Genomic DNA, 57671 nt, shown 5'->3' with positions numbered 1-57671 from the left:
CTTTAAAACCCGAGTCTTTAACGACTAAGCCATCACAAGTAATATCACCGCGATGCAAGGCTTTTTTCGCTAATGAGCGAGTCAGTGAGGTACTCTCACAGATAAATTTGTCTAAACGCACGTTAATACTCAACTTCAATAAAGAAAACTGCCGTATTATGAAGCCGACCAGTTCAAAGGGCAAAGAATTGCTGCTCAACGCGAGCTGTGTTTCTATATGAGCCCTTACGCATTGACAGTAATCACCATAGGGAAAGATGCTATGACTGAATTCCAAAAGATGATCACAGGCCAAGAATATGATTGTCTTGACAGCGAACTCTTAAGTTTAAGAACACAACAGCAGCGACTGAATCGACAATTAAATCAAACAATTGCTCAAAATAGCACTGAGTACGCCCAACTCTGCCAACAACTTCTGCCCCTTAAATCGCCTGCTGCAACTATCTCCACGCCGATTTTTATCAGTTATGGCATCAATCTCACTCTTGCTGACAGAGTGTTCATCAATGTCAATGTCACCTTGCAGGATAATGCCCCCATTTTTATTGATGAACAGACTATGATTGGTCCCAATGTACAGTTTTATACCTCAAGTCACCCACTTGATGCCGAGCTACGTTGCTCAGGTTTGGAAACCGCTAAAGCGATTCACATCGGTAAACGGGTATGGATTGGCGGCGGCGCAATCATAATGCCAGGAATCAATATTGGTGATGATGCCGTCATCGGTGCTGGCGCCGTAGTAACTAAAAATGTCGCTGCCAAAACAGTGGTTGCATGCAACCCTGCAAAACAAATTAGGCAACTGAATTAACCCTATTTTAAAATGAGAAATCGAAGTGCTCGCTTACCTGAAAAGGCCTGCATACGGTAACTTTACAGCTACTGACTTAAATATGCTAACTGGTAACCTTTAGTTACATATCACTCAAGATAAATCCACGATAAACACTGTAATGACCTTGTTTCGATTCCTAGTAAGGCATTAACATAGTTCATTGCGCCTGAAGCAATCCCATTTTGCCAAAATAACAGCCCCAATAATGGGCACAATAATAAACTCGAAGGAAACAACATGAGAAAAGTACTCATTGGGGGACTGTGTGCCTCACTTATCGCAGGCCTGACTGCCTGTAATGACAAGGCTGCCGAAGTTAAAGCACCTGAAACTGCTAAAACAGCCACCGCAGCGGCAGTGACTCAAGCACTAGGTTCTGGAATTGAATTTGCTAATTTTGATAAAGCGATTCGTCCACAAGACGATTTCTATAAATACGTTAACGGCACTTGGCTAAAAAACACTGAGATCCCATCCGATCGCACTAGCATTGGCGCTTTCTACGATTTACGTGAAAAATCACGTGACGACGTAAAAGCTATTATCGAAGAAGTGGCTGCAACGCCCAATCTCGCCGCTGGTACAGACGAGCAAAAAGTGGCCGATTTATATCGTTCATTTATGGATACAGAGACACTCAATAAGCTGGGAGTCACACCAATCCAAGGCGAATTTGATGCTATTAATGCCTTAAAAGATAAGAATGAATTAGTGAAGTACTTCGCCCACAGCCAAATCGCTGGCGCGGGTACCCCAATAGCATTTTATATCGATATTGATGCGAAAAACTCTAGCCGTTACGCAACTCATCTCTATCAATATGGCCTAAGCCTGCCAGAGAAAGACTACTACTTTAACGAATCAGAACGCTTCGTTAATATCCGTAAGGCATATGTCGCCCATATCGAAAAAATGTTTACCCTTGCGGGTCTTGCTAACCCTAAAGCCAGTGCTGAAGCTATTTTAGCCTTAGAAACGGCGATTGCAGCTAAGCATTGGGATGTGGTTGAAAACCGCGACAGCACTAAGACCTACAATCTATATCAAGTCAAAGATCTGCCAACACTGGCACCGGATATCGATTGGGCAGGCTACTTAGCCGCTCTTGGCGCTGACAAGCAAACCGATATCATAGTTAACCAACCTAGCTATATCCAAGGATTAAACGAAGTTTTAAAAACGACTGAGTTAGCCACTTGGAAAACCTATATGCAATGGCAAGTGCTGACGCACGCGGCGAGCAATCTAAGTGAAGCGTTAGACAATGAAAACTTCGCTTTCTTCTCTAAAACCTTAAATGGTCAAGAAGAACAAGAACCTCGTTGGAAGCGTGGCGTTGCAGCCGTCAATGGCGTTCTTGGTGAAGTTGTGGGTAAAGTGTATGTCAAACGTCACTTCACTCCAGAAGCCAAAGACCGTATGCAAGCACTGGTAGAAAACCTGCGTGGTGCTTACGGCGACAGCATCAAAGAATTAACTTGGATGAGCGACAGCACTAAAGTGGCTGCGGCGGATAAATTAGCAAAATTCAACCCGAAAATCGGTTACCCGAACAAATGGGAAGATTACAGTAAGCTGACCATCAAGGCAGACGACTTAGTCGGTAACGCTATGCGTGCCAGCGAAGTTGAACATGCTAAATCATTAGCCAAACTGGGCGCGCCAATCGATAAAGACGAATGGCACATGACGCCACAAACGGTTAACGCTTACTACAACCCAACCATGAATGAAATCGTGTTCCCTGCAGCTATTCTGCAACCACCATTCTTCAATTTGGCAGCTGACGATGCAGTCAACTACGGTGGTATTGGTGCGGTAATCGGCCATGAAATGGGCCACGGTTTTGACGACCAAGGCGCTAAATTCGATGGCGAAGGCAATATGCGTGATTGGTGGACAGAGCAAGACTTGAAAGAGTTCTCTGCTCGCGGCAAAGCGCTAATCGCACAGTACGATGGTTACGCAGTGTTTGATGATCTGCATGTCAACGGCAGCTTAACCTTAGGCGAAAACATTGGTGACTTGTCAGGTGTGACTATCGCTTATCGTGCTTATAAGAAATCCCTTAACGGTAAAGATGCACCCGTTATCGATGGCTTAACGGGCGATCAACGTTTCTTCATCGGCTTCACGCAAATTTGGCGCGCAAAAGCTAAAGAAGAAGCCATGCGTAACCGCGTAGCGACCGATCCACACTCACCTGCGGAATTCCGCGCACTGGGTGCACTATCTAACATGCCTGAGTTCTACACTACATATGATGTAAAACCTGGCGATGCCATGTATATCGCACCAGAGAAACGCGTAAAAATTTGGTAAGCCAAATTTAAATCACTGTTCAGCGGCATAAGCTGGCCAACAATGGCGCTCACTGTTACAGGTGGCGCCATTTTTATTTCCTTAAACCACTGAGCCCCATGCGCAAGATGAACAAGTCTTCATGGTTGGTTCAGCTTTAATTAAGCAATAGAAGCCTATGGTGGATGCGTGACCTGAATAACTCACCCATAAGGAAGTAGGCCGCATGACTAAGTTATTTCGTACCTTTTTTATTTTTCTACTCTTATTATCGAGCCGCGCTGGTGTAGCAAATCCTCTCGACATCAGTGACAGTAAAGCAGAACGTGGTAATTACAGTGCAAGACAGGCATCAAGCCATGACCTACAAGGTCTATATGCACTCAGCAGTCAGACCTTCGATGCGCCTCATCAATCCTCGAATGACTTATCCGTGCTCCATCACCAAGCCTATGATGCACAAGCTGAGCTCGCTCAATTACTCACCAAGATTGCCCATTATTCACAGGCACAAGTGATTGTTCCGCCAGTAAAGAGTTACCAAAGAGCAGCCGATAAAGTGGCCACAAAATTTAACGGTGATGCCAGCCAAATTACCGACCTTGCAAGGGCAAGTATTGTGACCGACAGCATTCAAGATCTGATGCAGGCCTACCAAACTTTGAATGAGCACACCCAAGTTGTGAAACAAAAAAACCGCTTTGCCGAACCTAAAGCCTCCGGCTATCGCGATCTCAATCTACTGGTACGCTTACCCCAATCAGGCATGATTGCTGAAGTGCAATTACACCTACAGGATATCGCTGATATCAAAAATGGTCCTGAACACAAGGTATATGAAAAAGTACAGAGGATTGAGGCCAATGCTCGTAAACAACAACGTTCACTAAGTGAGTTTGAACTCGCGCAGATTGCCCAATTACGTCAAGAATCACATAAGTTGTACCACAAGGCATGGCTTAACTATAAACGGGTTGATGAAGCCAGTTTATTAAGAGCCTCAGTCGCTTAACTAAAAATCTTCCACTCTTGCGCTGGTTATCTGTAAAGGTGCCAGCGCCTTTTTTTATATTTTACAGCGCCTGAAACATCATCTTATATAAGGTGTAAAAAAGCACTCTCTCGCATCAAAGTGCTATTTGAGTATATAATCCCGCGCCATAGCCCTATCAGCAGGAAATGCCATGCACGACATTATTGAGCAACTCCAAGAACGCAGCGAAACTGTTCCTGTACCACTCGAATTACCCACATTTGAGCAGCTCGTCGAAGTCGAAGAGCAAATCCTGATTTCATTGCCAAGGGAGCTAAAAGAATACCTGTTGTATGCCAGTGATGTGATTTACGGCACGATAGAGCCAGTAACAGCATCGGATCCCTACTCGCACACCTACCTGCCCGAAGTGACTTGCTATGCGTGGTCCATCGGTATGCCAAGGGACATGATTGCCATATGTCAGCAGGGTGATGCTTTTTACTGTATCGACCAAGATGGTCAAGTACATTTCTGGAAAAACGGCGACTTTACCGATATCTATTGGGAGTCGTTTTGGGAATGGGTTGAAGAAATCTGGTTAAAGATCAAATACTAATTTTACTTTTATTGCATTGAGAACACGATTATGTCTAAGAACATTGGCTTGAATGCCATCGAAATGAGCTACTTACGCCAGTCACTCAGCTTAAGCGCGGCTCAAGTTGGTGCTCTGACTAACCATAGCGAAGCCGATGTACTCGCCTGGGAAAGCGGTGAACAACTGGCACCTGATCTGGCGCAAAAGAAACTGCTTGATATTGATGACATCATTGAGATGCAAGTGCTCAACACCTGCGATGGTATCGAAGAACTATTTAAGAAAGAACCTAAGCGTCACTTAGCCTTCGTGGTCTACCCCACTCAAGCGGTTTACACACAATACAACCCCGAATTCTTAAGTTCACTGCCTTTTACTGAGCTGTACAACACGGCCGCTTGGCGCATCAAGAAAGAGTGCAAACTGGTCCTAGAAGTCGACGTCAGCCTAGTGGCCCTCGACGTGGAGGCCTACAAAGCCTTCCGTGAACCGACCAAAATGAGTGAAAGCCGCGAAAGTCGCGCAAAGTGGGCAGCGACTCAGTTATAAACTCAACCGTCACAAGTTTTAACCCTATAAAAATAAAGGCCAATATCATTATTGGCCTTTTTTATTAGAGATCACACCACCCATCATAAATGACGCGCCATTCCGAATGAAATGACGCTAAGCGGTAGTTAGAAGTTCATCGTGAATTTAGTGTAAATGTAGCGGCCCATAGGATTATGTACTGAAATAACATAGCCGTAGAGATCCGTATCACCGTCACCGATAGCAAATGGTGGCTCTTCATCAAATACGTTGTTCACGCCTAGTGTCAGCTTGAACATTTCATTGAAGCGATAAGTACCAGACATGTCGACCAATAATTGAGAGTCGATCATACGAGACTTATTACTTTCAAAATCAAGTACACCATCGAAATTGATATCTGGGGTATCTTCAAATTCACCGATGTAACTCAAATTAATATTGGCGGCAAAATTATCCATAGTCCAGTTAGTGGTGAGTAACCAGCGATGTTGAGGGAACTTATACTCACCCGTGTAATCCAGACCGTCTTTCTCAAAATTATGTAAGTAGCTGTACTCTAAGCCAAACTTCAAATCCCCATAGCTATCTAACTCAAAACCATAATGGCTAGAGACATCCATCCCTTGTACATCTTGAGAGCTTAAGTTGATAAAGCTTGAATGGATAATACTGATCGGACCTAAAGTTTGACCTAGCTGTGGCGCTAAGCGCTCGCACACAGTGCTATTTTGATCGTTACAATTTGCAGTATAGATATCGCCTAATGGCTGTTTATCAATTTTGTTGTCTTGCGTGATGCTAAAGATATCAAAACCCACATCAAACGTCTGACTCGGCGCCCAGATCATACCGACGTTCCAAGTTTCGGATTCTTCAGCATCCAGCTCAGAGTTACCTTCAAATTCAGTGTTGTAATCTAAGGCTTCACAATCAACATTATCGGCAGCGCAACGGTAAGTATCGACAAAGAAACTACTTTCGCGAGATGGACCAAGACCGATTTGCGCTAACGAGGGTGCACGGAAGCCCGTAGACCAAGACGCGCGCGCCGTTAGCTCGTCAGTCACTCCCCATTGAAAGGCGACTTTAGGGTTAGTCGTTGAACCAAAATCGCTGTAATGATCATATCGACCAGCGAGTTGCAACTCGAAGTTATCCGTGACTGGAATAGATAATTCCATATAAGCGGCATATTGCTCACGGGATGCTGCCGCAGAGACAGCTTCAGTACCAAAAATCAATCCACGTTGGAATTGCTCATCGGGCACATCACTGACATCTTCTTCGCGATATTCAGCTCCCGCCGCCATCATGATGTCGCGACCAGCCAAGGTAAATGCTTGACCAGATATGTTAGCCGCATAAGATGTCATGTTTGACAAACCTTGGCGAACTAAACTGGTGGTAATAGCGTCAATGACCTCTTGTGAGTTCATCGTGCCGCCGAAAGGATTGTAACGACCCGCATCAATTTCACGTTGCAAATAATCTGTTCTTACCCAGCCTTGGCTGCGATCACCCGTTTGAGTCGACTCACTGCGACCTTTTTGAACAGAAGCTTCCCAATCCCACTCTTTTACTACACCGCGTAAACCAGCAACCAAACGTAAACTATCGGATTCAATATCCCAACGTCGTGCGCCCGCATCAACCGTACGGAAGCGACCAATTTCAATATCTTTCCCCCAAGGATTATTCGGGTGAGATCCAGGTACAGTTAAACCAGCATCCTCGTCAAGTGGTGTCGGTGCTCCACCTGCGATTGAGGTATTGTGCTGCGCCGCTAACTCTAAAAATGCTGTTAAATCATCATTAAAATGATAGTCAAATTGGCCAATAGCCCCTACACGCTCCGCAGCCGGTGCAACAAAATTGTATGAGCCGTACTCAAATAAACAACTTCCACTCGCGGTTGCACTATCAGCAGGACAAGCAGGGTCGATAGTTTTAACACCATCAACATAGAAATACCCAGGAAAGCCACGGGAAGAACGAAAATCTTCACCACCATAAGGTGATTGATTTGAAACACCAAAACGTCCTAAATCAGTCGCAGCTAAAGTGTCATTTTTGAAATAGTCGAGGATAACGGAAGCACTGCCCTTATCGGACTTCATCCCCCACACCATATTCGCTGTAGTTTCATCGTAGCCAGTGCCTGAAGCATCACCGTAGCCAAGATTGACCTCAATGCCTTCAATATCTTTTTTCAGAACAATGTTAACCACACCCGCGATCGCATCAGAACCATAAATAGCCGATGCACCGTCCTTCAGTATGTCGATACGTTCAATAGCTGATACCGGAATATTATTGATATCAACAAAGGAATTAGTGATACCTTCGGCAAAAGCACTCGCCGCAACACGACGACCGTTAATTAACACTAAGGTCGCGTCTGGGCCTAAACCACGTAGACTGATAGATGCGCCGCCGTTGGCGGTTGAATCTTGGCTGTTTCCTCGGGTAGAAAACGCGCCAGCACCATTGGCAGGCATGCGTTCAAGTAATTGCTGCAGGTTATCAAATCCCATATTGGCAATATCGTCTTTACTGATCGATTGAATAGGGGAAGGGCCTTCAATATCGGTACGTTTAATACGGGAACCCGTTACTTCAATACGTTCAACTTTTTCTGCACCTTTATCGGCAGCATGGGCCACGGTTGGCGCGCATGCCATAGCAATTGCGATTGCACAAGCACTGGGTAGAATCTGAGGTCTGTTCATACATTTCCCTTGTTTTATTTATCTCATTAAAATTATTTTAACAATAAGAAAACCCTAAATTAACAACATATAAGGTAATGAGTTACAAACCAAAGTCAATGGCAGAGAAATAAAAGTTAAACTTTTGTTACATTTGAGGCAGTGTATTTTCCTCATACGAGAATCAAAGAACGTCTAGGCACTAAAAATTCAACCTACAAGACAAGTCGCAGTATTTGAATATCAGAATTTAAGGAAGAAAGATGGAAGACAAGATTATTTATCAAGCAGAGTTTGAAACCCATTTAGGTCTGTATTGGTTGCTTTCAGGGGCCGCCTATTTCAGCCTAAGCATAATAGGTATTCCCTTGTTATTACTTTGGTTTCCAATAGGGCTGTGGGGGACTCGCCGCTATATTAACAACATGAGTGCGCAGCTCACCAGCAATAAACTTATTGTCAGGAGGGGCATATTAACTCGTACTGAAAACACTGTGCCTTTGGACAAAATTACCGATATGGCATTGATTCAAGGCCCAATTATGCGCCTATTTGGTCTGCATAAACTCACGGTAGAAACCGCAGGGCAATCGGGCGCAGGCGCATTGATAAGCTTAGTCGGCATAGTCGATGCGCCTCGATTTAGAGCCCGCGTATTAGAACAAAAAGAACGGCTTACCCAGCCCTTGCACCCAATAAGCCCATCGGCACAGCCAGATAATACGCTGTTACAAATCGTAGTCGAAATGGCTGCAAGCTTAAAACGCATTGAAACTTTACTCAGTCAAAAATTAAACAGATAAATTGAATAAAACGACTTTTAGTTCAATCACTTTACCTTTAATGTTGAGCCACTCACTTAGCGTTAGCGCAGCCTTAACATGAGGGAGTGTTCGATTCCCCAGATTAATTTTCAACAGGCATTTTTAATAACGACATGACAGAATCTTCAGTAACTTCTCCTTCATCCCCTTGGATGACACACCTAACTCTCGGCATTAAAGCCATGGGCCCAGGTGTTCTTATGGCCGCCGCGGCGATTGGCGCATCCCATTTAGTCGCCTCGACTCGGGCGGGCGCCGAATTTGGTTGGCAACTGGCTTGGGTTATTCTTGGGGTGAATTTACTTAAGTATCCCTTCTTTGCAGCTGGCGCACGCTACACAGCTGCCACAGGGGAGAGTCTACTGCACGGCTACCAAAAACAGGGCCGAGGTTACTTACTGCTGTTTACTGGGCTCAATGTGATCGCCGCCATTGCCAGTACTGCAGGGGTATGCATGTTAACCGCCGCTATGTTGACCCAATTTATTCCGCTGCCCATCGATTGGTTAGCCCTGCTGGTATTGCTAAGTTCATTGGCTTTACTGATTTTAGGCCATTATCAACTCCTTGATAGACTCACTAAGATCATCATGTTCGCCCTAACCTTAACCACCTTAATTGCCGTGGCCTTAGCTTGGGATCACGCTCAACCATTAGCGAGCAATTTTATCTCTCCTTCACCTTGGCAATGGGCCCATGTGGGATTTTTGGTCGCCATGATGGGTTGGATGCCAGCACCGATTGAAGTCAGCGCTTGGAATTCTCTCTGGTTGCTCGAAAAACAAAAAAGCCAGACGGTCACGAAAGCGCAGGCACTGCTCGACTTTAACTTAGGCTACATCATAACTGCGATCCTCGCGATCGTGTTTTTGTCCTTGGGCGCCTTAGTGATGCACGGCAGCGGCGAACACTTTTCAGATTCCGGCGCGCAGTTTGCTAATCAATTGATTAATCTTTACAGCCAAGTGATGGGCGGCGAGAGTCGTTATCTTATTGGTATTGTGGCATTTCTGTGTATTTTCAGCACAACAGTAACAGTGATCGATGGCTATAGCCGTACCTTAGATATGGGCTGGCAGTTACTCACCTCAAAGGCCAGTTCAGACAAACGTCTCACTGGGATCATGCTCGCCATCAGTGCCTTAGGCTTGTTACTGATCCTCTTCTTTAAAGGTGCACTCTTACCGTTACTCGAGTTTGTGATGATCTTGGCCTTTATGACCACAGTCATTTTTGCTTGGTTAAATTACCGCTTAATGACCAGCAAACAGCTCCCCGAGGCCGATAGATACGGCGCGAAGATGAAACTACTCTCTTGGTTTGGCCTGATTTATCTACTGATTTTCGCTGCACTGTTTATCTACTGGTACAACATCATTAAAGGTTAATTACCCAGAATGTTTATGCCGGAGCAATAAATGGCCTTAACTAACTGCCATTAAATTCCCGCTGAATTCTGCAATTAAGGTGGTTTGGGTATATAATGCGGGCTCTTAAACCAGACAGCGCAGCCGCGCCAAGAGATGACCATGATTAATAATGATATTTTGCGCCGTTTGCGCTTCGTGTTTGATTTTAGCAATGCAAAAATGATTAAAATTTTTGCTAAAGCTGGAAGAGAAGTGCCTGTCGAAGAGATGATTGATCTTCTACGTAAAGAAGAGGAAGAAGGTTATAAAGCTTGTAACGACACGACCTTATGTCAGTTTTTAGATGGTCTTATCATAGAGAAGCGCGGTCTACGTGAAGGTGCAGAAATTCCAGCACCCGTTTCACGTTTAAACAACAACCTCATCTTTAAAAAACTGAGAGTTGCCCTCGAAATGCGTGAAGAAGACATAGTAGCAGCTTTGGCTTTAGCCGAAGTGCAAATGTCAAAATCAGAGCTAAGCGCCCTGTTCCGCAATCCAGACCACAAGAATTTTAAAGAGTGTGGCGATCAAATACTGCGTAACTTTATCCGCGGCTTATCACTTAAGTATCGCGGCGTATAACGCTAAACTTATGACATAAAACGCAGCTTAGGCTGCGTTTTTTTATATCCGTTTTTATCTACACCTGAGCTTGTTTGGATATAAACAAGACCTTAACAATTCCATCTCAACAACCTCAGAAATCCTGTTTAAAACAGCTGACTTTTTTACTGCTGCAAAAAAAACCACAAATACCTCGTTCCACGGACAACAAAGATCACATTTCATGATAACCTTACGTGACTTACAGCACGTATTGACCACTTAAACAATAACTCAAAAGGTTACCCATGGACGATAATAAACGCCCCCTCTATCTTCCGTTTGCAGGACCTGCCATTCTTGAAGCCCCACTGATTAACAAGGGCAGTGCATTTTCTGAAGAAGAGCGTATTTTCTTTAACCTCGAAGGCTTAGTCCCCTATGCCATTGAAACGATTGAGGAGCAGGCTTCTCGCGCCTACGATCAATTTAGAAGTTTCAATAACGACTTAGACAAGCATATTTACCTACGTAATATCCAAGACACAAACGAGACCTTATTTTATCGTTTAGTGCAAAATAACATCAGCGAGATGATGCCCATCATCTATACGCCGACGGTAGGTTTAGCTTGTGAACGTTTCTCGAAAAACTATCGCCGCAACCGTGGTTTGTTTATCTCCTATCCAAACAAAGATAGGATCGATGACATCCTCAATAACTCGACTCGTCAAAAAGTTAAAATCATAGTAGTCACTGATGGTGAACGTATTTTAGGCCTTGGCGATCAAGGTATTGGCGGCATGGGGATCCCTATCGGTAAGCTGTCACTCTACACTAGCTGTGGCGGTATCAGTCCGGCTTATACCCTGCCTATTACCTTAGATGTAGGCACAGATAATCCGCAGTTGTTAGAAGATCCTATGTATATGGGTTGGCGCCATCCACGCATCGGTGGCGAAGAATATGCCGAGTTTATCGAAGCCTTTATGCAAGCTGTACATGTGCGTTGGCCAGACACTTTAATTCAGTTCGAAGACTTTGCCCAAAAGAATGCCATGCCGATCCTAGAGCGTTATAAGGATCGCTATTGCTGCTTTAACGATGATATTCAAGGTACTGCTGCGGTTGCCGTTGGTTGCTTGCTCGCCGCGTGTAAGGCTGCGGGCACTGAATTGAATCAACAACGTATCGCCTTCCTTGGTGCTGGTAGTGCCGGTTGCGGTATTGCCGAAGCTATCGTGGCACAAATGGTGTCTGAAGGGATCAGCGACGAGCAAGCTCGCACTCAAGTGTGTATGGTTGACCGTTGGGGCTTATTGCTCGACAACATGCCTAACCTGTTGCCATTCCAGCAAAAATTAGCGCAGAAATGCACCAACATCCAAAACTGGAGCAATTTCAGCGACAATATTTCACTGCTCGATGTGGTTAACAACGCCAAGCCGACAGTGCTGATTGGGGTATCTGGCGTTCCGGGTCTCTTCACCGAAGAAATTATCCGTGCTATGCACAGCCATTGTGCTCGCCCGATTATTTTCCCTATGTCGAACCCCACCAGCCGCGTAGAAGCGACACCGAAGGACATTTTGCATTGGACCTCAGGTCAAGCACTCGTCGCTACGGGCAGCCCATTCGAGCCTGTGGTTGTCGATGGTGAAACCTATGAAATTGCCCAGTGCAACAACAGCTTTATCTTCCCAGGTATTGGCTTAGGCGTATTAGCTTCTGGCGCACGTCACGTATCCGATGCCATGCTGATGGCTTCAAGTCGCGCACTTGCCGAATGTTCGCCACTGGCAATCGATGGTACAGGTCCACTACTGCCTAAACTGGAAGATATCCATGCGGTGAGTAAGCATATTGCTTTCGCCGTCGGTAAAGTCGCAGTTGAACAAGGGTTAACGCTGCCAATGAGCGATGAGATCTTACAGCAGTCGATTGAAGGCAATTTCTGGAGTCCAGAATATCGCCGTTACAAACGCACTTCGTTCTAAGCATAGCGTTGCCGCGACTCAAGTCGTGGCAAAGCAGCTTTAGCTAAGCGTTTGTGCCAACAAAAAGCCCGTCACTGCAAAGTGACGGGCTTTTTGATTTTCAGACTCAGCGCTTATTTCAATAAAAACTAAGGCGCCATCACCTGTTTAAAGCTATTGAGCAAAGCACGATCGGTACGCGCTTTCTTCAACTTACGTAGGCTTTCTTTGAGCGATTCATCGGCTAAGCGCGTAAAAATACCATTATATTCTTGCTCTTGGATTGCACTATCGGTATCGGCTTGCTCAGAAATTTCTTGGGCGACACGACTCAATTGCAACCAAGCATTCGCAATATAGAAACCGTGGAATGCGGCTTGTTCCATTAGATTACGTGCACTGGCAGGTAAAGATGTCCAAGCTTGGCTAAATTTACCTTCCCTGTCTTCCAACAGTTCGGCACACAAACCTTGGTACGCTGCTAATAAGTCGCCCGGTAATTTAGCCATTGGTAACACTTTATTCGCAACATTGTAAGAAATCTGCTCGGCAGTTTCACGGTAAATAGCTGATAATTCGCTCATAAAAATCTCGATTCGCATCCCAAAAATAGAGTTAAAACTGGCCACTCACATATAAACCATAAACGCCGTTACCCGCAATCGGCGTAACTGTAATCCCCTCATAGGGTTGAGTAAAATACCACCCCGCCAGCGCTCCAATCGCCGCGCCAGCTAACACATCCTCGAGGTAATGCTGGTCGCTCGCCACTCGAGTGTAGCCCACATAAGATGCGGCAACATAGGCAGGTAAACCATATTGCCAACCATAGCGCTGCTGAATAAACGTCGCCGCCATAAAGCTGTCAGAGGTATGACCCGATGGAAACGAATCATCGCCACTATCGTCTGGCCTGTCTTTACTCACACCATACTTAAGACCTTCAACAATTAACCGACTCGACACCGCTGCCTGAATTAACTGCCAACTACCATCATAACCCTCTTCATAAAACAAGGTCGCACCCATCGCAGTAGCGGGTAATAATAAATGTAATACATCGCCAGAGGTTTCTAAATCTGAGCCTGCCCAGCTAGTGCCACTCATCATGAATAATGCAGCACAGAGTAATTTCTTCAAGGGTGATTCCTTTGTGGGATAATAACCAAGGCGGAGTTTATACCTTGATCATTAACCGAATGCAAAATTGCTATACATCTATATTCAAAATGAACAAACAAGTTATGCTAAGCTAATAATTAGCTATTGATTTTAATTCGAACAGGAATCTTTTTTGCTACATCAACTTAGGTATTTATCATTCTCCTTATTGCTGCTTCTACTGCCGCTCAGCAACGCTATGGCAGAAGAAAAGACTCAGGTTGATAAAATATTTGCAAGATTTGAAAGCGGCGTCCCTATGACCCGTGAAGAAATCGAAAGCAATCTAGTGTTATTAAGCAAACTAATTTCGACTGACGATGTCACCCGTCATGAAAAGCTGCAACTGCTTAAATGCTGGGATCAGAATACAGAAAACGACACCGCTATTGCACTGGCACTTAAAAATACTAACCAAGCACTGAGCAATATTCTGCCAACCGCCTCCCCCCATTTCATTACCGACCTCACGCTCTGCCGCTCTTGGTTTCTGCAATTAAGTGGTGACATGGATGGCGCGATGGAAGGCTATAATCTCAGTGTTAAACGTGCCTATGAGCATGAAGACCTTAAGCTAATCGCCGACTCGCGCAGCATTCGCGGCGCACTTTACTCTTATATTGGCGATTTTTCTGCGGCATTAGACGATCTCGTCACAGCGCAAGATCTCTATGAATCACTCAATTTAAGCGGTTGGGCTAACATTAACCTTGCCGATGTTGCTACCAGTTTTAGACGTTATGGCGATCCCCAAAGTGCAATCCGCTATTACACCAAACTCAAAGCTCTCTATCTAAAAAACAATAACCAAGAACAGGCAATGTATGTCAACTCAGACATTGGCCTTGCCTTAGATGAACTCGGTGAACATCAACAGGCCGTAGATAGTTTCTTAGTAAGTTATCAATACTTCAAGGAACATCAGCAGGAAAAAGTGGCAGCAACTATGGCAACGAATATTGCCTACAGCTTAATCAAACTCAATCGTCTAAACGAAGCCGAAAAGTATTTAATCGAAGCCGATACTGTTATTAATGAAAAAGATCTGACCGATTACAGCTTCATGAAGCTTTTTATGGCCGATATAAAGTTTCAACAAGCTCGCTATAAAGAGGCGCTTACCGAACTTGAGCAAGGGGAAAAAGCCTTTCGCACTCTGCAGAATAATCGGGGACTCACTCAACTGCTGCAGCTTAAAAGTAACATATATGTGGCTATGAATGATTTATCTGCCGCCTACGGAGCGCTGCAAGAATTTGTTACCCTAACAAAAAAAGTCGATGGCAATTCTCTCTCCCATCATACGACAGAATTAAAGGTCAAGTTTGATACGAGTCGGATTGAATCTGAAAATCAACGCTTGATTGAAAACCAAAACCTTAAAGAACAAGAGCTCGCGCTACTTGAAAAGAACAAATCACTGCAACACATTATCCTATTACTAGCGGGCTTTATCCTGACGATAGTTTCTATATTCGCTTATAAACAAGTACATAGAAATCGCCAACTGCAAGTTATTGCCCTCACGGATTATCTTACCAAACTCCCTAATCGTCGGCATATTTATGCCCAAGCCGCAAAATATTTTCAGCAAGCCTTAAAACATCAAAGCCCTTTTTCAGTGATTATTTTTGATGCGGATCACTTCAAAAAAATCAATGATAACTTCGGCCATGAATTAGGCGATCGCGCCCTTATGACCATTGCAAATGCAGGCCGAGCCTTATCAGGTAATAAAGACCTCGTTGGCCGCATCGGTGGTGAAGAGTTTTTAATCCTATTGCCTAACACTGATGCCACACGTGCGTTAGCGCTAGCGCATCAATTGCAGAACCATATTAGCCGCCTTAGCGCACAGAATTTACCAGCAGAACTCAAATTAACCGTTAGCGCTGGTGTCGCCACTTTAGAACCACAAAATAATACGGAAGATGCATATCAAGATAAAGATTTTGCCACCTTGCTAAAGCGGGCCGACAATGCTCTTTATGAGGCTAAAAATGCGGGCAGAAATTGTGTGAAATCAGCCAAGAATGAGGCTTTAAGAGAGAATTAAACGGCCTTATGCCAAAACACTTGATGTTGTAATGGCGGTGGCAAAGTGCCAAACCATGTCTGATACAAACGACTAAATTCACCTGAGTCTTTCATTTTCTCAAGCTCTGTTTGCCAACTGATAACGGTTGCCGCCGATGTCCCTTTAGAAAAAGCTAAATAGAGATTAATCTCCGATACTACAAACACTTGGCGGATATCTGTCTCACTCGCACCCACTTCTTCGAGTATCTGCTTTACCGCAAGATCCGCTTGGCACCAAAAACGAATTCGAGAAAACAGCAACTGTTTCGCCGATTGCTGTGGAAAACTCGCCACCAGCAAATTATCCACGCCCGCTTGTTGTAGCAACTGCGCACCCGCCGATTCCCGATAAACCCCCACAATATCTGTCGATTGAAGTTCAGCAAGTTGATCGAGAGCGATGGGATCTGCCGCCCTTGCGTACAATGCAATTTTGCTGGTCGCAATAGGACCGATAAAATCAAACTGCTCAGCTCGCTCATCATTAATTGACGTAGCAAAAAGTAAAACGTTCGCTGAGGTATTGGCAATCGAATACGCCCGAGCCCAAGGTAACACATCAATTTTTTCACTCTGACCCAGTCTTGATTGCAAAGTATTGACTAAGTCCACCGCAAAACCTTGCGGCACACCATTTTGCTCGTAACTCATGGGAGGCCAAGCTTCGGTCACCAATTTCAACTTGTCAGGCGCCGCAAAAACAAGATTAGGCATCAGGCCTAATAAGCTCATCGCAAGAAAACACGCCCTAAGGGGAAACGCACTCAGCATACGAATACCAAACGATAAACATTAGACCTAATCATAGACTCAATCCCAACTGCAAATAAACAAATACCCCAAAGAAAATATCGCCTCACGCCCCCTTCTGAGTAAACTCGTCCTCAATAAGTGAAAACTGCTATCATATTGCCACCTAGCCAAGAGCCTCGCTGCCATCAATTCATGTCAACTTTAGCCAATCAAACCCCAAGCCAATCCTATGCCAGCATGCTGTCGCGGCTCGCTCTGCAAATTAAAACGTGGGGAAAAGCACTCGGATTTGCGCAGGTTGGCATTTGCGATACGGATTTAACCGCTGAAGAAGCCAAACTCCAAGCATGGCTAGACAAAGGTTTTCATGGCGAAATGGCCTATATGGCTACCCATGGCATGATGCGCGCTCGCCCGCAAGAACTGCATCCGGGCACAGTGCGGGTGATCTCCGTACGGATGGACTATTTACCACCCGAAGCTGGCTTTGCAACGAATCTCACCGATCCCAACTTAGGTTATATTTCCCGTTATGCCGGAGGTCGCGACTATCACAAGTTGATCCGCGCTCGACTTAAAAAGCTGGGAGATCAAATCAGTGCAGAGTTAGTTTCTCTCGGTTTCGATGCTGCTGACTTTCGCCCCTTTGTTGACTCAGCCCCTGTACTTGAGCGCCCCCTAGCCGAAAAAGCCGGTATAGGCTGGACAGGTAAACACTCACTCATACTCAACCATGAGGCTGGCAGTTGGTTCTTTTTAGGTGAGCTACTGATCAATTTGCCTCTACCTGTGGATATTCCCATTCAAGAAGGCTGTAACACTTGTGTCGCCTGCATTACCTCCTGTCCAACGGGTGCAATCGTAGAACCTTATGTGGTCGATGGCAGACGCTGTATTTCCTATCTCACCATTGAGTTGCAGGGCGCTATTCCCGAAGAATTTAGGCCACTCATGGGCAATCGCATCTATGGCTGCGATGATTGCCAACTCGCGTGTCCCATCAATCGCCAAGCGCCGCTGACTGAAGAAACTGACTTTCATATTCGTCCGCAGTTAAAGCAACCTGACCTTCTCAGCCTTTTTGCTTGGAGCGAGGCCGAGTTTCTTAAACAAACTGAAGGCAGCGCCATTCGCCGCATTGGACATAAACGTTGGCTACGTAATATTGCAGTAGCACTGGGTAACGCTCCCGCAAGCCCAAGGATTATTGCCGCACTTAACGCCCGCAATCACAGCGAAGATATCGATGAGATAGTGCGTGAGCATATTGAATGGGCGCTTAATGCCCAGCAATCGCGCCTTGCTGAAAGCGCTGCAACTGAACAACAAAAAGCCCGCCGCAAAACCGAGCGCATGGTGCGCATTATCGAAAAAGGCTTACCGCGAGATGCTTAAGTTAGTCGGCAAGCAATAAACAACAACGGATGCGTAAGCATCCGCTGTTACTAATTCAATAAGCTCAATAAGCTCAGTAAAAAAATATTTCACTCAAGCATAATATTAACCAAGGCGGTGACGTAGTTCTCGCGTGGCATCGACCATGTTTTTCAGTGCAGGTTCAACTTCATCCCAAGTACGGGTTTTTAGGCCGCAATCTGGATTGACCCACAGCTGACGTACGGGCACTTTTTGCGCCGCTTTCTCAATTAAGTGCACCATGGCCTCCACACTTGGGGTGTTTGGCGAGTGAATGTCATACACACCGGGGCCGATTTCATTGGGATATTCAAAATCTTCAAAGGCGTTGAGTAACTCCATCCGTGAACGCGAAGTCTCGATAGTAATCACATCGGCATCCATGGCGGCAATCGCGGCAATCGTGTCGTTAAACTCGCTGTAACACATGTGGGTGTGGATTTGAGTCTCATCAGTCACGCCAGCAGCGCTGAGTTTAAAGGCATTGACCGCCCAATCTAAGTAGGCTTGCCATTCACTTTGTTTCAATGGCAGACCTTCACGGAAGGCGGGCTCATCGATTTGTATAATGCCAATACCGGCATTTTGTAAATCCACCACTTCATCACGAATCGCCAGCGCCAGCTGAGTCGCAATCACATCGCGGCCGATATCTTCACGGGCGAATGACCAATGCAGAATCGTCACCGGGCCAGTCAGCATGCCTTTTACAGGCTTGTCGGTAAGACTTTGGGCAAACTCGGCCCAATCGACCGTCATCGCATTTGGACGACTAACATCACCATAGATCAACGGTGGCTTAACACAGCGTGAACCATAACTTTGCACCCAACCATTTTTGGTAAAGCCAACGCCCGCAAGCTGCTCACCAAAGTATTCCACCATATCGTTGCGCTCGGCCTCACCATGAACCAGTACATCGATACCAAGTTTAAGCTGGCGGTCGATAGTATCGCGGGTGACTTGTTGTAATTGCTCTGTATATTGTGCATCACTCAGATCGCCCTTGCGCCAGCGACTGCGTAGTCCACGGATTGCTGGTGTTTGTGGGAAGGAGCCAATGGTGGTGGTCGGCAACAGAGGTAAACGGTATTTCTGCTGCTGCACTGCTTGGCGTACGTTGAAATCACTGACGCGCTCATAATCGGCAGATGTCAACGCGGCAACGCGGGCAATCACTTGACTGTCGGCGGCCTGCGCTTTCGCCTCACGGCGTGCCAAACAGGTTTGCACAATCTCTTTTGCCGCGGCCGATTCAGGTGCCAGTAGCAATTGGCGCACATTGGCCAGTTCGAGTAATTTTTGCTTCGCAAACGCGAGTTGTTGACGCAGCGCGGGCTCAAGCGTGGCTTCCACCTCTAAATCCACAGGGCTATGCAGGAGTGAGCAAGAAGTACCGATCCATAAACGATCTCCTAGATCACGGGCCACCGCGCCTATGCGTTCGGCAATCAAATCCGCCTCTGCCGCCCACACGTTGCGACCATTAACCACACCCGCCGACAAAATTTGATCTTGACCAAGCGCATTGGCAAAGACTGCCAATTGATCTGGCGCTGTGACTAAATCGACATGCAACCCCGCAACTGGCAAAGCCGATACCAGCGCTTGATGGTGTGCGATACCGCCGTAATAACTGGTAAGAAGGATCTTCACCTTCGCAGTGCTGAGGGCTTGATACGCCTCAGTGATCGCCGCTTGCCATTCGCCATCTAACTCCAATGCGAGAATGGGCTCATCGAGCTGCACCCATTGCACTCCCTGAGCAGCAAAACGCGCCAAAATGTCAGTATAAGCAGCTAATAAATTGGGTAACAAGCTTAACTTATCAAACTCTTGGCCCACGGTTTTAGCAAGGAACAAGTAGCTAACAGGGCCGAGTAGCACAGGTTTTGCTTTATAACCTAAGGACTGCGCTTCGCTGACTTCATCAAAGAACTGCTCATAGGCAATCGAAAACTCTTGGTTTTGGCTGAGCTCAGGTACCAGATAGTGATAGTTAGTATTGAAATACTTGGTCATTTCAGAGGCTGGCGCATCTTGGCCCGTTGGCGCTCTGCCGCGGGCAACACGGAATAAAGTATCGAGATCGATTGCCCCTTCACCACGATGACGATCAGGAATGGCATTTAAAGTCGCGCTTAAGGTCAGCACTTGATCATAAAAGGCAAAATCGCCTACGGGAACTTGCTCAATGCCCGCAGCAGCTTGCCACTGCCAATGGGTGCGGCGAAGTTCACTCGCCACTTCACGTAATTGTGCCTGAGTGCTCTCACCACGCCAGTATTTTTCTAAGGCAAATTTCAATTCACGACGACGCCCAATACGGGGAAACCCAAGACTATTTAATTGCATACTCTATCTTCCTTTATTTGAGATAAGCCATATTCGGCACTTGCACCCACCAGATTGTTTTCTCTTGGCACTTTTCAGCATTTCAGCCTTGATAAATAACAATGGGCGTCTGGACGTCTAGAAGTTTATTGTGTTAGTCTCTATGCCAGCAACCGAATTGATTTCAAGCACAACATGAGCGAAATTCACTTGGAGTGAACATGATCGAACTAAGACACCTGCGAACCTTAATGGCCCTGAAAGAAAGCGGCAGTTTGGCGGGCGCAGCCAAAAAACGTTTTGTCACTCAATCCGCCCTCTCCCACCAGATTAAGGAGTTGGAGCAAAGGATTAACTCGCCCATTTTTGTGCGTAAGAGTAAGCCACTGTCATTCACCCAAGAAGGTGCACGCCTGTTGCATCTGGCCGAAGAGATTTTGCCTAAGGTGTTAGAAACAGAGACAGATTTGAAGAATGGGCTGGAAACCGAAACCAATCAGTTGCGTGTCGGCATTGAGTGCCATAGCTGTTTTCGCTGGTTAATGCCTGTAATGGAGCAATTTAGGCAAGATCATCCGGCAGCCGAGTTAGACTTGTCGAGCCGTCATCTGTTCGACTCGCTCAATGCCTTAGAAATGGGTGAACTGGATATTGTATTAACCTCAGATCCTGTGCCTGGGCATTCACTCGCCTACCAGCATTTGTTTGATTTTGAAGTGAAGTTAGTGGTTGCTAAGGATCATCCTTTAGCGAAAGAAGCCTATGTCACCCCTAAGCAATTAGCACACTTGCCTATTATCAGTTATCCAGTGCCGTTGACGCGTTTAGACATTTATCGCCACTTTTTAGAGCCTGCGGGCATAGAGGCAGGCGAGCAAAAAACCTGTGATTTAACCATGATGTTATTGCAACGCATCGCCTGTAAAGATGGCATAGCCGCACTGCCAAGTTGGTCGATTAATGAAGGACATGGACTGAGTCTCGCTACGGTAAAACTCGGCCAAGAAGGTCTGAAACGACCGCTATTTGGTGCCTATCGCCGCCACAGTGCTAACTCTGCATTGATCCAAAATTGGTTACAACTGGTGGCGAGGGAAGGTTTATCCCGCCAGCAGAAGACGAATTAATGCGGGTGACATAGAGTAAAAAAGCCTGCGAATACAGGCTTGTTTATTGAGTCAAATGACTATTTCATAGCATCGACAAATTACAGCGGATTCATCAACAATCCACGCATAGACAAGACACGGCGCAGTATCAACCCTGATGAATTAGGATTACGGGTCTGACGCAAATTATGGGCGATCATAAACTCTTGACGCAGATCCTGATCGAGATCTAAGGCCTCGAACGCTTCGATGGTTAAGGTCTGTTGTTGATTATCAATCAATGACTTAATCACACTTAAAGGAAATGACTGTTCGGCATTAGCATTTAAATAGGCAAATGCGGTCAGTGCGATAATTTGGCCGAACACACTGAACAGAGCTAAGGTTTGTACTTCGTCAGCATCAACCTCCACACCTTCCATATCCGCTAAGCTATCTACCGCATCCGTTGCAATATCTTCAGTCAACTTCCAATAACCTTGGACCAACTTTTTATAGGGCTGTGGCAGTTCATCGAGGCGTTCTTTTAAATAGAACGTAAAGGCGTAGCGATAGATATTAACTTGACCTAAGCGGATCAAAGCTTCTTTCAACGAACGAGTTTTGTGATTTTCCACTACAGCAGCCTGTGCGGAATTACTGCGCATAAGCATGTGCGCTGCCAATGCGGGATCGCTCGAGATAATGTCAATCACATTACGAATGTCGCCTTCAGCAAGGATCGCTTTTTTGAGTGGAATTAGAATTCCTCGGCGGCCAATCACTTGCTCTTCGTTCGCTATGATAGCTCTAACTTGAGTAAAAACCTGTTGCTCAAGATCAGTCATAAGACACTTTACACCTGTTTATTAACAATAAGATGATTCGATTACAGTCCACATCATACCTAAAATACTAAGAATTTCAGCCATAAACAGCAGAGTAAAATATAAATTACTCCTATTTAGTGATGACTGCCCGCTAACACTATAGATAACGACAATTAAACCACTCTACTAAAACGATATTCAAGACTATACCTATTTTAAGATTTATTCTTTGAACTCAGCGTAAAAAATAAAAAGCCAGACTCAGTCTGGCTTTGTTATTAGATAGCTCATTAATATTTAGAAGCGGTAGCCCACAGTGAAACGAATATCACGGCCTCGACCAGAATAGTAACTATCCCCCCAATCGCCACCGTAATAACCTGCACTGACATAATCTTTATCGAATACATTATCGATACGCAGACTGGCAAGCCAAGCATCACGATTATAATTCAAGGCTAAATTACCAAGCACGTAACTTGCTAGCTTATCACCTTCGTTAGCGTTATCGCCTTCGATAAAACGATCACCCGTGTAGATAGCTTCGACAAATACTTGGAAATGCTCAGCAAAATCCATGCTGACATAACCGCGTCCCGTGTGTTTTGCCACCCAAGATAGCTCTTTGCCATCGTTAGCACCATCGGTAAATTCGGCGTCGGTATAGTTATATTCCAGCCCTAGCTGCAGCGCTTTAGTGATCTGCCAATCCCAATCGGCACCCGCGCCATAACGACGAGAAGCGTCGGCATTGACGTTTGCACCGTTGAAATTTCCACCTATGGGTTTAACTGCACTCGAATCATAAACAATTTCATCCTCTAAATCGAGACGATATAGGCTGACTCGCAGGGTTTGACTAGCGACAGCCCAATCCCAACCCGCCTCATAGGAACGGCCTGTTTGCGGCTTTAAGCCAAATACGCCCGGCGATGTATAAGCTTGCTCATCCACTTTGGCAAAACGGAAGTTATCATCAGCGCGCACATAGAGTCTGTGCTCCGCAGTTGGGCGGTAATTTAAACCCAGTTCGAATGCGTGGGCATTTTCGTCTAAATCCATGCCATTAGGATAGACATTGCCATCGACTAACTCATCGGTCACCCGCGCATATCGTCCACCCACAACGTAACTTAAAGTATGACTTAAAGGCACTGTAGCTTGTAGATAGGCGCTTTGCATTTGCTGCACATTACTGCGCGCCATAGTGTCAAAATCAGCCTTACCACGGCTGATGTCTAAACCTGTGACTAGGCTTAGCTCGCCTTGACGGGTACTGTAATTCGCTAACGCTTTAGGGCTAAACATTAACAGTGAGCGTGTGTTATGGCTGTTCGCCCCCCAATTAAGAGAAGACACTAAGGTATCGCTGTAATCTAAATCCGCCGCCAGCGCCCAGTTTTGATTAAGCTGATGCTGGTAACCCGTTCGCGCCGCAGTGGTCATCTCGTGGGCATACTCTACCTTATTTGATGAAGCACGGGGATCGTCTTTAAATTGCTTTTCAGTAAGCGAGCCCGGATTTTCACGATCGCTATCGTAGTAGCTGGTTTCAACAAAGAACGAGTCTGTGGCTGTTTTATATTGAATGCGGCCAAGAATAGAGCCGGTTTCGTTGGCATTATGCTGGCGATAGTTGTCACCTTGGTTGTAACTACCGGTGAAAAAGTAACGCCAATCTTTGTTGATCGCGCCAGACACATCACCACGACCTTCATAGGTATCAAAACTGCCGCCGGATAACTGCACGCTGCCGCCAGTATTTTCAGGGGACTTAGTGACAATATTAATCACCCCGCCCACGGCTTGGTCACCATAAAGTACACCCGCACTACCCGATAAAATTTCAATACGATCCACTTGATTAAGCGGAATGGCATTAAGGCTAGGTGCGGCGATATCGATATTATTGAGACGACGACCATCAAGTAAAATCAGCGTGTTATTAACGGCAGTGCTGGCGCTAAAACCGCGCATCGCAAAGCTAGTTCCAATATTGTTATCCGAAATTTGAATACCGCTTTGACCGCGTAAGACGTCGGTCAAATTAGTCGCGCCACTCATTTCAATCGCGGCTGCATCAATCACATTCACATTGGCGGCAATATTTAAGGGGGTCTTATCAGAGCGGCCGATCACGACAAGATGCTCGTCAACTTTAGCTGTGCTGGTATCGTCAGCCGCCATAACGGGCGCGATAATTGAAAAACTGCAAAGGCTGCCGATCAGCAGCGCGATTTTTGTTGGATTTGTTCCCATTTTACCTTTAACTCCTGCAAGGAAAACGGGGCATTGACGCCACGATACCGTTAATTCAGTCGTAAATACTGACGGTGATTATCGCATTTTGAGATCTGCCCACCGAAATCTCAAAAACACCTTTAGGGCCGGTCTCCGGACTTAGGCTATGTTAATCCATTAAAAGTTAGATTAACGCGAGACTGACCTTTTACATTCTGACTTTCGGGTTCAGTCTTGAACACACCAATCAAACGCGGTCTTCTCTCACCTTTTACCGTTGCGGGGGCAGTGCCAGAATTTCACTGGCTTCCCGATTATCTCACGACACTATCATCGTAAGCACCACAGAAGGTTGACTCAAAATTAGGTTCAAAGGGCGTACAATCTGTTAACGCCCAACAAGGCTCAGAGCATATCAGACCTGAGCGCGCGCATTATAGACGTCTATACGGATGAAAGTCCATTAATCTCAGATTAGCGAGAAAACTCACATGAGCTAGAAAACACCATCCCAGTTTTTTGCCGCAGGTTTTGGTCTGTCTTTGCTCAAAATCGCCTGACGCTGCTCAGGGGTTTCGCATTGGGCAACGGGGGTAAAATCCAGCGGTTTAATCACTAACGAGTCAGCAGGTTGCACTGGCGACTTGTCGAACATTGGCAAATTCATCGACCAAGAGACCAGCTCCCCATTTTCGCTGATGCCAACATAACCGTCATTTGCGCCATCTAACCAAGTGAGTCGCGGAATACGTGCAATCAACTTTTCCACATTTTCACGGTTGGCGCGATAACCAACAGGTACCACTTTGCCATCGGGACGGGTAAACACAAAGGAGGCAGGCCCTCGAGTAATGACGCTGCCTTCCTGCCAATATTTATCAAGAATCTCTTGGGCATAGTGAAACCCAAACATATGAGCGTAATCAGTATCGTCGGCTACAATTTGCGGCACGGCCTTATCCCGCAGTAATAAAAAGCCTGAGCCGATGCTGATAATCTCTTTTACCCCTGTGATATCGGTTTTTTGAATCCAATCGACACCACAGTTAATCCCATCGCCCCAAAAATGCGCATCCCCCGTAGGACTTAAAATCGCAAAGGCACAATTGTTTGCCGTCATACTCGCCACATCCTTTAAGGCGCTGCGGATCGAGTAAGCATCACTGCGCCAACCCCAACTCACCACAGTGCCGTCCTTTTTCAAGGCGGCATAGGTGTGTTGAAAATATTCGATCTTCGCCACATCCGTAAGCTGCGGGAGTAACTTTTTCATATTGGTCGACTCTTCAACCTGCCCCCAAATCACCGCGCTACCTTCTTTTTTGAGGGCGACAAAACTGCGACCTCTGGCAAAGATATCGACAACATCAACTAATTGATCCTGCACATGTAAGCTATTGCCGCCGTAGGGGCCATAACCCCAAGTGTGTACCTTGCCATTAGCATCAAGGGCCGCAATGGCCTCTTGATTAGCGAACAACTTGGTAATATTGGTCATGCGGTTTTGCAGGGCTTTGTCGAGGCTCAATTTCCCCACATTACCCCAGTAAACCACAGTGCCATCTTGACGTAGCGCGGCAAACCCGTCCTTAACTGGGACGATTTGCTTAACTTGCTTAAGCTGCTCCGTCACCTCCCGGCTATCACCGCCAGCATAACTGTCACCCCAAGTGATCACCTCACCGGATTTAGTTAACGCCGCAAAGGCCGAACTGTTGGTGACCACAGTCTCGACTGCGGGTAAATCACAGGGAATATGGCGATACTGTGGACTCGGATTTTCCTTAAGTTGGAGCAATTTGCCGTTATCAAACTGCAATAAGGATTCCTTATCATTTTCGAACACGGTTAAGGGTTTCGGCTGACTACAAGCCGTTAATTGCAGGGCGATTAAAACTGACACGAATGCCAAAGGGCGAGGAATTGAATAAGACTGCATAACTTATTTCCTTGTCGTTGCTGAAAACGTGAGTTGCTGAATATGTTGCGCTACTTTATCCGATAATGACTCGATTATCGGCCTCAATGCGCGCTGAAAACCATGATTCATATCTAACCGAGACAATAGTGCTTGTGCATGTTTATCAGTGGTCTGCGCGCTATCAAGGCTGAGGGTTTGAAGCGCCATCGTCTGGCCAAATGCCGCTAAAATCACCGCTTGCACAGGGCTAACACTTGGCTCCGGCGCGCTACGCGTATCATCGAGCACCCATTTAACTAACCAAAGTAAATATTCGATACGGGCTGCAAGGTCGACACTGCATTTTTTTTCATCCTCCAAGCCAAAACTGAGCTCCTTGGCATAACAAAGTGCCTCCAATGCCTTGAGCTTTTCTGCCGATAATGTCAGTGCAAAAGGGAGCTGCGCAGTGCGAGTCATCAGCACAAAGGTTGCCAAGGTTCTTGCTGTTAAGGCTTGATTGCAACGGGCTAACATCGCGAGCGCTAAGTCGTGAAACCCTAATGAACTCAAGCGATAAAAGCTAATCATCACAATAGTTTCATCTATCGATTCCAGCTGTTTTTTGCTTGGTGCAGATTGCATTTGGGCAAATAAGGCAACAAAACTTGGGTATAACTCAGGGCAATGGCCAATATGGTCGGCCGCTTCCCATACCAGAATATTAGCGGCTGGGTGGCGCCTGTAGGTTTCAAGCAAATTGATAATTCCAACGTAATCTTGCTGATCCCCTAAACGCTTGAGTATTGGGATATAACGAGACTCAGCCCAGCAAATTCTTAAAGGAGTCGAACAGAAATAGCCCACCAGCAAACCCAATAATAAGCTTGCAGTACCAAAGGCAAAGTCCCACTTGGCGAGATCGCGGGTTAATTTAAGGTCTGCACTTGCACGGGTTGGTGCATCAGGAAGGTAGCTCACAGCACTTTGCGCATAATGGGGCCCTAATGCCCACGGCGTATCACCCTGCGGCGGAGCTAATTGATAAGTCGCACGGCAATCAACACCATCAAGCCCCCACTGACGAATCACCTCGCCCTCGGCGGTGTGATATTCCACTAAGCAAACCAATCTTTGGCGAGAAATGCCGTTCGAACCTCGTTCACTCCGATACTCAGTTTCAATCACCCGGCCAATGGCAACATCGCCACGCACTTCAAGCTGATTGACCAAATACCACTTTTGCCATCCTTCAGTGATAAAAAAGGCCGCAAGACTCAAGATTAAAATGGGAGGTAAGGTAAACAAGAGTACTTCGAGCCCCCCCCAACCTCGCTCGGGTGCGCTAGAGGTTAACTTACTGCGATTAATCAACACGCCAAAACGTCCTTATCATTCCATGATGCTTAAGCATTAAATGAATTTTGTTTGTGCCTACAGCGGGGCGCAATTTTAGCAGCTTATTGATAAAAATCAGAAAAAGCTCACAGTTTACTGTAAAGACACCATCACACTCATCGCCCCCCCGCTTGAACATGCTATTCTAAGCCCCCATCACCGCTGTTTAAAGGAGTAACAGTATGACTCGCCCTATTATTCTGGATTGCGATCCCGGCCATGACGACGCTATTGCGCTCATTTTAGCTCTCGCCCATCCAGAGCTGGTTCCACTGGCCGTCACCACCAGCGCCGGTAACCAAACGCCGGATAAAACGCTCAATAATGCCCTGCGGATCTTAACCTTATTAAATCGCAGTGATATTCCTGTCGCTGGCGGTGCAGTCAAGCCATTAGCTCGCGAATTAATCATTGCCGACAATGTCCATGGTGAAACCGGACTCGACGGCCCTGCATTGCCTAATCCAAGTTTTAGTCCTCAAGCCATTACCGCAGTTGAATTAATGGCGCAGCAAATTCGCCAAAGTCATCAGCCAGTAACCTTAATTCCCACAGGACCACTCACCAATATCGCGCTTTTGCTCGCCAGCCACCGCGAATTACACGCCAAGATCGAACGCATAGTGCTAATGGGCGGTGCAGCCGGTGTCGGCAATTGGACACCAGCCGCCGAGTTTAATATTTTTGTCGACCCCGAAGCCGCCGATATTGTCTTTAAATCCGGTATTCCCATCACTATGTGTGGGCTCGATGTGACTCATCAGGCGCAAATCATGGATGAAGACATAGAACGCATTCGCGCGATTCAAAATCCAATTGCTCAGTGCGTCGCCGAATTATTGGATTTCTTTATGATTTACCACAGAGATCCTAAATGGGGCTTTATTGGTGCGCCATTGCACGACCCCTGCACTATCGCTTGGTTGCTTAAACCTGAGCTATTTGAGGCGCAAGATTGCTGGGTAAGTATTGAAACCCAAAGTGAGTTGACCTTAGGCATGACAGTGGTCGATCGCTATCAGCTAACAGGTAAAGCCGCCAATGCGACTGTGCTGTTTGGGCTCGATAGGCAAGGCTTTGTCGATTTACTGGTAGACAGTTTACGCGTCTATGATGCAACTTATCTCAATCGCAGATAAAAATGACAGTGAGTCTTCTATGAGCCAGATACTCGTTATCGGCAGTGCAAATGCCGACCATGTGATGAAATTTGAGTACCTGCCCGCTGCAGGGCAAACCTTAATGAGCCGAGATTATCGCCTCGAACTGGGCGGTAAGGGGGCCAATCAAGCCGTCGCCTGCGCGCGCTTAGCCAAATCAGGTTCACGCACTGATTTTATCTGCCATCTCGGCCAAGACAGTATCGGCGATGATATGCGTCAAAGCTGGATGAAAGATGGCATCAGCACGGAAGGGATCCGCCAAATAGCCGGACTGAGCACAGGCACTGCCATGATTTTTATCGGTGATAACGGTGAGAATACGATTGGCGTTGCCGCAGGTGCTAACGCCAGCCTTTCACCTGATGACTTAGAAGCTCATTACGCCCTGTTTGCTAATGCTGAGTACTTGTTAACACAATTGGAAACGCCCGCTGCCACAGTGGCAAAGGCGCTGCAAATAGCCAAGAATCTTGGCGTGACGACTGTACTAAATCCTGCTCCAGCGACGGCACTTGGCCAAGATGTACTCAAGTGGGTAGATATTATTACCCCCAATGAAACCGAAGCAGAAGCCTTAACGGGAGTTGAGATCAACCATATTGATGATGCACACATGGCAGCGCAACTTCTCCACCAGCAGGGAGTAAAGATTGTGGTCATTACCTTAGGTAGCCGTGGCGCATTTATCAGCAGCCCAGGTTTTAATGGGCTAATACCTGCGTTTGAAGTGCAGGCCATAGACACAGTCGCCGCAGGGGATACCTTCAATGGCGCCTTAGTTGTGGGCTTAAGCGAGGGCATGTCGATTGCTGCAGCCGTGGGATTTGCCAATGCAGCCAGTGCCATTACTGTCACTCGCCCAGGCGCACAACGTGCGATTCCCTATCGACAGGAGCTTTCGTACTAAAAACGTAAGACGTTCTGAAGTAGACGCCCTGCGTTAGAACAAAAAATTATAATTTATAAATCAAACACATAAATAATAGTTCCTGAGTACTTAGTTCACTCCAAATAAGTACTCACCTATGTTTACCGCTAACAATTTTGCCGCCAATAACGATGCAAGCTTTCAACCTAAAGTTGCATATACATAATTTACACGCTGATTTCATTCCCATTTAATGAAGATTGCTTATGCTAGCAGGTGCATGTCCGAGTCAAAACGGCTCGGCTACCCTTGTTCAAATAAGGAAGTACCAGATGAAAGCAAAAAGCACAGCTTTACGTAACGTGACCAGCACTAGCCTAATCGGCCTAGGATTATTATTCGCTAGCCAAGCGAGTGCCAACGAATGTGAACTGAAAATTGCCGCCACTGATGCAATGCAATTTGACACTAAAGAGCTGTCTGTACCTGCAAGCTGTAAAGAAGTGACCTTAACCTTAACCCACTCAGGCACTTTGCCAAAAGCAGCGATGGGCCATAACTGGGTATTAACTAAGGCAGCCGATATGTCAGCCGTAGCGACCGAAGGTATGAGTGCAGGTCCTGATGCAGCCTATGTCAAAGCCGGTGATACGCGCGTTATCGCACACACTGATTTAGTGGGCGGTGGCGAATCAACGTCTATCACCTTTAGCACTGCCGGTATGAGCGCCACCGAAGCCTACCAATTCTTCTGCAGCTTCCCAGGTCACTGGGCGATTATGCAAGGCAGTTTCAAGTTAAAAGCTTAAGGTGAATGGCTTAGCCTAACGTTAAGTGATAAAAACAAAAAAGCGGATCTTAGGATCCGCTTTTACATTTCAGCCATTGCATTTAGCCGCACTAATTCATCATGGTCTTGGTTGGATGACTAATGGCGCAAAGCTCGTCATCGTATTACCGTTAGCGCCGTTCAAGTTAGGATATTCAACCCCTTCCTGTAAAGTGTAATACACGTCGACAAAGTCATCGTCATTGGTGAACCAAGCATCCGGCATCACACTTAAAATACCATTGGTAATTTGCGGGATCAGCGCATAACCCTGAGCTTCAGGATCTGGGATCGACTTTAAGATCTGCTCCGCCGCTTCCAACAGCTTAGTGGCCAACACTTTATAGTTAGTACCATCGTCATGCTCCATTAAGATCATGTCCGCAGCCGCCCAACGATAACGCTCCCAATGTATGATGATTTGATTCGGATAATAGGTCGTATCCGCATAATCTAAATAGGGCATTTCGACGATATCGAGCACTGGCTCTTCACGGCTTGGATCAACCCCAGTCACTATGCCGTAAATTTCGGCACGACCAGAAATCCACGGCTCATGGTCATCCTTCAAGGATATTTGCTTGATCACTGTGGTTGAAATCGGCTTGTCTGCCACCGCCTGTGTTTGCGCACGGCTCAGTAGCGCGCCCTCTTTTTTCGCTGACTGCGCCTCGGCAAATGTCGCCCGCATCACCTCTAAGCCAGCCACAAAGGCTTTTTTGCTATCGATACCGACCACAAACACTGGCTGCTGCGGCAGGTTATACACGTCTAATTGATGCACTTGCCCATGAATATCAAAGGCTTCAATATAATCCCACTGACGCTCGTCACCATCGGGCTCATAGGCAAATAAAGGAGACTCACCTTGCTGCCATGGGGTTAACATGGCTTCATCCGCTAGACGCACTTGCACCAGAGAATCTGCTTTGGCACTTAAGCCCTTCACTCGGCGAATTGATGCATCGGCTTTGGTGATCACATGATCATTGAGCCTATGCTGAGACAGAATGTCATCGGCATTCACTGCTAACTGATACTGGTTTATTTCAGTCTGTAAGATAGGCGCAAGCTGCGCATATTGATGGCTTAAATCTAACGCCAATGCCCGCTTTGTATTGGTTAACTGCGCTTGTGCATCCAAAGTCGAATCCTTTAGCGACGCTTGTAGTAAGCGTAACGCCTCTCCATCTAAGGCTTGGCCATAACTCAGGGTTGCCGAAGCCGACAAACACAGCAATAAACTGGATTGAAGTAGTTTCATAGGAGTTCCCTTACCTTGATAAAGTTAAACGTGCGTTCGAATTCCTTACATATGAGCACAGAGCAGCATCTAAGTAAATCAAATGATAATAGTTATCGTTAATTATTAGTGGTATAGGGTACGTAATCCCGACTAAATGCGATAAAAACAAGCTAATGACAGCATCAGTAGATCAGTCCAGCCGAACAGAGTGTATGAAGATAAACGAGGAAATAGAATGAAATGAATTGATATGCACAGTTTCGCGAGCGACAAAAACACAAAAGGCAGATCTTAAGATCTGCCTTTTGCTGTTCATCGCCAGAGTAACGTTTCAGAACCCGTTATGCGCGCCCTAACAGTCACACTGGCTTGATAAGACAAGGTTAAACAAATGAGTGTTACTCTTCGTCGAAATCATCTTCATCAAGATCTTCGGCATCAGTAGCCGCTTCAGCCGCTAATGCTGCGGCTAATTTTGCTTTAGCTTGTTTCTCTGAACGACGTTTATTGCGCTCAGTTAACGTGCCTAAAAACACTTGTAATTCAGTTAAGCCCCAAGCTTGCGCTTCGGCTTCAGTCGCAAAGCCATCGTGGCTCTTAGACACAACTGTTTTAGTTGATGTCATGCGACGAGTGATTTCAGTTTTCCAACCGTTGTCGCCCTGTGTCACGCGAAAATCGTATTTTTTGCCCTTGCTCATTCTGCTCTATTTCCTAAATGATGCTTGTCACGTTTGTCTTATCAAGCGAACCAAACGCTCATCATAAAACAAAAGGAGCGCAGTGTACTTGATTTCGGCCCAGAAAGATCGCCCAGATGAAAATATTCATGCCAGTTTCATCGACTCGCTCAGTGGAGTCAATGCTCACATCTAAAGCAACACTGTACATATATCCCGACCGTCCTCTGTCTAAGGCAGTTTATCGCAAGCTAGCGTGCCTTAGATAATCGTCGTGCAAACGGTATATATTCTTGTTTATGTCATACAAATAGGCTTTTTCAGTCACATTAACACTTTAGAGTTTCTGATTAATGTTAATAATTTACATCATTACTCATAGGTAAATCTGATGAAACTACGCCCTATTTCGTCGCTCTCACTCGGCCTGTTAATTGCCACGAGCGCTTTATTAGCCGGTTGCAATAATGGCGATGATAACGCCGCAGTCACGCCACCCACCAGCAAACCCGTTCCAGCTCAAGTGGGAGAAAGACCCTTATTCCTCGTACGTCAGATGCAAGACAGCACACTTAAAACCCGCTTAGAACAATGCACCACTGACAATTTTTATCGCAGCGAATTTTCCATAGGTCACCGTGGCGCGCCAATGAAATTCCCTGAGCATACAAAGGAATCCTACCAAGCGGCTATCGATTCGGGCGCAGGCATAGTCGAGTGTGATGTCACCTTCACCGCCGATAAAGCTTTAGTTTGCCGCCACTCACAGTGCGATCTTGCCAGCACGACCAACATTTTAGCCATACCCGAACTTGCCAATAAATGTTCGATCCCATTCACTCCTGCTGATGCCGCCAATGGCGTCAGCGCATCGGCAACCTGTTGCACTAGCGATATCACCCTCGCCGAATTTAAAACTCTCAAGGGTAAGATGGAAGGCAACAATCCGAAAGCGACCACTGCGGCCGAATTCATCAATGGTACCCCAAGCTGGCGTACCGATCTTTATGCTGGCAATGGCACCTTAATGACCCACGCTGAAAGTATTGAAATGTTTAAAAAAGCCGGTGTGAAGATGACGCCTGAGCTAAAAGCCGCCAGCGTATCTATGCCCTTCGATGGTTTTACTCAGCAGGATTACGCGCAAAAAATGTTGGATGAATACACGGCGGCGGGCGTCAATGTTTCGCAAGTATTCCCCCAGTCATTTATTTTGGATGACATCAAATATTGGGTCGCCAACGCACCTGAATTTGCGAAGCAAGCCGTGTTTCTCGATGACAGATACGATTATAACAGCGCCTTTGATCCGCAGAACTCTGCCACTTGGTCACCATCAATGGCGGATTTAAAGACCCAAGGCGTCGAAATTATTGCGCCGCCACTCTGGGTATTAGTCGCCTTAGATGCGGATAAGAAAATCATTCCTTCGGAATACGCTAAGGCCGCTAAAGGCGCTGGGCTTAAGATCATCACTTGGTCGCTGGAGCGATCTGGTTTATTAAAAAATGGCGGCGGCTTTTACTTTCAAAGCATTACCGAAGCGATAGATAATGAAGGCGATACCTTTGAATTACTTGATGTACTTGCGAAAGATGTCGGCGTGATTGGAGTGTTCTCCGACTGGCCCGCCACAGTGACTTACTATGCTAACTGTATGGATTTATAAGTTTTAAAATAGAAAAAATGCGTTAACGATTCATCGTTAACGCATTTTTTTTATTGCGAAAATAATCTATATCTCGCCGCGAGCTATTTAAACAGGTGCTGGATATTCTTTAAATCGCCCTTACCTTCGGCAATTTCTTCAGGCGTTAAACCTGTGACTTCGTGCGGGAAAACTAACCAGTCTTCAGAGGCATGAATGTAATAGTCGGGTTTTAAAGGCACTGCGGTATTTTTTGGCTTGTAATAAGGGCAAGCGATACGGATATCGGTTGGCATATTCAAGCGCATCAGTTGGCTGAGTTTTTCTTTTAATGCATGAATACTACGGCCAGAGTCAAACACGTCATCCACAATCAACAAACCGTCACTCGCGTTCGCATTTTCAACGATGTAATGCAGGCCATGAACTTTGATTTCTTTGCTTTGTTTGTCGGTGCCAATCCCATAATAAGAAGAGGTACGCACGGCAATGTGATCAGTTTCAACTTGTTTAAAATCGAAAAACTCCTGTACCGCGATCCCGATTGGAGCACCGCCACGCCAAATACCCACGATAAATTGCGGACGAAAGCCACTCTCATACACTTGCGAAGCTAATAAAAATGAATCTTCCAGCAATTGCTGCGCGGTAACAAAATACTTTTCTGACATGACACAGTCCCCATCACATTGATTTTATTCTTAGGTCGTTAAAGCTTATGACCCCTGTAAGGTCTGTTCGGCGGGTAAAGGTTCCCAAAACACTAGAACAGCTTTGCCTTAGCAAGTGTAGGCAGCCGCCGAATTTTGGGAGCGAATTTTATACCAAAAAAATGCGATGTGCTGCAGTAATAGTAAGAACTTGCGTGACAACAGACATTTATTTTGTCTTTTAAAGCCAAAAGCAACAAAAAGGCCACCCTAAGGTGGCCGATAAACAAGCGAACAATACCGCATTAAACGATAGGCGTAATCACATGCTCGCCTACTTTTGTCTTAGCACTATAACCACGGGCCGTTGCGACTTGGAAATCCTTCGACAAAATGGTATCCACATAATGCCAGTCGCTGCGCACCTCATCAGCGGTAAAGGTGAGCGTCATAAAGCCTCGGTCTTTTAAGTTAGCGTACTTAAGATCTGGCACTAACTCGACGATTGCCGCCTCGGTCGCGGGGATCTGTTCCGCTGGCAGATTCAAGTAATATTCAAGGCCTGGCGATGATACTGAGCTAGTCGCAAACTCAACACCCACTGTATCGCCTTGCACGTCTTTAAGCTCGTTTGCCCATGCATTATGGGTGTCACCCGCGATCACAACTAGGTTGAGATTTTTCGATTTAGCCGTACCTAAAATCACTTCACGCTCATAGGCATAACCATCCCAAGCATCTAAGTTGTATGGAATGGCAGGTAATTGCAGCAGTCCGATAACTTCTGGCGTGAGTAAGGCTTGATTGGCTTGAAGATATTGCAGCTCTTGGGCAGTAAGCGTGGGATCATTTGCCGCCGCACGGGCCGCTAACTTAGCTAAAGCCCCTAACATGGCAAATTGAGGAATGCTCATCTGCTGAGTGGCAATCGCCGCAGGCAATGACATCTTACCCATTAATACCTGCTGTCCCAGTACTTGCCACTTGCCTGTCGACTGTAGCAATGTGCCCTGCAGCCATAATAATTGCGTCAGCCCCAGCATAGTGCGAGTGGTCGAAGTGACATCAGCAAGGAAACGCTCTCCCGCAAACGAACCCGTGGTAGGATCCATATAATCGGCATAATCGAGCTGTTTATCACGGGCTAATACGCGAGTATCCAACATATGCAGATCGACGAGATTGCCGTAACTGAAGCTGCGGTAAATCTCTTCATGGTTCCCTTCACGCCATGGGCGAATCGGTAACCACTCGAAATAAGCTTGTAGTGCCGCTTCTTTACGAACGGCAAAATCCCCTTCGCCTTCGTTGTGATTCTCGGCACTATCACGCCAAGTATCATTGGCCACTTCATGATCATCCCACACTGTGATAAAAGGCACTTTCGCGTGTAACTTTTGCAGACTCGCATCGGTATGGTACTGACCATGGCGAGTGCGGTAATCACTCAACGTCAGCAACTCATTGGCGGGTAACACTTCACGCCCCAATTCGGCAGCATGCTCACTGGCATAACCACCGCGGGCATATTCATAGATGTAATCGCCTAAATGCACCACAGCATCTAAATCATCCTGCGCCGCCGCTAACTCATAGACGTTAAAATAACCGGCAGGAAAGTTAGCACAGGACATCACGGCTAATTTGACTGAGCTAACATCACCTTCAGGCAGAGTGCGGGTTTTACCCACAACTGAGGTTTTATCACCCGTCATAAAGCGATAAAAGTAGGTTTGCCCGGCACGTAAACCACGGGCATCAATCTTAACCGTGTAGTCACGGCTTGCATTAGTGACAGTCTCACCTGTGGTCACTAATTGACTAAAGGCCGCATCGCTTGCCACTTGCCAACTCACTTTTACATCGCTCTCAGATTCAGGCGTGACACGAGTCCAGAGGATCACGGCATCGACTGCCGGATCGCCACTGGCAATCCCATGTAAAAATTGCGCGGGTACAGAATTATCATCATTACTATCACTACAGCCCATCAAGCCGTAAGAGATCACAGCAACACCAACACCTTTGGCCGACATAGCCAAAAAATCACGACGAGTTACGGTACGATTCATTATTATTCCTTGTTAGAAAAGGCTTCACTGGTATGAGGTCTAATAAGACCACGATTGTGAGATATCACTGTTACATATTTGTGACATCTTTGTCAGCCTTTTATGATATCTATCAATTCAAACACTTATACTGGATAGCGTACTTTATTTGTGCAGGACTGGCGTAGCTTACAGAGAAGCTGCTAACATCGGTGCAGGCTAACGCAGCGTGTTAAATGCACGCCAGAGAATGGCAAGAAAAGGAATTTAACAATGAAAGTCAGCGATATTATGAGTGATCAAGTCATCTGCATCAGCGATGGCGCCAGTTTGAAAGATGCCCACCATCTGATGCAAACCCGTGGCGTACGCCACTTACCTGTGATTTCTGAAATTGATGGCACCCTCGTTGGCGTACTCACCCATAAAAAGATGATCGCCAGCGTGATGACTATGTTGAACAAGTACGGCCAAGGCGCGCTCGAACGTAAAGAGCGATACACGCCAATCACGACAGTGATGGATAAAGAGTATCAGCATCTAACCGCCGACGAGCCCTTAACTGTGGTGGTGGAATATTTTATTGAAAACAAACTCGGCTGCTTGCCCGTCGTCGATGTCGATAAAAAGGTACTCGGTATCGTCACTTCATCGGACTTTATTAAGCTGTGCCGTACCCTACTGCAACAGCAAGCGTAACGTTTTACGCTCCCTTTCTTCCATGTCAGCCTTTTGCTACGCAAGGCTGACGCTGTCTTTTTTATAAACTGTGTGTTCTATAAAAAGAAAGGATTCCCTTGGCTAAATTACTCTCACAAGAACAATTTATTCGCGCCTATGAATGCGCAGAATTTGGCTGTTTTGCCAATCAACAACAACTCGCCAAATTACTCGCCGATCCCGATTACGACTTTTTACATCAAGACAGTACCTACTTTGGCAAAGCGGCAACGCAAATCACCTGTATCAGTGACTTACAAAGTATGGAGGAATTGCATTTTGTCGCGGCCAACTTGAATTGGGATAACGATGATCCCGACATGGTCAGGGCGATTATCGAACATCCACTCTGCGACGCAGGTACCGCCTTATTACTCTACTGGTACGGACAAGGCTTTTATTACTCCACGCCGGAGACGCTCGACACGCCTTTTGGACAGCTATTCAAAACCATAACCGATAGATTTGTTGCGCGCGGCTATGCCAGTTATAAAATCCATTTTGACCCGATTAAAGAATGTTTTATGCCCTCATTAGAAGACGTTCTTACTAGAGGATGCCAAATTCCAGGGGCTATTTTTGCCCCCTACAGCACTATGGAAATCGAAACCTATGAAGGGCATCCAAGGTATCTACAATTTAAAAATGAACTACTGAAATCGGGCAAATGGGGCAACCAATAAGCGTTGACCTTTTGATATCAGAACAGTTTAAGCTAGGGTTACTGGCGGAATACGCGTAAAACGCTGCCAGCGACCCGAGCGCCAACGGTGCACCATAATCAATCCACGCACCCATTCATCTGCCGCAACGGCCAGCCATGCTGCAAGCACGCCATAACCTAAATGCAAGCCAAAGAACCAAGCAAAAAACACCCCAATACCCCACATGCTAAAAAGACCTATACGCACAGGGAACGCCACATCACCGGCGCCCTTGAGCGCCGAGATAATCACCAGATTAAACACTCGTCCGGTTTCAAGGGCGATGGAACCCGCAAGCAATAACGCTGTTAGTTGGATAACTTCTTCGTTTTCACTCAACCAGCCGACAATAACGAATCGCTGCCAGTAGAAGACTAATACTATGGTCAGTGAAGCGATAAAGCCCACCAAACAGTAACGCTGCACCCGAGTGGTGATTTCATCGAACCATTGTTTACCCACATAATATCCAGTCTGGATTTGCGTCGCCTGCCCGAGTGCGACTGCAAAACAATAGATAAAACGGCTAATGTTCAAGCCATAGGTGTAGGCCGTGAGCGATAAAGTGCCCATCTGGCTGATAAAGTAGATGATGGTCATCTGAGCCACATTATAAGACAGCATCTCGCCAGCATTGAGCAGGCCAATACGCATCACACTCCAATAAGTGCTGCGCGGTAAAAGCTTAAGTCGTTGCAGTGGCAGCGGAATTTGCTTATGCCGGATCACCATCAGCATGATAAACGCACCAATGACCTGGCTGGTCACTGTCGATATCGCCACCCCTGTTACCCCATAAACAGGTAAACCAAAGGGTGAATACAGGGCAATATAATTACCGATCACGTTCATTAAGCCCGTGCTCGAGGTAACTAACATGGCCGAGCGGGTAAAACCGTAACTACGCAAAATAGCGGCGAAGGCAATGTTCATCACTAGCCCTATGCTCAAGCTGCCGCAAATCACCAAATAGTCATATCCAAAACCAGCCACATCGTGCTCAAGCGCAAATAAGCCGATAATGCCCTTAGCACCAAAGAACATAGATGCGCCCATGACCAAGGCTAATACCAAACTCAATACGACACTCGCCACCCCGATATCGACAGCCTGCTGCGGTTGGCCTGCCCCATTGCTTTGGCTAATCAAAATACTTGCGCCCGTACTCACCATCATGGACATGACCATCATGAAGAACATCAGCTGAGTCGTGAGTCCCACTGCGGCAACCGCATTATCGGAATAATGGCTCAGCATAAAGATATCGCAGATCCCAAGCAGAGATTGCAGCAAGGTCTCGATAAAAATCGGCCACGTCAGGGCAACTATGCCCATGCGCTGTTGCAATGTTTTGGGTGCTTTGGCCACGAAAGATTCCTGCAAATAGAGAACGAATAACGAGTGTGATCGCTGGCTCAATGTGTCGCTCAAACAGCATCTTGGCAACCTATATTTTAGCCAAGAGACTGAAACCCACTTTCACAAATAGACATCAAAGTGCTATCGAACGCACAATCAGGCGGACATTTAAGCGCATTAAGCCTGACAGTCAATTAAGTTGGTAATTTTCTTACAAGACACCCTACAACTCAATCTGTAATAGTGAAAAAGATGCCGACTGCAACCGTATTCATTACTAAGTTAATACCAAAGTTAATTTCCGCAATCATGATAGAGCTCATGGCTGAGTGTGAATCTAGGCTACCAATTCAATTAAGCTGCCGATAAACTCAGCCCATTGCAGAACAGCCGAGCGCACTAAAAATTGAGGGAGTATTAAATGAGCCAACTCTATTTAGAAGAGGGAATTAAACAATTGGTTAGCGAGTTTATCGCGGCGGGCTGCCCATCGGTGCGAGAGCAAAGTATTGAGCAACGTAGACAAGGTTATATTGCCAGCACTGTACTCGCGGGTGAGCCTGAAGAGGTGTTCGAGGTTAGATCTATTTCCATCGATGGCGCAGAATTAACTCTGTTCAAACCCTCGGCGGCAAACAATTTACCTATCGTCATTTACTACCATGGTGGCTGTTTTGTCAGTGGCGGCGTTGAAACCCATAATCAACAACTGCGAAAACTCGCCAATGATTCTGGCGCACTGGTGATCGCCGTTCGCTATCGCCTCGCCCCAGAACATGTTTATCCCGCTGCCCACGACGATGCCTGCCATGCCGCAGAAGTCATCTATCAACATTGTCCCCAATGGGGCGGTGATAACACTAAGATCACCCTAATGGGCGACAGCGCCGGCGGCCATTTAGCCCTAGTCACTTGCCTGCGTTTAAAAGCCAAAGGGCAATGGTTGCCACAGAAACAAGTGCTTATCTATCCTATGCTCGATGCCACCGCGAAGAGCCAAAGCTATAGCGACAATGGCGAGAAATACATCATCACCCGCGACACCTTGCTAACAGGTTTCGATCTGTATTTAGATTGGCACCCCAGAACCGATGCCGAAGCCAGTCCACTACGCCGTGATGACTTAGCAGGCTTACCCGAAACCCATATCATCACCGCCGAATTCGATCCACTCGTCGATGAAGGTGAACAGCTATTTAGGAATCTATTAGAGGCTGGCGTCAATGTCCACTGCCGTCGTTATCTTGGCGTCATCCATGGTTTCTTCCAACTCTCGGGCGTGAGCCGTTCCGCTCGGGATGCCATGGTGCAGGTGACCAATATAGTGAAGACAACCTAACGTCATACTTGATGATTAATTCATTCATAAAAAAGGCTTTCTATCTAGATAGAAAGCCTTTTTTAATCGTTTGATATTCAGATTTAAACGGTTTTCTTTCGATACGCCAAGAACAACAAAACTATACCTACGGCTAAAAACGGTAAGCTCAGAAGTTGTCCCGCACTTAAGAAAGTTTCAGAGTAAGCCGCTTGGCTAACTTTAATCGACTCAATCGCAATTCGCGCACTAAACACCGACACCAGAAACAGGCCGAAAATAGCCCCATGTCTTTGTTTAATCTGCGTGTATTGATACAAAGCATACAGACCAATAAAGATAGCTAAATAAGCGAAAGCCTCATAGAGCTGTGCTGGATGTCTTGGCAACATGTCGACACGGGCAAATATAATGCCCCAAGGTTGAGTCGTAGGATCGCCTAAAATTTCTGAGTTGGCGAAGTTTGCCATACGCACAAAAAAGCCAAAAATGGCGGTGGCGATCGCGAGTCTGTCCAACAAAAACAGAAATGGTAGCTTCACTTTACGTTGGTAATAATACAAGGCCAGAATCGCGCCTAAACCACCACCGTGGCTGGCGAGTCCGCCTTCCCAAATCGCCAAGATCTTAAGCGGATGAGCAAAGTAATAAGTCGGATCGTAGAACATACAATGGGCCAAACGCGCACCCACAATAATGCCAACCACACAATAAATCAGTAAATTATCAAGGGACTCAAGATCGAGATTTTCCTTGATATAAATCCGCTTCATCACCTGAAAACCAGCAGTAATAGCAACAGCAAACAGGACTCCATACCAATGTATTTTTAGTCCCATAAACGAGATTAATACAGGATCGAGCTCCCACACTAAGTGTTCCAAATTCAATTACTCCATAACACTTGGTACATAGAGGTACGCCAAAAAGCATGTTTTACGTGGTTAAACGCCAATAGACAAGCCTTGTCGCGGGGATATCTTACTATTGAGTCAAATTTAATGACTCAGAGCGACCTTGGTTTTGCCGAATGAGGCAATGTCAACCAAGTTACCATTTAACGAATCAACTGGCTAAATTTAACTGACTTTAGCACTTCCCTAACGGCTCAGACGTTGGATGATGTCACTATGCTGTGGATATTGGGCTAACAAAGTTTGTTGGCTAAACAGCTCAAAATCATCAAAGGTAAAACCGGGCGATACCATGCAACCCACTAATGAAAAACCATCTTGATTCATGGCTGAACCAAAGATACAGCCCTTAGGGACTAAAAACTGTGGCCGCTCGCCCGCAGCTATATTAAGCCCTAATTGCGCCGTCGTTAGCACCCCATCAGGATCAATCATGTAAATCGTCAGCGATTGCCCCGCATGGAAATACCACATTTCATCAGCTGTCAGACGATGGAAATGGGAAACCTCTCCCGTACGCAGCAAAAAATAGATACTGCTCCATAATGCCCGAGTCTGATCAAATGCCGTTTCTGAACGATAGGATGAGCGGTAATAACCGCCTTCAACATGCTGCTCTAGCGCTAAATGTTCAATAAAATCATCTGCAGTATGCATTATAAATCCCTGTGTAAAATTAAAACCACAATTAAGGCCCTAGATTCTACTCGAAAATCATCTGTCCACTAAACACCGCAATGAAGCTTTTTGAACATAAGCACAAACGCTAAAGTTCAAGACATCACGACTGACTCGATACGATCGCATGACTTAGGTTTTAAGCCTCAACAGGGATACAACTCTGCGCCATCGAACGCTCTGATGCCTTGGTAAAATCGCGACGACAAATAAATTGTACGGCATATTGTTATGGTTTGTTGTTACCCACAAAAGCGGCTAAATTGTAATGAGTTCGCAGGATGCATTCGCGGCTAAAGCGCCAAAGAGTAGTTTATCTATGATAACTTGGACACGCGGACTTAAGGTTGGGTGATTTTCCACAGGGATTTTAATCGATGATCAAAATAGAAGAAATGGCTTTAGTCCTTGATGCACTTCCTGATCCTACTTTTGTTCTGTCAAAAAGTGGTAAATACATTGCCGTCTTCGGTGGTAAAGATGACCGTTATTACCACGATGGTAGTGGCCTAATCGGCTTGTATCTTAGCGATGTGTTAAAGGCTGACAAACTCAATTACTTCTTACAGGTTATCGAAAGTGCATTAACCAGCCGAAAATTACTGATCGAAGAATATGAATTGAGCAATAAAGATGTCAAAGGCTTACCCGATATAGGCCCTGAACAACCCATTTGGTTTGAGGGACGCATTCAAGCACTAGACTTTCTGGTTGATGATGAGCCTGTGGTGCTTTGGGTCGCCAGTAATATTTCCAAGCGGCATGAACTTGAACTGCAACTACGTCAACTAAGCGATACCGATCAGCTGACAGGGCTGTATAACCGTCGCCGCTTAGAACGTGATTTAACCTTTCAATTCGATATATTTCAGCGCCACCGTATTCCCACCTCAATCTTGATCCTCGATTTAGACCATTTAAAGTCCATCAATGATCAGTTGGGTCACTATGCTGGCGATCAAATCATCATCGCAGTTGCCGAAACCTGCCGAACTCAATTTAGAAAAACCGATAGCGCGTATCGTTTTGGTGGCGATGAATTTGTGATTGCCCTACCTGGGGTTGAGCATTCGCAAGCGGTTGAATTTGCAGAATACCTCTGCGATTGCTTTTACACTGAACTGCAAAAATATGCTGTCAATGGCTTGTTTGCCACCGTAAGCATTGGAGTCGCCTCTATCGAACCATTGGATAAGTCCTATGAAGAAACGCTTAAGCGGGCCGATGCGGCCTTGTATCAAGCTAAACGTAACGGCAAAAATCGAGTTATATCAAATACAGCCTAAGCGGGCTGAACATTTCAAACCACACATAGCAATAACAAGCGCCCTTAATAAATGATAGCCACAAGTGCTCATAAGAAGCGCGAATCAAAAGAGCAACAAACAAAAAAGCGAACCAAAAGGTTCGCTTTTAAACACATGAAGCTAATGCCAAATAACAGAATTAATTCAGGTCTTTCGCAGCTTTACGGGCTTGATGCAACTTCTTATAGCTTTCAATCAATCTTAAATGCGGCTCAATGCCTTCGAGCTGCATGCTGGTCTTAGTTAAACCATAAAAACGCACTTTTCCTGTGACTGAGCCAACGACGTTGTCCATCACTTCTTTACCGAACATACGGTTGAAGTTATGGATAAAATCATCAAGTTCTAACTCTTCATCTAAGGTCACTTCCAGCACAGCATTCATGGCTTGGTAGAACAGGCCACGTTTAACGGTATTGTCGTTAAACTGCAGGAACTCACCGACCAGCTCAATCGCGTCTTCGTGTGCACCAAGTGCCAAATAAATCAGGATCTTAAGCTCAATAATCGTCAGTTTTCCCCACACGGTATTTTCATCAAATACAATGCCGATTAAGGTGCGAATATCCGTGTAGTTATCGAGTTGGCTTTCTTCTAAACGGTTGACCAAATTAGCCAATTGCTTAGTGCTTAACGAATGCAGATTTAAGATATCTTCACGGTACGCCAGCGCCTTGTTGGTGTTATCCCAAATCAAGTCATCAACTGGATAAATCTCAGAATAATTAGGAACTAAAATACGGCACGCCGATGCGCCTAAATCGGTAAACTCGGCGATATACACCTCTTTACCTAACGCTTCTAAGATCCCAAACAGGCCGTCAGCTTCTTCTTCGCTGGTGCCAGAGAAATCCCATTCGCAGAATTCATAATCAAATTTACTGCTAAAGAAGCGCCATGAAATCACTCCTGTTGAATCAATAAAGTGCTCAACAAAGTTTTCTGGCTCGCTGACCGCCATGCTGTTAAAGGTCGGTTTTGGCACATCGTTTAAGCCTTCGAAGCTGCGGCCTTGCAGTAATTCAGTTAGGCTGCGCTCTAACGCCACTTCGAAGCTTGGGTGCGCGCCAAAGGAGGCAAATACACCGCCAGTTTTCGGGTTCATCAGGGTGACGCACATCACTGGGAACTGGCCGCCGAGTGAGGCATCTTTAACCACAACCGGGAAACCTTGCTCCTCTAAACCGTTAATGCCCGCGAGGATGCTTGGGTACTTTTCTAGTACAGACATAGGCACATCGGGCAGGACAATTTCTTGCTCAATGATTTGACGTTTTACAGCGCGCTCAAAAATCTCTGACAAGCACTGCACATGGGCTTCTTGCAGGTTATTACCCGCACTCATACCATTGCTTAAGAACAGGTTTTCAATCAGGTTCGATGGGAAGTAAACCGTTTCACCGTCAGATTTACGGGTGTAAGGAATCGCACAAATGCCGCGTTTGATATTGCCCGAGTTAGTATCAATCAAGTGCGAGCCGCACAGCTCGTCATCTGGGTTATAAATCTCTAAGCAATAGTCATCGAGAATACCCGCTGGCAGCGCATCGTCTTCTTCTAACGCAAACCACTTTTCATTGGGATAATGCACAAATTCGCTATTGGCGATTTCAGTCCCAAAGAATTGATCATTATAGAAAAAGTTGTTATTCAGACGCTCAATAAACTCGCCGAGTGCCGAGCACAGCGCGCTTTCTTTGGTCGCGCCTTTACCATTGGTGAAACACATTGGCGAAGCGGCGTCACGAATGTGCAGTGACCACACGTTCGGCACGATATTGCGCCATGATGAGATCTCTATCTTCATTCCAAGATCGGCGAGCATGCCCGTCATATTGGCAATGGTTTGCTCCAGCGGCAGATCTTTACCCAGAATAAAGGTGCTCGATGCGCCATTAGGCTGGCCCATCAACATGGCATTGGCGTCTGAATCTAGGTTCTCAACGGTTTCAATTTTAAATTCTGGGCCAGTTTGCACCACTTTTTTAACCGTACAACGGTCAATCGAGCGCAAAATACCTTCGCGATCTTTCTCCGAAATATCTTCGGGTAACTCAACTTGAATTTGGAAAATCTGGTTGTAGCGATCTTCTGGATCGACAATATTGTTCTGCGACAGTCTAATGTTATCCGTTGGAATATCACGGGCTTTGCAATATACCTTCACGAAATAGGCCGCACACAGGGCTGACGACGCTAAGAAATAGTCAAACGGACTAGGCGCTGAACCATCACCTTTGTAGCGGATTGGCTGATCGGCGGTCACGGTAAAATCATCAAACTTGGCTTCAAGTCTAAGATTGTCGAGAAAATTAACTTTGATTTCCATTGAATATGATTTCCACTAAATATGCGAGTCTGTAGCAGCCCATCGACCAAGTCGCGTCATTGGTAATGAGTCATTAAGGGGGAATTATCGGTGTTTTTGGCCCATTAGTCTTGGGTTAATTATGTTAAAAACCATAATCAGGGCATTTACGGCTGAGCTTGGTGGGTTGAATAGCAAGGTTAAGCGACTGCTTAGATTGAGTATCAAGAAGGCGAGGAAACCAATGAGTCGCAGAGTAACACTCTGTGCAAAAACACATTATGGATGTTTTTCAGTTTCACGCTTAACCAACAGAAAGGTTAAATACATCTTAGTCGGTAATGACAAGGCCATGCCAAAGGCGACACACATGGCGCTGATAATAATCCCTTGCACGCCCATCGCCTCAACAGTTTCATTAAAGTTATGCAAGTAGATGCCCAGCGCAATAAGACAAATGCCTACAGTAATGCAGATTTTCAGCGTTAGGATCAGCTTTTCATTTGTCACAACCCAGCCCTTACTGTTCGCCACTACCTGCACCAGCCTGCACCAACTCTAGCTAATTTTGCATCAATTTAAGCTAATATAGTGAACTCATTGGGCCCGTATAGTGTTGATAAAGATCAAAAGAAAGGCCTAGATTCACAGCATAGTTAACGATTTTGGAATCAATCAACAGCGCGCATTTTATCGATTTCCATTAAATTTTTGTTAACTTAAGCACTTAAGAATGCGGGAAATTAGCTATACTGCCCTGCAATAAAAGAGATGTTCATCATGGAGTCGTCAAGCATGTCTAATTTCAGCCTACGTAATAAATTACTGCTGTTGTCGTTATTCCCTTTAATTTTTACTTTGTTCGTACTCATGACAGTTTCTTATTATGTCGAAAAAGACGCCCTTGCAGATGAAGTGACGACCTTTAGAACTAAGCTCATCGGTGAACGTAAAACACAAATAAAAGAAGCCACCGAAATTGCCGCAGGAATAGTGCAGTATCAATTGTCTTTAAAAGAAAATGGCAATGTAAACCAAGCGCTACGTGATATCCGTTTTGGCAGTTCTGGTTACTTCTTTATTTACGACTCCCAAGGTAAAAACCTGTTCCATGCCGTCATGCCCAACCTCGAAGGGCAAAATAAAATTAATATGACAGATCCCCGCGGCACTAAAATCATTGTCGGTTTACTCGATGCCGCTAAAAAAGGGGACGGTAACTTCTCGTTCTACTTTCAAAAACCCAATACCAATGAGCAAATTGAAAAAATCGGTTACTCCATGATGATCCCTGGCACTGACTGGATGCTAGGCACGGGAGTCTATATCGATGATATCGACACTGTCGTTGAGGATTATCGTGCGACGGTCACTGAGCAGATGATCGAAAAATCCTATGCCATTCTGTTAATTGCGCTGTTACTCGCCGCGATTACTACCGTTGTTATTCTGATCACCGCACAACGTATGGTCGCGCCAATTAAAAATATGGCGAATAACTTAAACGATATAGCTAAAGGCGAAGGCGATTTAACCAAACGTCTTATTGTTAAAGGTGAAGATGAAATTGCACAACTAGGTCAATCCTTTAACCTGTTTGTCGATAAACTCCAAACCATCATAGGCGATGTGGCAAACGCGACGGCTAAAGTTAAAACCGCCGCCAACGCGATTCACGATCAAACCAAAGTCATGTCGAGCCAACTCATCAGCCATAACAATGAAACCGATCAAGTGGTTACCGCTATTACTGAAATGTCAGCCACCGCCAGCGAAGTAGCGCAAAATACCACGCAAGTGGCTGAAGCGACTCACGCTGCCACTGGCGATGTAGCCAATGCTCAGCGCTGCGTCGATGCTTCTTTAGAAGAAATTTCGGCACTCATGGCGCAAATCAACAATGCGGCGGGCAGTATTCAATCCTTGAGCGAACAGTCTAAAAAAATCAACAACGTGCTGTCAGTGATTGGCGGTATTGCTGAGCAAACTAACCTATTGGCATTAAATGCAGCCATCGAAGCGGCCCGCGCCGGAGAACAGGGCCGAGGCTTTGCCGTGGTGGCCGATGAAGTGCGTAACTTAGCGAGCCGAACGCAATCAAGCACTTTAGAAATCAATGAGATGCTAACTGAACTGCACAAGCTTGTCGCACTGGCAGTAAAAACGATGGAAGAAAGTCAGCAAAGCTGCGTGCGCTCGGTAGACTCTTCCCGTGCAATTTCTGAAAGCCTTGGTTCAGTGACATCGGCGGTCACGGCAATTAACGACATGAGCACCCAAATTGCGACGGCGGCCACGGAACAAAGCTCTGTGACCGAAGAAATCAACCGTAATGTGTTCGCCATCCAAGAGATAGTGAATGAGTTACTCCATTCCAGCGAAGATGCTGCCAGAGTCAGCCAAACCGTGTCGCAGGAAGGAATTAACTTAGGTAAGCTCGTCGGTCAGTTTAAGATTTAAAATATTTTCAATGGGTTGTAAGCTAGATAAGACATAGCAACCCATTAGTTTGCTGCAAATGTAAGATAAGGCCTCAGCCTTGCTGAGGCCGATGGCAGTGGAATTGAAGGATTGCGAGATTGTGGGATTTTTTAATTTCAAAAAGTAAAACTTAAATCCCATTGCCTACGTATATAAGCTCAAATACCCAATCCAATAGAAATGGCCATGTTCTCAATATTTAAGAAAAATCCCTTAAAAAAATTAACTCAGCAATATAACGCCAAGCTTGAACAAGCTATGCATGCCCAGAGAAAAGGCGATATTAGATCCTACTCAATGCTGACCGCTGAAGCCGAGCAAATCGAAAATCAAATAAAAGTGTTAGAAACAACAAGCCATAAATAAACCTTCAAAGCAAAAACACTCAGCAGACAAACTACCAAGAGTCAGCTTGAAAACGTGCTAATCTGGCCTCTGTGACTGTGCATTGAGTCAATTGCATCAACTCACCTAAGGTAATCGCAGGGTTGTCTGTGATAAGCCGAATCAGCTTAGCGTCTAATGGTTCAAGTTTGTCCGCATGTTGCAGCAAGGCTGACTCAAGCTTTTGAATAAGATAACGAAATGCTCCATCTACCATCACTAGCTGCTCGGCTTGTAAACGAGCGGTGCAGGATTGGATCTTGATCGCCGCGCCAACCATGCACCAATTTCTCGAACGCCGCACACGCTTAAGCTCGCAATCATATTGGATTGCAATCGCTTGAGCTTGTTTAACCGCCTCCCGCCCAATTCGATGGATCAGCGAGGGCAGCGAGATACTAATGTCGTCGTTCATAACGCTTGGTTCATCGCCGCTCTTTTATGCCTGCATGGTAAAAGCCTGCTTGACTTTACATTCAAATACAAAAATTCAATGCGCGGCAGTGTACTCTGCCTCACTTTATTCTAAAAGCTCCGCCCTCCGCCGGATAAGATTTGATGCGATTACGCTTTGACTCATTAACCCACATATTTTGAGTGGGTTTCGCACCAAGTTTGTAGCTTATGTTGTAAATCGCGCAGCTTCTTTGGGTAATGGCTCTGCTTGGCATAAACCATATACAACTCATGTGGATAGCATTGCCATTGGGGAACGAGCAAAGTGAGTTTGTGCTGAATGATATCCTCCTCTACCAAATAATAAGGCAGGCTAGCGATACCTGTACCACTCAAAGTAAGCAAATGCGTAGTGGCATAGTTTGAACTGCACAGTGCAGGCTCAAAAGTGAATGTGAGACTGTCCCCTGCGAGCGGTTCAAACACCCACTGAGTTTCGCCCGAAGACAATAGACGATAATGGCGTAAATCATCAGGGTGACGAACTTCTGCGGCTGCGGGATGTGCGGGCGCAACCACTAAGACATGGCGAATTCTGCCAAGATATCTGGCGATCAGATTATCGCTGTGCGCAATGCTTGTTCTTAAGGCGAGATCAAACTTGCCGAACTCAACATCTTGAATATTCTGCTCAAAACACAGTTCGAGTTTCACTTGAGGATACTCAGCAATAAACTGGAGCAGCATAGGACTCAGCAATTTTTTGCCCAGTTCCGTTGGAGCGGTGAATTTTAAAGTGCCACAGGAGTCCTGCGTTAAATCCTGCACTAAACGCCCAGCTTCATTGGCCAGCCTCTCGATTTCGCAGGCTTTACCATATAACGCTTGCCCTGCTTCGGTCATTGATACTCGCCGAGTGGTTCGGTGGAGTAATTGACAACCCATTTCATCTTCAAGGGATTTAACATGGCGCGACACTAAGCCTTTAGAAGCGCCGAGTTGTTCAGACGCAGCGCTAAAACTGTGCATTTTGGCAACCAGCATAAATGACTGCAGATGAGTGAGATTCATCAATTAAACCTATTAACGAAACAATGTGGTGATTATATGCGCTTTTTCTATTTAATTAACCAGACTATCCTCAATTTGTATTCAATTTAGGAGCATGTCATGAAAATAGTCGTAGTAGGTGCATCAGGTACAATCGGACAAGCCATAGTCAGCTTATTTCATTCAACTCAGCATGAAGTTATTCAGGTAGGGCGAACAACGGGGGATGTCCTGATAGACATTCGGGATGAACATTCACTCCATCAAGGGCTAGAAAAAATCGGTAAAGTCGATGCAATGATTTCGGCCATGGGTGACGTCGTGTTTAAACCCTTCAACGCTATGACCCAAGCAGACTGGTATACAGGGCTCCAAAGTAAGTTATTGGGGCAGATACAGTTAGTGCAAATAGGTAGCCAATACCTCAACGCTGGGGGCAGTTTTACGCTAACCAGTGGCATTATTGCCGATGTCCCAGTAAAAGATGGCATCAGTGCAGCCACAATCAATGGCGCACTTGAGCATTTTGTTACCGCCGTCACGGGAGAATTACCTGCGCAGCAGCGAATAAACATTGTCAGCCCAACGGTATTAAGCGAGTCGTTAGCGAGCTATCAGGACTATTTTCCCGGTTTTAGTGCGATCAATGCCGACACATTAGCCAAGGTTTATTTGCGCTCAGTCATGGGCAGAGAAAACGGCCGAGTGCTGAAAGCCTTTTCCAGCTGCGGCACAGTGTCCTAACAGCAGTGTCCTAACAGCAGCGTCCTAACAGGACAACCTAACCTTGTAACGCAAGGCGCGTAATCAGTCACAGTTAAAGTCTTGAGCGTTGCGCTGGGATTGCCTACAATAGCGCACGCTTTTTCACTATAGACAATGACAGATCACGACCATGACCGACACAACATCATTACCTGCTTTACCGGATCGCCTTTCCGTTAACCCACGCAGCCCACACCATGTGGCAGAAATTTTCGAGCACGATATCGGTATTAAGCTCAACGGCAAAGAGCGTTTTGATGTCGAAGAATATTGCATCAGTGAAGGTTGGGTAAAAGTGCCAAGCAAATCCTTAGACCGTCGCGGCCAACCTCTTTTACTCACAGTAAAAGGCACAGTTGAAGCATTTTATCGTTAAGCTTTAGTGCAAAGAGCTGGATCATAACAACGGCCAATCTAATTGGCCGTTTTTGTTTGCCCAGCAGCAAATGATACTAATTCAATACTACTTGCTGAAACTGCACCAGTGAAGTAAACGACTATTCGGAACAGCTATCTAGTCGGTTTTTGGCGAAATGGATTAAAGCAAATAGCATTATGCATGCCTACTTATTTGAATATCATTAAGTTTATTTGGGGATTCGCTAGAGAAAAGCGTTAGAGAGAGAGGAGAAATAGTTGATGTCTCGGTAACTCCAATATATAAAGGTCCTTCCAGAATACCGGCAGGTATAACAGTGAATGCTCAAGGTAGTGGTGGTTTCTTTGAAAGCATTACTCTTCTTAATCCTCGTGGAATGTAGATCATGACCCTATCTGTATTAAATAGCATTTTAGTTCCCCCTAACATCCCTAATGAATCTGGGATTGGTAACGTTTGGCCTTCTATAGATGAAGGTCTTAGTTTTCCCAGGGATTACATTGCGTTTATTAATCGTTATGGCACAGGAAGAATTGCCGATTTTATTGCGATATTCAATCCATTTACTACAAATTATGACCTTGATTTTTTTGAGCAGAAGAAATCAATCATTGAGGATTTCAATTACCTTAATAATGAAGACCCAGAGTATTTTAAATATAATCTCTATCCAGAAATTAATGGCCTTTTACCAATAGGCGTAACGGATAATGGTGATTGCATATTTTGGGTTGTTTCCGATCTGAAAGACAGTGAGACATGGGGCACTGCAATAATCGCATCTAGATCGCCAGATGTAGAATATTTTGATGAAAATATAACCTCTCTATTGACTGGTTTATTGTTAAGAAAAATAAGATCAGGATCATTACCTAATAGTTTCCCTCCTAAAAATGTTACCTTTGAAAAAATTTAAACAAAAAATAAATGGTCATCCGCAATAAATCATGGACCGCCACGGCCAACCTCTTTTGCTCACAGTAAAAGGCACAGTTGAAGCCTTTTATCGTTAAGCTTTAGCGCAAAGAGCTGGATCATAAAATGAGTAAAGGCTAGCAGTGGGAACCCTAGCTAGCCTTAGATAACAAACACAGTCTTCCTTACGTTATTGTTTGCGCACTAGTTTATCCGCAAGATAGTCAGCTAATTCAGCAAGAGGGATGTGAGTCATCACACCGTCTTTACGGCACTTAACTGACACATACTTCTCGGCTTCTTCCTTATCTCCAACCGTTAAGATATAAGGCACTTTTTGCTTGTGAAAACGTTTCATTTTGCGGGCAACTGAGTTTTGACTGATATCAACCAACACTCGCATGTCTCGTGCTAAGCATAATGTGGCTAGCTGACGGACAAATTGGCTGTTTGACTCATTTACAGAGGCAATAGCAACAGGCACGGGATGCAACCAATCCGGCAGGTTACCCTGTGAGACTTCCAAGAGAATCCCCAACCAACGCTCGATAGAGCCATACATAGCTTGGTGCATAATCACTGGCCGTTCGAATTCACCTTGCTCATTGGTGTACTGAACATCGAATCTTTCAGGCAAATTGAAATCAAACTGGATAGTGCCACACTGCCAGCGTCTTCCCATAGAATCTGTCAGTGACAATTCAATTTTGGGACCATAAAAAGCCCCTTCGCCAGCTTGATACTCGGCATCAAAGCCCTCAATCTGGCAGGCTGAATCCAGTAGCTTTTGTGCTCGGCACCATTGTTCATCGCTGCCTAATGCCTTCTCAGGTTTAGTCGATATTTTTACGTCTAAATTATGGTAGCCGTAATCACCATAAACCTGCTTTGCACGCTGGAGAAAACCACGTATCTCCTCCTCTGCCTGAGACCAACAGCAAAAAACATGGGCATCATCCTGAGTGAACTGGCGTGCGCGCAGGCAACCATTTAACGAGCCTGAGGATTCATTACGGTGCACTAAGCCAAACTCAAATAGTCGCAGTGGCAAATCTCTATGGCTATGTACCCCGCGCTTAAACAGCAAAATATGGGCAGGACAAGACATGGGTTTTAACACATATTCATCCATGTTTTCCTTTCCGCCACCGAAAAACATGTTCTCTGCAAACATGTCCATATGCCCAGACGTTTGCCATAACTCCTTCTTCATAAAAACAGGCGTGTTCACTTCCTCAAAACCATTTCGGCGATACACGCGCCTCATGTGCTCTTGAATGTCTCGGAATAACGCCCAGCCATTCGGGTGCCAAAAAATCATACCCGGCGCCTGTGGTTCAGAGTGAAATAGGTCAAGTTGTTCTGCAATTTCGCGATGTGTTTTCATCATTCTCTCCTAAGTAAAATCTGAGCGAAATACAAAACCAAGGTATAAAAAAACCCTCTGGCGATTTCGCTCAGAGGGTTTTTTTAAAGACGCAAAAAACTACCCCCCGAGAATTCTCGTGGTGGTAGTGGTGGTGTTAATTGCGCTTACGTATATTTTTTTCATGCGCCAGTAATAACAAATCATCCCTATCGCAGCAAGCATTTTGTTTATAAAAAAAATAAATGGCAGACAAAATAAAAACAAAATAAATGGCCATCCATAATGAATTATTAGACCGTCGCGGCCAACCTCTTTTGCTCACAGTAAAAGGCACAGTTGAAGCCTTTTATCGTTAAGCTTGCAAAGAGCTAGATCATAAAAACGGCCAATTAATATTGGCCGTTTTTGTTTGCCTATTCAACTTCTGCGGCTAAACCATAGGCCTGGTAAATCTGTTTTACACGGCCCGATGCAGCCATATCAAGCAGCGCCCGATTAAGTTCATCGAAAATAGCAGCATGGGTAGAGTTACGGGACATACCAAAATAATGTTCGATCCGATTTGACTGACGGTAATCGGCATAGCTAAAACGATCGTAACCGAGCTGCTTGAAGGCATTCTCAATGGCGGCACGATCGAGCACCACCATAGTGTCGAAACGCCCCATGATAAACATGCGAGCCATGTTTTCATCATCGGTAGACTCAATTTTACGTAGCGCGGGATCTGTATTAAAACGCTCAAAATAAACTGTGCCCCGTTTAACCCCTACAGTAACCTGATACAAATCCTCATAGGACTTAATCCGTCCTTCCTCGCCGGCTTTTACGAGAAACAAAATATCGCGAGTCTGAGTGCCGATAGGACCAAGAAACCTTACAAATGCCTCTCGCTCTTCGTCTCGTATCGTGCGCGGCACAATGTCGACCGTGCCTACCCGCAACTCATGAATGCTGCGTGCAAAAGGACGCGCGCTCCATTCGACGCGATAACCGACCTTAGCCGCCGCTTCCTCAAGAATATCCTTTAACGGACTCGTCATAGTATTAGTTCGCTCATCAAGCACCATCTCAGGAGGACGATGCCGAAAATCGGCACGCAACACGTTAGAAAAAGTAGCCGATTGCACCTCAGCGGCGACAATGATGCCCGCGAAAAAACCACAACCAAGCACACACAAAATTGCGTAAACAGAAGGCAACGAAACAAGGATACTTTTAAAATACATAGAGATACCCGCAAATTTATATGCTGCATTTAGCATAACTCAAAAAATCGAAAACTAAAGTGCATAAAACATTAAAATAAATGGCCATCCATAATGAATCCTTAGACCGTCGTGGCCAACCTCTTTTACTCGCAGTAAAAGGCACAGTTGAAGCATTTTATCGTTAAGATGTATGCGTACTGATAATATCGGTACGACTGTTGATGTAGTGGCTAACAAGATGTGATCACTACACTCAGAGACTCATTATTTTTGGCATAAAAGTACTAGCAGCTAACGGATATGTACTTAACAAGTTACAATGACAATACTAAACAAGGATGTAATGATGAATTCGAATCAATTAATACTTATCGGGCTGGGTTTGGCGATTATCATTTTCGTGCCGCTACTCTTACGCATTTTCACTAATCTGCTTATCCCATCTTCAGATAATAACTATCGCTACCGTAAACAAGACGCCCTATTTTCCAGTGCTGAACGCTCCTTTCTCGGGATATTAGATCAAGCTGTAGGCGAACAATTCCGAGTTTTGGGCAAAGTGCGTATCGCCGACGTTATCACCCCAGAAAAAGGCATGAACCGCAAACACTGGCAAATTGCCTTTAATAGAATTTCAGCCAAGCACTTCGATTACTTACTCTGCGACAAAAATACACTTGAAGTTATCGCCGCCATCGAACTCGACGATAAAAGCCATAAGCAAACACGTAATCAGCAACGCGACCTCCTCATCGAGCAAGCCTGCGAAAGCGCCAAACTGCCATTAATCCGCTTCAATGCCAAACGCAGATATCAGCTAGAGCTTATTCGCAGCACTATACATGCAGCCTTACCAGCAAAAACTCACGCAGCTGAAGAGTCGCCACTCATACTGACCGCGGACTAAACATAAACTAAATCCATGAACACTACACATCCTGAGTTTGAGGATGTTAAGCTTGACTCGATTTTTTACCCTTATGCTGCTTTTTGAATTCATGTACATCATGTAAGCGGGCAGCGCTTACTCGTCTAACAGCGCTTGAGATTTAAAGCGGCCTTCCCCAAACGCATCTTTAATACTTGTCTTAACGATTGGCCTTGTGAGCAATTCCTTCAATAAAACAAAGCATAAGCTAGCTAATACTACTTAGCAGCTCATTCTACTCGGCGAGCAACACGTCAAGTAACATGATTTCACCACAGTTCAAAGTATCAGCATTATTCGGGCAATTTAAAAGCGGTGCTAAAAAATGCAAAAAGATGTGGCTTTACTGGCTTAAATTACAATTGACTCATGGAGGTAAAGCAGCTTTGACTGGCTTACCTCCATATTATTGATTATTTAGAGATATATTTAACCAAAATATCTTACTCGCGACTATTCGCCTGTTAATGACGATTAAAAAAACCTGTTTCAATAATCTTATCCGCAAAAACTTTATGCACAGCAGTCGTTGGATGAGTGATCCCCCAAAACAGATACTTATCAGAGCCATAGTAGGCACAATCTTTTGTTAAGCTGTGTGACAACAAATAATCTTTACTACTATCTCTATTGATATCTAAACAAGCATCTGTAACATTAACAAAACCATACTCTTTAGGATTTTGAATAATTTCATCAAAGATAGAATGAGCATCAAACAACACTAGATCTATACCTTTTGCTTGATACAACAGAGCTTGCTGTTTAATAAAGCCATTGAACTCTTCAATTTTTGATTTTATTTTTACAATATTATCTTGAGTAGAATACTTGAACTGTGGTGCGCGCGTAGCATCAGGCAATGTGAATAAAATAATATGCTGAGCCCCGCCTTCATCAACTAAACGTTTTAACCCATCACTTAAGTTCTGACTCACATCTTTAACCTCACGATTATAATTCATAAAATCATTAAGGCCAATTTCAAGTGTAAATAACGTATTTGCAGGCTGGTAATTTTCAGCCTTTTTTAAATAATGAAAATAGGATTGTATTTGATGACCTAAACCGGGAATAACCTTATATTCATCAATACCTGCGGCCCCGCCAACAGACCAATTATACAGAGGAATATTCTGCGATTTAGCCAAATATTCCGGCCATACAAATCCATTAGAAAAATGACCTAAAAACCAAGAGTTAGGATTTGGAAATCGCCACTCAGAACCATTAAATAAATTTCCCGTATCAGACAAACTATCACCAAATGCGATGATTTTGTTAATTTTATTCCCTTGATCCGCCTTATCTTGCGTCCAGATAGTCTGATTAAATGACAATTTTTCATTAGCAGCAAAGAAGGTAATATCTGCGACTTCGTTGCTTGAAACCCCTAATGTATCGACACACCGTTGCATGATTTCATCTTGTGACGTC

At 45.4% G+C, this 57671-nt stretch carries 50 protein-coding genes, 2 pseudogenes and 1 riboswitch (2 of these 53 cut by a window edge); of the genes and pseudogenes, 28 read left to right on the top strand and 24 right to left on the bottom strand.

Going from position 1 to position 57671, the window contains the following annotated elements:
• Positions 1-184 carry the 5' end (the start) of a 16S rRNA pseudouridine(516) synthase RsuA gene (gene rsuA, locus HGO26_RS09270; RefSeq protein WP_168824754.1) on the bottom strand. 569 nt of this gene lie to the left of the window's left edge, so 184 of the gene's 753 nt are visible here — the first part of the coding sequence; it begins with the start codon at positions 182-184; the stop codon falls past the left edge of the window.
• A 78-nt stretch (positions 185-262) separates the two neighbouring features.
• On the opposite strand from rsuA, the gene HGO26_RS09265 reads away from it, so the two are divergent.
• The 5 genes from HGO26_RS09265 (at position 263) to HGO26_RS09245 (ending at position 5265) form a co-directional block, all read left to right on the top strand.
• Positions 263-817, top strand: coding sequence for a sugar O-acetyltransferase (locus tag HGO26_RS09265; protein WP_168824752.1), 555 nt, complete (start codon positions 263-265; stop codon positions 815-817).
• Between the two features lie 261 nt (positions 818-1078).
• Positions 1079-3163 (top strand): M13 family metallopeptidase, encoded by a 2085-nt coding sequence (locus HGO26_RS09260; protein WP_168824750.1) that lies wholly within the window; start codon positions 1079-1081, stop codon positions 3161-3163.
• A gap of 205 nt (positions 3164-3368) precedes the next feature.
• On the top strand, positions 3369-4154 hold the full coding sequence (locus tag HGO26_RS09255; protein ID WP_131523742.1) for a RelA/SpoT domain-containing protein: 786 nt from the start codon (positions 3369-3371) through the stop codon (positions 4152-4154).
• 172 nt (positions 4155-4326) lie between these two features.
• Positions 4327-4734: an SMI1/KNR4 family protein gene (locus HGO26_RS09250; protein WP_113939053.1), complete on the top strand. Its 408-nt coding sequence runs from the start codon at positions 4327-4329 to the stop codon at positions 4732-4734.
• A gap of 30 nt (positions 4735-4764) precedes the next feature.
• On the top strand, positions 4765-5265 hold the full coding sequence (locus HGO26_RS09245) for a DUF4447 family protein (RefSeq protein ID WP_168824748.1): 501 nt from the start codon (positions 4765-4767) through the stop codon (positions 5263-5265).
• Positions 5266-5393: 128 nt separating this feature from the next.
• Here HGO26_RS09245 and HGO26_RS09240 read toward each other — a convergent pair whose 3' ends face one another.
• The gene (locus tag HGO26_RS09240; RefSeq protein WP_131523744.1) at positions 5394-7979 is read right to left on the bottom strand and encodes a TonB-dependent receptor; all 2586 of its coding nucleotides are present in this window, start codon (positions 7977-7979) and stop codon (positions 5394-5396) included.
• A 242-nt stretch (positions 7980-8221) separates the two neighbouring features.
• Between HGO26_RS09240 and HGO26_RS09235 the strand changes: the two genes are divergently transcribed.
• From HGO26_RS09235 to HGO26_RS09220, 4 genes are all read left to right on the top strand, one after another.
• Entirely contained in the window at positions 8222-8761 is a 540-nt protein-coding gene (locus HGO26_RS09235) for a PH domain-containing protein (RefSeq protein WP_168824746.1), read from the top strand.
• Positions 8762-8895: 134 nt separating this feature from the next.
• Positions 8896-10170, top strand: coding sequence for an Nramp family divalent metal transporter (locus HGO26_RS09230; RefSeq protein ID WP_168824744.1), 1275 nt, complete (start codon positions 8896-8898; stop codon positions 10168-10170).
• Positions 10171-10311: 141 nt separating this feature from the next.
• Positions 10312-10776, top strand: a complete 465-nt coding sequence (locus tag HGO26_RS09225; protein ID WP_168824742.1) for a YehS family protein — start codon at positions 10312-10314, stop codon at positions 10774-10776.
• 269 nt (positions 10777-11045) lie between these two features.
• On the top strand, positions 11046-12734 hold the full coding sequence (locus HGO26_RS09220) for an NAD-dependent malic enzyme (protein WP_105250164.1): 1689 nt from the start codon (positions 11046-11048) through the stop codon (positions 12732-12734).
• A 128-nt stretch (positions 12735-12862) separates the two neighbouring features.
• Here HGO26_RS09220 and HGO26_RS09215 read toward each other — a convergent pair whose 3' ends face one another.
• Both HGO26_RS09215 and HGO26_RS09210 read right to left on the bottom strand, forming a co-directional pair.
• Positions 12863-13297, bottom strand: coding sequence for a DUF3069 domain-containing protein (locus HGO26_RS09215; protein WP_168824739.1), 435 nt, complete (start codon positions 13295-13297; stop codon positions 12863-12865).
• A 31-nt stretch (positions 13298-13328) separates the two neighbouring features.
• A complete protein-coding gene (locus HGO26_RS09210) occupies positions 13329-13853 on the bottom strand; it encodes a phosphatase PAP2 family protein (protein WP_113939058.1) in 525 nt (174 codons plus the stop codon).
• A 220-nt stretch (positions 13854-14073) separates the two neighbouring features.
• Between HGO26_RS09210 and HGO26_RS09205 the strand changes: the two genes are divergently transcribed.
• Positions 14074-15930 carry a tetratricopeptide repeat-containing diguanylate cyclase gene (locus tag HGO26_RS09205; protein ID WP_425596656.1) on the top strand — a complete coding sequence of 619 codons (1857 nt, stop codon included), beginning with the start codon at positions 14074-14076 and terminating at the stop codon, positions 15928-15930.
• Here HGO26_RS09205 and HGO26_RS09200 read toward each other — a convergent pair.
• Entirely contained in the window at positions 15927-16724 is a 798-nt protein-coding gene (locus HGO26_RS09200) for a substrate-binding periplasmic protein (RefSeq protein ID WP_028761670.1), read from the bottom strand. The genes HGO26_RS09205 and HGO26_RS09200 overlap by 4 nt on opposite strands.
• Positions 16725-16898: 174 nt before the next feature.
• Between HGO26_RS09200 and queG the strand changes: the two genes are divergently transcribed.
• Positions 16899-18101 carry a tRNA epoxyqueuosine(34) reductase QueG gene (gene queG, locus HGO26_RS09195; RefSeq protein ID WP_168824734.1) on the top strand — a complete coding sequence of 401 codons (1203 nt, stop codon included), beginning with the start codon at positions 16899-16901 and terminating at the stop codon, positions 18099-18101.
• A 105-nt stretch (positions 18102-18206) separates the two neighbouring features.
• Here queG and metE read toward each other — a convergent pair whose 3' ends face one another.
• Positions 18207-20477, bottom strand: a complete 2271-nt coding sequence (gene metE, locus HGO26_RS09190) for a 5-methyltetrahydropteroyltriglutamate--homocysteine S-methyltransferase (protein ID WP_168824732.1) — start codon at positions 20475-20477, stop codon at positions 18207-18209.
• A 200-nt stretch (positions 20478-20677) separates the two neighbouring features.
• Here metE and HGO26_RS09185 point away from each other — a divergent pair, with 200 nt between their 5' ends.
• A complete protein-coding gene (locus HGO26_RS09185) occupies positions 20678-21583 on the top strand; it encodes a LysR family transcriptional regulator (protein WP_105250171.1) in 906 nt (301 codons plus the stop codon).
• Positions 21584-21663: 80 nt separating this feature from the next.
• Here HGO26_RS09185 and HGO26_RS09180 read toward each other — a convergent pair whose 3' ends face one another.
• From HGO26_RS09180 to HGO26_RS09165, 4 genes are all read right to left on the bottom strand, one after another.
• Positions 21664-22392 (bottom strand): HDOD domain-containing protein, encoded by a 729-nt coding sequence (locus HGO26_RS09180; protein WP_105250172.1) that lies wholly within the window; start codon positions 22390-22392, stop codon positions 21664-21666.
• A gap of 279 nt (positions 22393-22671) precedes the next feature.
• The gene (locus HGO26_RS09175; protein WP_168824730.1) at positions 22672-24633 is read right to left on the bottom strand and encodes a TonB-dependent receptor; all 1962 of its coding nucleotides are present in this window, start codon (positions 24631-24633) and stop codon (positions 22672-22674) included.
• Between the two features lie 109 nt (positions 24634-24742).
• Positions 24743-24977, bottom strand: a riboswitch (cobalamin riboswitch).
• A 134-nt stretch (positions 24978-25111) separates the two neighbouring features.
• Positions 25112-26554, bottom strand: a complete 1443-nt coding sequence (locus HGO26_RS09170) for an RCC1 domain-containing protein (RefSeq protein ID WP_168824728.1) — start codon at positions 26552-26554, stop codon at positions 25112-25114.
• A 3-nt stretch (positions 26555-26557) separates the two neighbouring features.
• The gene (locus HGO26_RS09165) at positions 26558-27892 is read right to left on the bottom strand and encodes a DEAD/DEAH box helicase family protein (RefSeq protein WP_168824726.1); all 1335 of its coding nucleotides are present in this window, start codon (positions 27890-27892) and stop codon (positions 26558-26560) included.
• A 203-nt stretch (positions 27893-28095) separates the two neighbouring features.
• Here HGO26_RS09165 and rihA point away from each other — a divergent pair, with 203 nt between their 5' ends.
• The 3 genes from rihA to azu all read left to right on the top strand — a co-directional run bounded on the left by rihA (position 28096) and on the right by azu (position 30753).
• The gene (rihA, locus tag HGO26_RS09160; RefSeq protein ID WP_168824724.1) at positions 28096-29052 is read left to right on the top strand and encodes a pyrimidine-specific ribonucleoside hydrolase RihA; all 957 of its coding nucleotides are present in this window, start codon (positions 28096-28098) and stop codon (positions 29050-29052) included.
• Between the two features lie 19 nt (positions 29053-29071).
• On the top strand, positions 29072-29983 hold the full coding sequence (rbsK, locus tag HGO26_RS09155; RefSeq protein ID WP_168824722.1) for a ribokinase: 912 nt from the start codon (positions 29072-29074) through the stop codon (positions 29981-29983).
• Positions 29984-30276: 293 nt separating this feature from the next.
• Positions 30277-30753 (top strand): azurin, encoded by a 477-nt coding sequence (gene azu / locus HGO26_RS09150; protein ID WP_028759449.1) that lies wholly within the window; start codon positions 30277-30279, stop codon positions 30751-30753.
• A gap of 99 nt (positions 30754-30852) precedes the next feature.
• Here azu and HGO26_RS09145 read toward each other — a convergent pair whose 3' ends face one another.
• Positions 30853-32037 (bottom strand): DUF3103 domain-containing protein, encoded by a 1185-nt coding sequence (locus HGO26_RS09145; protein ID WP_168824720.1) that lies wholly within the window; start codon positions 32035-32037, stop codon positions 30853-30855.
• Between the two features lie 380 nt (positions 32038-32417).
• Positions 32418-32720 carry a DUF3622 domain-containing protein gene (locus tag HGO26_RS09140; RefSeq protein WP_105250177.1) on the bottom strand — a complete coding sequence of 101 codons (303 nt, stop codon included), beginning with the start codon at positions 32718-32720 and terminating at the stop codon, positions 32418-32420.
• 370 nt (positions 32721-33090) lie between these two features.
• On the opposite strand from HGO26_RS09140, the gene HGO26_RS09135 reads away from it, so the two are divergent.
• A complete protein-coding gene (locus tag HGO26_RS09135) occupies positions 33091-34368 on the top strand; it encodes a glycerophosphodiester phosphodiesterase family protein (RefSeq protein WP_168824718.1) in 1278 nt (425 codons plus the stop codon).
• An 83-nt stretch (positions 34369-34451) separates the two neighbouring features.
• Here the strand turns inward: HGO26_RS09135 and HGO26_RS09130 are convergent, their stop codons facing one another.
• Positions 34452-35018, bottom strand: coding sequence for a phosphoribosyltransferase (locus HGO26_RS09130; RefSeq protein ID WP_028759331.1), 567 nt, complete (start codon positions 35016-35018; stop codon positions 34452-34454).
• A gap of 284 nt (positions 35019-35302) precedes the next feature.
• Complete coding sequence (locus tag HGO26_RS09125; protein ID WP_168824715.1) at positions 35303-37069, bottom strand: alkaline phosphatase D family protein; 1767 nt, start codon at positions 37067-37069, stop codon at positions 35303-35305.
• 252 nt (positions 37070-37321) lie between these two features.
• On the opposite strand from HGO26_RS09125, the gene HGO26_RS09120 reads away from it, so the two are divergent.
• Both HGO26_RS09120 and HGO26_RS09115 read left to right on the top strand, forming a co-directional pair.
• On the top strand, positions 37322-37747 hold the full coding sequence (locus tag HGO26_RS09120) for a CBS domain-containing protein (protein ID WP_168824713.1): 426 nt from the start codon (positions 37322-37324) through the stop codon (positions 37745-37747).
• 98 nt (positions 37748-37845) lie between these two features.
• Positions 37846-38451, top strand: coding sequence for a DUF4274 domain-containing protein (locus HGO26_RS09115; RefSeq protein WP_168824711.1), 606 nt, complete (start codon positions 37846-37848; stop codon positions 38449-38451).
• 27 nt (positions 38452-38478) lie between these two features.
• Here the strand turns inward: HGO26_RS09115 and HGO26_RS09110 are convergent, their stop codons facing one another.
• Positions 38479-39840: an MATE family efflux transporter gene (locus HGO26_RS09110; RefSeq protein ID WP_168824709.1), complete on the bottom strand. Its 1362-nt coding sequence runs from the start codon at positions 39838-39840 to the stop codon at positions 38479-38481.
• Positions 39841-40252: 412 nt separating this feature from the next.
• On the opposite strand from HGO26_RS09110, the gene HGO26_RS09105 reads away from it, so the two are divergent.
• Entirely contained in the window at positions 40253-41170 is a 918-nt protein-coding gene (locus tag HGO26_RS09105; RefSeq protein ID WP_168824707.1) for an alpha/beta hydrolase, read from the top strand.
• A gap of 83 nt (positions 41171-41253) precedes the next feature.
• On the opposite strand, the gene lgt is transcribed toward HGO26_RS09105, so the two are convergent.
• Complete coding sequence (gene lgt / locus HGO26_RS09100; protein ID WP_131523760.1) at positions 41254-42033, bottom strand: prolipoprotein diacylglyceryl transferase; 780 nt, start codon at positions 42031-42033, stop codon at positions 41254-41256.
• A gap of 216 nt (positions 42034-42249) precedes the next feature.
• Positions 42250-42720, bottom strand: a complete 471-nt coding sequence (locus HGO26_RS09095; protein ID WP_168824705.1) for a cupin domain-containing protein — start codon at positions 42718-42720, stop codon at positions 42250-42252.
• Between the two features lie 398 nt (positions 42721-43118).
• Here HGO26_RS09095 and HGO26_RS09090 point away from each other — a divergent pair, with 398 nt between their 5' ends.
• Positions 43119-44027, top strand: coding sequence for a GGDEF domain-containing protein (locus tag HGO26_RS09090; protein WP_131523762.1), 909 nt, complete (start codon positions 43119-43121; stop codon positions 44025-44027).
• 160 nt (positions 44028-44187) lie between these two features.
• On the opposite strand, the gene HGO26_RS09085 is transcribed toward HGO26_RS09090, so the two are convergent.
• Both HGO26_RS09085 and HGO26_RS09080 read right to left on the bottom strand, forming a co-directional pair.
• The gene (locus tag HGO26_RS09085) at positions 44188-46377 is read right to left on the bottom strand and encodes an OsmC domain/YcaO domain-containing protein (protein WP_168824703.1); all 2190 of its coding nucleotides are present in this window, start codon (positions 46375-46377) and stop codon (positions 44188-44190) included.
• 258 nt (positions 46378-46635) lie between these two features.
• Positions 46636-46866: a hypothetical protein gene (locus HGO26_RS09080; protein ID WP_113939077.1), complete on the bottom strand. Its 231-nt coding sequence runs from the start codon at positions 46864-46866 to the stop codon at positions 46636-46638.
• A 285-nt stretch (positions 46867-47151) separates the two neighbouring features.
• On the opposite strand from HGO26_RS09080, the gene HGO26_RS09075 reads away from it, so the two are divergent.
• Positions 47152-48816 (top strand): methyl-accepting chemotaxis protein, encoded by a 1665-nt coding sequence (locus tag HGO26_RS09075; protein ID WP_168824701.1) that lies wholly within the window; start codon positions 47152-47154, stop codon positions 48814-48816.
• Positions 48817-49023: 207 nt separating this feature from the next.
• Entirely contained in the window at positions 49024-49203 is a 180-nt protein-coding gene (locus tag HGO26_RS09070; RefSeq protein WP_028759324.1) for a DUF6435 family protein, read from the top strand.
• A gap of 31 nt (positions 49204-49234) precedes the next feature.
• On the opposite strand, the gene HGO26_RS09065 is transcribed toward HGO26_RS09070, so the two are convergent.
• Both HGO26_RS09065 and HGO26_RS09060 read right to left on the bottom strand, forming a co-directional pair.
• The gene (locus tag HGO26_RS09065; RefSeq protein WP_168824699.1) at positions 49235-49636 is read right to left on the bottom strand and encodes a ribosome recycling factor family protein; all 402 of its coding nucleotides are present in this window, start codon (positions 49634-49636) and stop codon (positions 49235-49237) included.
• Between the two features lie 164 nt (positions 49637-49800).
• On the bottom strand, positions 49801-50688 hold the full coding sequence (locus HGO26_RS09060) for a LysR family transcriptional regulator (protein ID WP_168824697.1): 888 nt from the start codon (positions 50686-50688) through the stop codon (positions 49801-49803).
• Between the two features lie 99 nt (positions 50689-50787).
• On the opposite strand from HGO26_RS09060, the gene HGO26_RS09055 reads away from it, so the two are divergent.
• The 3 genes from HGO26_RS09055 (at position 50788) to HGO26_RS09045 (ending at position 52727) form a co-directional block, all read left to right on the top strand.
• Positions 50788-51411, top strand: coding sequence for a short chain dehydrogenase (locus tag HGO26_RS09055; protein WP_168824695.1), 624 nt, complete (start codon positions 50788-50790; stop codon positions 51409-51411).
• A gap of 151 nt (positions 51412-51562) precedes the next feature.
• Positions 51563-51808, top strand: coding sequence for a DUF3297 family protein (locus HGO26_RS09050; protein ID WP_006080205.1), 246 nt, complete (start codon positions 51563-51565; stop codon positions 51806-51808).
• Positions 51809-52196: 388 nt separating this feature from the next.
• Positions 52197-52727, top strand: a complete 531-nt coding sequence (locus tag HGO26_RS09045; RefSeq protein ID WP_168824693.1) for an SMI1/KNR4 family protein — start codon at positions 52197-52199, stop codon at positions 52725-52727.
• Between the two features lie 189 nt (positions 52728-52916).
• Here the strand turns inward: HGO26_RS09045 and thrS are convergent, their stop codons facing one another.
• A complete protein-coding gene (gene thrS, locus HGO26_RS09035; RefSeq protein ID WP_168824691.1) occupies positions 52917-54113 on the bottom strand; it encodes a threonine--tRNA ligase in 1197 nt (398 codons plus the stop codon).
• Between the two features lie 269 nt (positions 54114-54382).
• On the opposite strand from thrS, the pseudogene HGO26_RS09030 reads away from it, so the two are divergent.
• Positions 54383-54451: pseudogene (locus HGO26_RS09030) on the top strand (DUF3297 family protein); the annotation flags it as partial.
• Positions 54452-54508: 57 nt separating this feature from the next.
• On the opposite strand, the gene HGO26_RS09025 reads toward HGO26_RS09030, so the two are convergent.
• Positions 54509-55324 (bottom strand): substrate-binding periplasmic protein, encoded by an 816-nt coding sequence (locus HGO26_RS09025; protein ID WP_247651519.1) that lies wholly within the window; start codon positions 55322-55324, stop codon positions 54509-54511.
• An 86-nt stretch (positions 55325-55410) separates the two neighbouring features.
• Here HGO26_RS09025 and HGO26_RS09020 point away from each other — a divergent pair.
• Both HGO26_RS09020 and HGO26_RS09015 read left to right on the top strand, forming a co-directional pair.
• A pseudogene (locus tag HGO26_RS09020) lies at positions 55411-55491 on the top strand (DUF3297 family protein); the annotation flags it as partial.
• Positions 55492-55652: 161 nt separating this feature from the next.
• Positions 55653-56213 (top strand): DUF2726 domain-containing protein, encoded by a 561-nt coding sequence (locus tag HGO26_RS09015; RefSeq protein WP_168824687.1) that lies wholly within the window; start codon positions 55653-55655, stop codon positions 56211-56213.
• A 485-nt stretch (positions 56214-56698) separates the two neighbouring features.
• Here the strand turns inward: HGO26_RS09015 and HGO26_RS09010 are convergent, their stop codons facing one another.
• A protein-coding gene (locus HGO26_RS09010) for an SGNH/GDSL hydrolase family protein (RefSeq protein ID WP_211085868.1) crosses the window boundary here: on the bottom strand, positions 56699-57671 show its 3' portion. Its footprint extends 356 nt past the window's final position; 973 of the gene's 1329 nt are visible here — the last part of the coding sequence; the start codon falls outside the window, past its right edge — the gene reads right to left on this strand; the stop codon is at positions 56699-56701.

The organism is Shewanella oncorhynchi (assembly GCF_012584455.1).
GTDB lineage: Bacteria > Pseudomonadota > Gammaproteobacteria > Enterobacterales > Shewanellaceae > Shewanella > Shewanella oncorhynchi.
This window is presented reverse-complemented; position numbering and strand designations above follow the sequence as displayed.

Coding starts and splice junctions, on each gene's coding strand:
- HGO26_RS09130 (WP_028759331.1), bottom strand. CDS start 35,018: ATGTCAGAAAAGTATTTTGTTACCGCGCAGCAATTGCTGGAAGATTCA.
- HGO26_RS09200 (WP_028761670.1), bottom strand. CDS start 16,724: ATGCTGAGTGCGTTTCCCCTTAGGGCGTGTTTTCTTGCGATGAGCTTA.
- HGO26_RS09075 (WP_168824701.1), top strand. CDS start 47,152: ATGTCTAATTTCAGCCTACGTAATAAATTACTGCTGTTGTCGTTATTC.
- HGO26_RS09215 (WP_168824739.1), bottom strand. CDS start 13,297: ATGAGCGAATTATCAGCTATTTACCGTGAAACTGCCGAGCAGATTTCT.
- HGO26_RS09250 (WP_113939053.1), top strand. CDS start 4,327: ATGCACGACATTATTGAGCAACTCCAAGAACGCAGCGAAACTGTTCCT.
- thrS (WP_168824691.1), bottom strand. CDS start 54,113: ATGAAAACACATCGCGAAATTGCAGAACAACTTGACCTATTTCACTCT.
- HGO26_RS09260 (WP_168824750.1), top strand. CDS start 1,079: ATGAGAAAAGTACTCATTGGGGGACTGTGTGCCTCACTTATCGCAGGC.
- HGO26_RS09170 (WP_168824728.1), bottom strand. CDS start 26,554: ATGCAGTCTTATTCAATTCCTCGCCCTTTGGCATTCGTGTCAGTTTTA.
- azu (WP_028759449.1), top strand. CDS start 30,277: ATGAAAGCAAAAAGCACAGCTTTACGTAACGTGACCAGCACTAGCCTA.
- HGO26_RS09265 (WP_168824752.1), top strand. CDS start 263: ATGACTGAATTCCAAAAGATGATCACAGGCCAAGAATATGATTGTCTT.
- HGO26_RS09225 (WP_168824742.1), top strand. CDS start 10,312: ATGATTAATAATGATATTTTGCGCCGTTTGCGCTTCGTGTTTGATTTT.
- HGO26_RS09140 (WP_105250177.1), bottom strand. CDS start 32,720: ATGAGCAAGGGCAAAAAATACGATTTTCGCGTGACACAGGGCGACAAC.
- HGO26_RS09050 (WP_006080205.1), top strand. CDS start 51,563: ATGACCGACACAACATCATTACCTGCTTTACCGGATCGCCTTTCCGTT.
- HGO26_RS09230 (WP_168824744.1), top strand. CDS start 8,896: ATGACAGAATCTTCAGTAACTTCTCCTTCATCCCCTTGGATGACACAC.
- HGO26_RS09085 (WP_168824703.1), bottom strand. CDS start 46,377: ATGGAAATCAAAGTTAATTTTCTCGACAATCTTAGACTTGAAGCCAAG.
- HGO26_RS09045 (WP_168824693.1), top strand. CDS start 52,197: ATGACCCTATCTGTATTAAATAGCATTTTAGTTCCCCCTAACATCCCT.
- HGO26_RS09125 (WP_168824715.1), bottom strand. CDS start 37,069: ATGAATCGTACCGTAACTCGTCGTGATTTTTTGGCTATGTCGGCCAAA.
- HGO26_RS09070 (WP_028759324.1), top strand. CDS start 49,024: ATGTTCTCAATATTTAAGAAAAATCCCTTAAAAAAATTAACTCAGCAA.
- HGO26_RS09205 (WP_425596656.1), top strand. CDS start 14,074: ATGGCAGAAGAAAAGACTCAGGTTGATAAAATATTTGCAAGATTTGAA.
- HGO26_RS09135 (WP_168824718.1), top strand. CDS start 33,091: ATGAAACTACGCCCTATTTCGTCGCTCTCACTCGGCCTGTTAATTGCC.
- HGO26_RS09185 (WP_105250171.1), top strand. CDS start 20,678: ATGATCGAACTAAGACACCTGCGAACCTTAATGGCCCTGAAAGAAAGC.
- HGO26_RS09120 (WP_168824713.1), top strand. CDS start 37,322: ATGAAAGTCAGCGATATTATGAGTGATCAAGTCATCTGCATCAGCGAT.
- HGO26_RS09095 (WP_168824705.1), bottom strand. CDS start 42,720: ATGCATACTGCAGATGATTTTATTGAACATTTAGCGCTAGAGCAGCAT.
- HGO26_RS09090 (WP_131523762.1), top strand. CDS start 43,119: ATGATCAAAATAGAAGAAATGGCTTTAGTCCTTGATGCACTTCCTGAT.
- HGO26_RS09255 (WP_131523742.1), top strand. CDS start 3,369: ATGACTAAGTTATTTCGTACCTTTTTTATTTTTCTACTCTTATTATCG.
- queG (WP_168824734.1), top strand. CDS start 16,899: ATGTCAACTTTAGCCAATCAAACCCCAAGCCAATCCTATGCCAGCATG.
- HGO26_RS09055 (WP_168824695.1), top strand. CDS start 50,788: ATGAAAATAGTCGTAGTAGGTGCATCAGGTACAATCGGACAAGCCATA.
- HGO26_RS09220 (WP_105250164.1), top strand. CDS start 11,046: ATGGACGATAATAAACGCCCCCTCTATCTTCCGTTTGCAGGACCTGCC.
- HGO26_RS09105 (WP_168824707.1), top strand. CDS start 40,253: ATGAGCCAACTCTATTTAGAAGAGGGAATTAAACAATTGGTTAGCGAG.
- HGO26_RS09025 (WP_247651519.1), bottom strand. CDS start 55,324: ATGTATTTTAAAAGTATCCTTGTTTCGTTGCCTTCTGTTTACGCAATT.
- HGO26_RS09235 (WP_168824746.1), top strand. CDS start 8,222: ATGGAAGACAAGATTATTTATCAAGCAGAGTTTGAAACCCATTTAGGT.
- HGO26_RS09245 (WP_168824748.1), top strand. CDS start 4,765: ATGTCTAAGAACATTGGCTTGAATGCCATCGAAATGAGCTACTTACGC.
- HGO26_RS09180 (WP_105250172.1), bottom strand. CDS start 22,392: ATGACTGATCTTGAGCAACAGGTTTTTACTCAAGTTAGAGCTATCATA.
- rihA (WP_168824724.1), top strand. CDS start 28,096: ATGACTCGCCCTATTATTCTGGATTGCGATCCCGGCCATGACGACGCT.
- HGO26_RS09240 (WP_131523744.1), bottom strand. CDS start 7,979: ATGAACAGACCTCAGATTCTACCCAGTGCTTGTGCAATCGCAATTGCT.
- HGO26_RS09065 (WP_168824699.1), bottom strand. CDS start 49,636: ATGAACGACGACATTAGTATCTCGCTGCCCTCGCTGATCCATCGAATT.
- HGO26_RS09015 (WP_168824687.1), top strand. CDS start 55,653: ATGAATTCGAATCAATTAATACTTATCGGGCTGGGTTTGGCGATTATC.
- HGO26_RS09175 (WP_168824730.1), bottom strand. CDS start 24,633: ATGGGAACAAATCCAACAAAAATCGCGCTGCTGATCGGCAGCCTTTGC.
- metE (WP_168824732.1), bottom strand. CDS start 20,477: ATGCAATTAAATAGTCTTGGGTTTCCCCGTATTGGGCGTCGTCGTGAA.
- HGO26_RS09145 (WP_168824720.1), bottom strand. CDS start 32,037: ATGAAACTACTTCAATCCAGTTTATTGCTGTGTTTGTCGGCTTCGGCA.
- HGO26_RS09060 (WP_168824697.1), bottom strand. CDS start 50,688: ATGAATCTCACTCATCTGCAGTCATTTATGCTGGTTGCCAAAATGCAC.
- rbsK (WP_168824722.1), top strand. CDS start 29,072: ATGAGCCAGATACTCGTTATCGGCAGTGCAAATGCCGACCATGTGATG.